The organism is Streptomyces sp. NPDC003027 (genome assembly GCF_053591435.1).
On the sequence record NZ_JBSFTU010000015.1, the window covers coordinates 1 to 57,671 of the forward strand.

Here is a 57,671-nt window from a genome sequence, read left to right on the forward strand (position 1 = left end):
TTCGCCCGCATGAAGACCTGGAAGATCCTCCGCGACTGCCGCCTGAAAGGCGACGGAGTGCACCATGCCGTGCTCGGCATCGCCCGGATGCACAACCTCGCCCTCGCTGGATAGATCAGCGGCTCGTACGGCGGCAAGCCCTGCCCAGGGCGATCCGGAGATCATTTACGGGACAACCCTTAGAGCGGGCCTGCGCGAAGGCCGGCCTCGACAGCCGTGACGCGCGCCTCCTGCGCGGTCACACCAACGCGGTTCTCCTCCTGGAGAAAGAGCAGGTGGTGGCCAAGATCGCTCGGAAGGGAACCGATATCGAGAGCGTTCAGCGCACCGTCACGTTCGTACGCTGGCTCCTCGAAGCAGGCTTTCCCACCGTCCCTCTCCACCCTTGCGATCAGCCTCTGATCGTCGACGGGCATGCTGTCACATTCTGGACCTACCTGCCACAACCGGAGCACCCGGTGACAGCCGGGCAACTGGCCGGACCCCTCAAGGCACTCCACGCGCTGCCCGCACCCTCAATCGCCCTTGCCGAACACGACAACATCCGAGCGATCCGCCGCTCATTGACCGCTATCACGTGCCTTTCCGCCGCAGCCCTCCGATACATGGAGGATGAGGCGGACCGACTGGAAGAGGCACTGAACGACGTCCAGTTCTCTCTCGCCCCCGGACTGATACAGGGCGACCCTCAGCATCGAAACGCGCTGCACACCACTGACGGATCCGCGGTGCTGTGCGACTGGGACACCGTCGCCCAGGGGCAACCGGAATGGGACCTCGTCACGGTCGAAGTCCACTGCCGTCGGTTCGGCTACGGCCAAGCCCACTATCAAGCGTTCGCGGACGCCTACGGGTGGGACGTCACGAGATGTGAGGGCTACTCGGTCCTCCGGGATATTCGCGAATTGCGCATGATCACTACCAACGCGCGGAAAGTCCGACATGCTCCCGAGTCTTTGGGTGAGATCCAGTGGCGGGTCGAAGGGCTTCGATCGCGGGACAAGCAGCTCACCTGGAGCATCCTCTAGTTCTTCGCCCGGGCGCATGGATCCTGCCGTCCGGGTTGGCGTCGGGCCGGCTGCGGCGCCCAGAGATGCAGGGAGCCGGTTTGCACCCTTGACGTCTCACCCTCCCGCAGCGGAAGTCAGCGCAAAAGTTAGCCAGCAGCTTGCTGAGGGAGGGGACCATGGCCCTAAAGTTCGTCGGAGAGGACCCGGACTCACCGAACGGCGGCTCGCCGACCGTGCGGGTCGAAGGCGGGACAGCCGAGGTCGTCATCCAAGGCTGGCTGCCTGATCCGCAGATGATGGCAAAGACCGAGGACCGCCCCTGTCGGCACAGCACCGGAAGGAGGCGGTCGTCAGCGAGTCCACCGTCCGCCGTTGGCCTGCGCCGGATCTGCCATGAGGCATCCCGTGACCACCTCCTTCACACCAAGCCCCGTCGTCATCGCCACCCGTTCCTCGACCATGGCCAGGCTCAGACCGCACACGTTGCCGCGTTGCTTCGGCAGCCCCCTGGGTTGGCCGTGCACGTCGCCCGGATCGTCACCACAGCTGACAGGCACAAGGGCCCGCTCGATAGCGTCGGCGGGAAGCAGGGTGGGTACGGGAGCTTGTTTCGGCGCTCGGCGCTTGCGTGTCGGACCGGAGAGCGGCTGGATGCCCTCGTCGTCTCGTACGCCGGGCTTCAGCGTCTCGGTCGAGAGGGGGGCTGAGGAAGTCCCGGCGTCGGCCAGCCTCCTGTCGGCGGCCGGAGCTGGCTTTGTCGTGGTGGAGCATCGCACCGTTGACCGAGTGGCCGCACGTCTCCTTCGCGCTGTCAGCGACCCCCGAGCGGAGAGGCTCCTGCTGGTCGAGCGAGGAGTGCTCGGTGGACTGGGTGGAGACTGCCATACCGCCTGTTCGGTTCACGCTGCCTTCGACGCGGGCGACCGCGTGAAGGTAGCTGCGGCGGTCTTCTCCGCGGACGGGCAGTCCGTGATCAAGACGCGCGCCGTGTCCATCACGGGGGACGACGACCAGCGAACCGTAGAACGGGTGGTCGCAGCGCTCGATCGCGAAGGCGCCGGAGACCTCCTCAGGAGGGATGGTTCGGCCGAGAGAAAATAGACGGCGGCTCGAGATCGCTCACGGCAGACAGGAATCCGACGGAAAGATCTGGAACATCGCGCGAAGGCATGCCAACCTACACATCCTCTGAGCCGCTCCCGCCGGGTAATCGCTCGAAATCCCCTGGAGGCGCTTCCTGTCCCGTCCACTGCTCCGATCCTCTGCTACCCGACCTCTCTGCTTCCGGGCTGGGGCGCTGAATGCTGTAAAGCGTCGCTACAGGGCGACTTCGGTAGCGTCTCGACCGTCTGTGCCTGTGCGTATGTGAGGCCGGCCTCTTCATTGAGGCTACGGAGCAGCGGAACTTGCTCTCCGGGTAGCGGATTCTCGTGCGTGTCGGAGACCAGTTACGAGGTGGCGCACGCACTCAGCTGCTCAAACATGTGCGGACGAGATTGGCCCTGAACGTCTGGCCGCAAGAGGCTTCGTGATCTCCCGAGAGCTCGGTGATACCAGTTCAGCGACTGACGTGGGTGCCCGGCTCGGGGCGCAATATAGACGACGATTCCCGGTTTCAGACGACTGGAGACTATGCACCGCTAAAGCACCGTAAGAAGGGGCAGTATCGGGATGTTCCGCTTGCTGGTAGGACCAAGGCGACCGATGATTTCGTGGAGAAATACGGAGTTGTAGATGGGTATCTACTCAGGAACCCGAAGGATCCTTCGGGGGCCTTCTCTTTGCGCGTCTTGCAGAACCGGTGGCGAAGAATAAAGGTCGACGAAAAGGTGAAGATCCCGGAAGGGATGACCCTCTACGGATTTCGGCACTTCTTCGCCTCCAACTGCCTGTCCCAGGGGATACCCATTACCGACGTGGCTGAGTGGATGGGGCACAAGAGCATCGAGGTTACTTTCAAGACCTACAGGCATCTGATGCCTGAGTCCATTGGAACGGCAGCCAAGATCTTGGATGCCGGGCTGGCGGCGTAGTTTGGCACCGGGCCAGCTGCTGGTGATCGGCGCCGATCCTACGCGGGGTCCCACGTCGTGCGAGGAAAACGTCGTCCCCGCGGTCGGCCAGGAGAAGTGCGAACACCCCGGTGCCGCAGCCGATGTCCAGAACTTGGCGCGCCCCGAACTCTTCCGCCATCCGGAGGTAGACATCGAGATCGCCGCGGTCGGGTCTGCCGTATAGGTGTCGTGAGATCCTGGCCGGCCCCCTGGACGACATGGTGTGGGGTGAGATCACCAAGCTCCTCGATGAACGTCTCCACCTTCGTGAAGTAGTCATCAAGGACTGGGCTGGTGTTGCTCCCGGAGAAGCATGCGAGCTCGGTGCGCGCCTCGCGGCTCTCAGCGCACGAATCACACGCAGGCGGCATGTGAGGAAGAACAAGCTCATAGCGCTCGCCGGAGCTGTCACTGGGGAAGAGGGCGTCGACAACTTGATCAAGGGCGAGCTCGCGGCTGCTGGGACCGGCTTGCCGATTCGCTTCGTCAGCGCGGAGCTCCTTGGGTATCGATAAGCTCCAGCGGGCGAACCGCTCCCACAGGACCCATCTGGGATTCCACTCCCAGAATGACACGGTTCTCTTGTGCCTGATCTCCTCTGCGCTACCCCTCTCGAATGAGTGAGTTCACGTCACGCGCACGCCCTTGGGCAGACGGTTGAGGCCCTTGGCGCGCCCACTGCCGACCATCACATCGTTCACGGTCAACGTGCACGAGTCGCGGGGCCTTCGACTGAGGAGTAGACCGGATATATGAGCGATGCGGTGTGGCTGCCGCGCAAGCGAGCCCGTCTGCCCAGCCGAGTTCGGTCCGCAGTCACGCTTTACCTCTCGTCATGATCCCACCTGCCGAGAGGAAGGGTTCGAGGGGGAGCTGACGGGGGGCACTGGAGGAAAACCGTGGAACCACTAACCTTTCTGGGGGGTATGGCTGGGCGGTTGGCCGGACAACTGTTCGGCCCCAAGGTGAAGCGGCTGCTACTGGGGCCGCCAGAGGCGAAAGAGTTGGAAAGGATCACGCGTCAGGTCTTGCCGGAGGTGCTCTCTGCGCACATATCGGTGCAGCGCAAACCCTCCGGCGACGACTCCCGAGCCCAACCGTTGACCGACTTGCAGTTGGTTGCTCATCACCTCGAGACGGTGCTGGGTCGTCTGTTCGCCGATGCCTCGGTTGCCGAGGCCGTGCTTACGGCGGCACTGGAGCGCAAGGAAGTTCCCCTGCCAGCACTGAGGGACGCTGTCGACGCCGCAGGTATCGAGCCGGACACCCTCGGGATTGACCTTAAGGCGTTCTTCAAGGACTTTGTGCGAAGATTCCGCACGGAGGTACGAGCCGCTGCCGCTCAAGCCGACAACCCACTCTTCCGCATGGTCGTCATGAGTGACCTGGGCCAGGCACCTGCCCGGCAGTCCAGAGTGGTCGGGCTGGCGCCACCCCCGCCTCGCATGGTTGTCGGACGCGACGCGGATGTGGACCGCGTGCGGTCCCAGTTGATGGCTTCAGCCGGGAACGACGCTGCCACTCTCCAGGTGGTCACCGCAGTGCGTGGTTGGCCGGGCGTCGGCAAGACGACCCTGGCCGCCCAACTCGTCCACGACCGCCCTCTTGCGGCGACATTCACACACGGGGTGCTGTGGGCCCGCCTCGGCTCGGCCGACCGGGTCCGTTCCGAACTTGCGAAGTGGGCCCGAGAGGTGGACGAAGAGCCAGATCCTGTATGGCCGATCGAGCGGCTGTCCGCTCGATTGGGCGCCGTGCTGCGGGACCGGCGCATGCTGCTAGTCGTCGACGACGTAGTCGAGCCGCGGGACGCTGTACCGTTCCTAGTCGGTGGCCCGCAGTGTGCGACCGTGATCACGACACGCCGCCGGGACGTAGCCGACATGCTGGCCTCCGCCCCAGACCAGGTGCACTGGCTCGACGTACTGACCACCAACGACTCGGTGGAGCTCCTGTACCGACTGGCTCCAGGAGTCGCCGGCGAGCACCCTGCCGCACTGCGGGCTCTCGCCGAACGTCTGGAAGGGCTCCCACTCGCCCTGCAAGTGGCAGGCAAGCTGCTGCACAGCGAGTTCGAGCTCGGCCTGCCCGTCGACGACCTGGCCGAGAGCCTGGGTCAGGACGCTCGGCTGCTTTCCGAAAGGGTTCCGCCGCACCTGGCCGGGCTGGTCGAGGAGAGCAGCCCCACTGTCGCGGCCGTCTTCTCACGCAGCGTGGCCACCCTCGACGCCGTGACACGCGCACGATTTGCGTACCTGGGGGCCTTTGCCCCCAAACCCGCGACCTTCACGATCGATGCCGCAACTGAGGTGTGGGATGCGATTCCGCCCACTGGTGAGCTCGCCGCACCGGCAGGCTCCACCCAGGACACCCTGCGTGTGTTGATCAACCGGGGACTTCTTGAGTCGGCTGGCGGAGGAACGTACCAGATGCACGGTTTGCTGGCCCTATATGCCGATTACCTACTGGACACCCTGTGACAGGCGGACACCGGGACAACAGCCGCCGGGCGCTGGCGCGGACCGCCTGCCAGCAGCTGACCCGGCTGATCGCCGACGTTGACCCGAATGAATCAGGCGAGCTGCCCGCTCGCCTTTCGGGCAAAGCCGCCTCGGCCGTGGATAACCTGTGGCCCCAGCTCCTCAGAGCCCACGAGTGGCTGAAGGAAAGGACTGACGATGAGGAGGCGGCGTACTTCAGTGTCCGGCTCAGTCTGGGGCGGGAGGCCCTGGAGTCGCGAACGCGCAATTCGCTGGATACTCATCTTCGCTGGCTACAGACCGGACTTTCCGCAGCGTACCAGACGGGCGACCATAGCAATGCGGCCAAGATTACTAGTTCGATCGCCGAAACACTCAATGCTCGCGGCGACCACACTCTGGCCGTGGAGTACTTCGAGCGCGCGCTGCGGTACTCGCAAGGAGACAGTCTCACATGCGCCCAGGACTTCGACGGGCTGGCATATGCTCTGGCCCGGCTGGGATGGGCGAAGGAAGCCCAGGCATTGTTCACCGCCGCCTTGCGACTTTTCAGGGACATCGGTCATTCCCATGGAGAAATCGTCACCCTGATCAACCTTGCCGAGGCCAACGTCCTATGGGGCGATGGCCAAGCGGCACTCTCGTGCCTGAGGTCGTCCGTGCCTGTAGCAGGCTACACACCAGAGTCGAAGAGAATCTTGCTGGACGCCCTCTGCTTGCAGGGCGAGGTAGGGCGCGCACTGGACTTGGCCACGAGGTTCGAGTCAAGAGCCGCGCCTCAGACGGCGCAGGTCCAGGCGGAAGCGCTGCTTCTACGTTCTCGGGTCAGGTTGGAGGGAGGGGATACAGCAGCTGCCGCCCAGGATTTGAGAAGAGCACGTCCCCTAGCGGAACACGGTGGAGATCTGATTCTCCTGCAAGATGTTCTAGCCCTTCTGGGGCGCGTGGAGAGTGCCCTGGGCAACCACAAGAGGGCAATGCGCCTCCTGAGTCTTCGCTCGCAGCAGGCAGCGCAGTTGGGGACCAGACATAGATGGGAGTCGCTCCACGATTTGGGAGAAGCAGCTGCGGCTGCCGATGACACCAAAGCTGCCGTCGAGTACCACCAGAAAGCACTGGATCTCGCCGAGAGCGACGTCAGGTTCGTAACAGCATATGGACTCACCCGCCTGGCGGTCCAGTTCCAGTTGCCCGAGGGCTTCGCGGAAGATCCCGAAGCCTCCGCGGCAATGGGCTATCTGATCAGCGATCGGCGCTCCGTCAGCCAGTCTCTCGCCGCCCTAGCGGATTTGACAGCCCGCCGGGGAAAAGATGATGCCTGGGACACCTTTGAAGAGGCCCATCGCGCTGCGTCGGAGGATGCCTTCCAACGTGAACGGGTACTCGACCGCGCCGGCCAGGCCGCTTATGACAAAGGCGACTACGAGCGCGCTTTCTCCTACCAGGAGCGGCGGGCTGCCAGCATCCGTGACCGGGGACTGCTGCATGCCCTGGCCCATGCCGTCGGGGCGTGCGCCGACGCCTGCCTAGCCCTTGAGCGCAACGAACAGGCGATGAGGCTGTATGAGGAGGTCGTACGGCTAGACCGCGAAATCGGCGATTATTCCGACGAAGTACACGCCACGCACAACATCGGTGTGTGTCTAAGTCGGCTCGGCGAGATGGACCAGGCTCTCGAACACATGCGTTACGCAGGTGGCCTCGCTGCCTGCTGTGGTTACCGAAGGGGCAGGCTAATCGTTCTGATTTCATTTACTACCATGACCGCCGATGCCTACGAGGCGCTCTCGGCTCGCGCCCTGGCGCAAGCCCTGGCCGCGGAGCTAGGTGAGCGAGAGCTTGGCGAACGGCTTCGCACGCTGCTCCCTGTGGACCTTTCCGATCGCGCCCTGGCGGAAGCCCTGGCCGCGGAGCTAGGTGAGCGAGAGCTTGGCGAACGGCTCCGCACGCTGCTCCCTATGGACTCTTCCGAGGAACAGAGGACTCGGGCGGCCGAACTTGGCGGACGGTGCAACAGGGAAGCTCTAGCGATGGCTCGCGGAGGGCAAACGGAACCTGCCCTCCACAAGCTGACGGAGGCCCTCCGCTGGACCGCACTGTGCCCCGGGGAACACCGTCAGATGTGCACCATCCTGATGAACCTCGGCAACGTGGCCCTCCAGTACGACGACGACACCACCGCTTCAGCCTCATTCATGGACGCGGAGGCGCAAGCCACGCTGCTCGGCGACCCCTCCGTTCTGGACGACTCCCAGTGGGAACTCGCCAACGTTCTGGGAACCAGACTCGGCAATCCCAAGGCGGCCGTGGAGGTCCTGCTCCGCCTGTATGAGCGCTACTCGGCTGGTGAACCGCCTCCGTTGCGCGCGCTCACCTCACTCATCCACTTCGAAATACAGCTGCCGGGTTGGGTAGACGAAGACGCCGTGAGGGAGCACCTGTACGAAGCTTTGAACATCTGCCGCTCACAGGGCGAATATGCGGTAGAAATCGACCTCCTCTCACACTGGTCCGACCTGCTGGAACAGGATGACCGGTACGCAGAAGCGGTCGACGCCCACCGCAGAGCCCTCTTCCTGGCCGAACGTCATGCCCCCGAGCGTGTCGATACGGTCAGGGAAGCCCTGGAGCGGCTCAGAGCACGCTATGCGCAACATGACCAGCAGGACAAAAGCGACCTGCTGTCCAGCGAGGACAGCCGCCACGGCTGAGGGCCCGACACATTCAAGGCCCCGGACCAGTTGCTGCGCCGGACCCAGGCGACCGGCGGACCCGGCCCGCTCAACGGCACCGACGCCTGGAGCTCGGTCGTCGGAAACGTCCGTCTGGAGACGACCGACGGCCCGCCGGTCTGAGCTTCGTGGAGCCGGCGGCTCTCAGGCGGTACGTCACCGCGCTGGACGCCGCCGACTTCCAGGTGCACTTCCACGCCTTGGGAGACCGGGCAGTCCGTGATGCGCTCGACGCCATCGCCGCCGCCCGCGGCGCCAACGGTTGGCGTGACACCCGGCCGAATCTGGCCCATCTCCAGGTCGTCCACCCCGACGACATCTGCCGTTTCGCTGCCCTGGGCACCACAGCAAACATGCAACCGCTGTGGGCGGCGCGCGAACCGCAGATGGACGAGCTGACCATCCCGTTCCTCGGCCCCGAGCGGGCGGCCTGGCAGTACCCCTTCGGCGGACTGCTGCGCTCCGGCGCCACTCTGGCGGCGGGCAGCTACTGGCCTGTCTCCAGCCCCGACCCGATGGAGGGCATTCACGTCGCCGTCAACCGCTCGCTGCCGCAGTCATCGGCTGAGCCATTCCTGCCCGGCCAGGCCCTCGACCTGGCCTCCGCGCTGGCCGCCTACACGGCTGGCACTGCCTATGTGAACCACCTCGACGACACTGGCAGCCTGCGTCCGGGGAACCGCGCGGATCTTGTCGTGCTGGACCGTGACCCGTTCACCGTTCGGCCGGAGGAGATCGCAGGCGTCCGCGTGAAGCTCACCTATGTCGACGGGCGCAGAGTGTACGCGGCGCACGACGCCTGACGACGCCCCGGGCGGACCCGCCACCAGGTCGTCTGCAACGCAGAGGCCAGTTGGAGGCTACCTGCGGCACGTCGGTCCGGCACGCGTTGCTGCTGACCGAGGGCTGCATGAACTTCCTCGGCTGACTCATCTGCCAAGAGCCTGGAGGGCCCTGACCCGTCGCTGTGATTCGGTCGTATCTGGATAGGCTAGGCGGGCTCCGGAGGACCGGAGCCCGATCATGTATGGGGTGGGGAAATGTCGAAGCACCGGCTGTCCAGAAGAGGCCGCTACATAGCCATGGCGACGACCGGTGTCGTCGTCGTGGCCGGTGCCGGGGTCGCGGCGCAGACCTCGATGGCCGCTCCGGCGTGGCCGGCGCAGAAGACCTACACGGGCCGGGCGTTCGACGCCTGCACGGCACCCTCGCTCACCGCGATGAAGGCCTGGAAGAACGACGCCTACTACGGCGGCGTCGCGGTCTACGTCGGTGGCAGGAACCGTGGCTGCGCCCAGCCCAACCTGACGAAATCCTGGGTGAAGTCGGTCGACACGCTCGGCTGGCGGGTCATCCCCCTCTACGTCGGCGCGCAGCCGCCCTGCCAGAAGAGCCGGAACAAGGAGAGGTTTACCGCGGCCACCGCGGCCTCGGTCGGAGTGAGCAACGCCAACGACGCGATCGCCAAGGCCTCGGCGCTCGGCATGAAGACCGGCAGCCCGATCTACCTCAACATGGAGTCGTACGACATCGCCGACAAGGCGTGCAACGACGCCACTTTGACCTACGTGCGCTCCTTCACCAAGACCCTGCGTGCCAAGACCTACCGCGCCGGCCTCTACGGCTTCAGCAGCTCCAGCGCCAAGGCCGTCGCCACCGCCAAGGACCGCACGAACCTGCCGGGCAACCTCTGGTACGCCCTGTGGAACGGCCAGGAGACCACCACCAAGGACTGGCCCTGGGACCCGAAGCTGTACACCGACCACAGCCGCGGCCACCAGTACAAGGCCAACAGCAAGGAGACGCGCGGCGGCCACACCATCACCGTCGACCGCAACGCCTGGGACGCCCCGGTCGCCATCATCGGCTGACCCGTCCTGAGCAGGAAGCCGTGGACGGTGCCGTATGTGTCTGCGTACGACTCGATGGTGGTCCCGTACTTCGCCACGCGCTCGGCCTTCCGCTTGATGGCCTGGGGGCTCGGTGCCGCAGCGATGTGGGCCGGAGAACCCAGACTCCTCCATTTGCTTCCCGGTCGCGTTCCGGTACCGGATCTTGTAGAGGTGAGGGCACTTCGCCCGCCCGGGATGGGCCGTGCTCGCAGTCCTTCGCGTACGTGCCCATGCCGTGGGCTAGGGACTTGGTCACCAGGACGGGCGACTCCTTCGAGACCAATGCTGACGGTTTGCTGACCGCCGGTGGTTCGAAACGTCCCTGACCTGCACTGATGTCTGGTGGTCGCGGTAAGTGGTGGAACTTCGTCGGCCGCACGGACGAGGAGATCCGCCAGGCCCGCGAGGACTGGATGACCACCACCCGCTTCGGCGAGGTCGAGGGCTACGACGGCGCCCCGCTACCCGCACCCGAGGTCCCGGCGACCCAGCTGAAGGCGCGAGGGAGGGTGCGCTGACCTGCTGTTCTGCTCCGCCGTGGCCGTTGGGAAGCCGACTCGCCAAGAGGCGGGACGGGGCTCCGGGGTAGCCGGAGCCCCGTCGGGGTCAGCTGGTGGGGAAGTTGTCGGTGCTGCTGATCCGGCTCTTGATCAATGCTCCCGACTCCGTCAGCACGGCGCTGCTGCTGTAGTCGCTGCCGTTGCAGGTGCCGGGGCGCAGTGCGGCGCTGGACTCGGGCGCGTCGGAGTAGGTCCAGTTCGCGTAGCCGATCTTCAGCTGGTCGAGCAGGTCCAGCCAGGCCGTGGTGCTCGCCCGGTCCATCGTTCCACCGCCCGTGGCGCTCACCGTTCCGAACTCGCTGACGAAGAGCGGCAGTCGCGAAGCCGCCCGGCTCAGCGTGGCGCGGTAGTTGTCCTTGTGGCTCGCGGCGTAGAAGTGGAACGCGTACATGATGTTGGTGGCGTTGACGGGGTTGTTGATGACCTCGCTCTCGTCGGAGCCGTCCGAGACGCCCAGCGAGGACCAGCCGCGGGTGCCGACGATGACGACAGCGTCCGGGTCGGCGGCCCGGATCACCGGGATGACCTGCTCGGCGTAGTTCTTGATGGACGTCCAGCCCACGCCGTTCGGCTCGTTGGCGATCTCGTAGATCACGTTCTTCTTGGCGGCGTTGCGGGCCGCGACCGAAGCGAAGAACGTCTTCGCCCGGTCGAGGTTGTAGTTCGGGTCGCCCGGCGTCAGGGTGTGGAAGTCGATCATCGCGTACATGCCCCGAGCCTCGGCCATGTCGACGAGGCTGTTCACACGGTTGGTGAAGCCGGCCGGGTCGGTCTCGTAACCGCTCTCCTGGACGTACATGGCGATACGCAGCAGGTCCGACTTCCAGTCCTTCGCAAGCGCGTCGACGGACGCGGTGTTGTAGCACTTGCTGAACCACTGGATGCCGTGCGTGCTCATGCCCCGCAGCTGGATGGGGCGGTTGTACTGGTTGCACAGGTGGACGCCGCAGACGCGGAGCTGACCGTTGACGTCCGCCGGGGTTCCGGTGCCCGGGCCGGGCGTGGGCCCCCCGCCTCCCGGCGGGGGCTCTTCGACGTTGCCCGTGCAGGCGACGCCGTTGAGCGTGAACGCCGTCGGCTTCGGGTTGGCGCCCGTGAAGGAGCCCACGAATCCCAGGTCGGTCGACGCGCCGGTGCCCAGCGCGCGGTTCCACTCGACGTTGGTGGCGGTGACCGTCGAACCGGACTGCGCCCAGGTGGCGTTCCAGCCCTGGACGACCTTCTGGCCGGCGTCGGGCACGGCGAACCTGAGTGTCCACCCGCTGACCGGGTCTCCCAGGTTGGTGATCTTCACTCCGCCCTGGAAGCCGCCCTGCCACTGGCTGGTGACGGTGTAGTCGACCCTGCAGCCGGCCGCGGCCGCCGCCGGGGAGTTCGACAGGGCCATCAGTCCGAGCGCTGTCGCGCTGGTCGCGATCAAGGCCAAGAGGCGTTTCATCGTGTTCCTCCTTGTGCGGGTCGGAAGGCGCCGTCGGGAGCGCTCTCGTAGGCGGCCGATGCGCTCTGGTCGGCCACGAAGGAGGCCATCCAGGTCAGGGCGGAGTTCCAGTTGATGGTGAGCTCGTTGGTCGACCAGGACTGGATGTCGTCGATGAAGCAGAACTGCCCGGTGCAGCCCTGCAGTCTGCTCTGGGCGAGCGGGTCCTGGATGCTCGAGTTCGGACCGCCGGAGAGCGAGCCGGCGGGCGGCTTGGGCAGCTCCGGGTCGAGCTGGCGGGCGTACCAGCGGCTGTGTTGGTTCTGCGCGCTGACCTCGCCGTAGTCCGTGACGTACGAGATGTTCAGGGCGTTGCGGCCCAGGATGTAGTCCATGCTCTGGACGGCCCCGTCGCGGTACTTCGCGTCGTCCGTGAGGTCGTAGGCGGTGGCCAGGACGACGGCGTTGTTGAGGATCTGGTGGGTGGATCCCCAGTCGTACCTGTGGCCCTCCGGGGCGTACGGCATCCCGTAGGGATGGGCCTTCAGGGTGACCAGGTAGCGGTCGGCTCCTTCGCGTACGGACTGGAGGACCTCGTCGCGGCCGGGCAGCCGGTTCGGGACCGTGGCCAGGTCGAGGCGGGCGGGCACGGCCGTACGCGCCCAGTCGAAGCTGATCGGCCCGAAGATGTCGGCCGTGTGGACCGGGGAGGTCAGGATGTGGTCCCGGAACTCCCGACCGCCCATGGTCAGATACAGCTCGGTGGCCGCCCAGTAGAACTCGTCGCTGACGTCACGGTCGGCGTAGGCACCGCCGCCGATGCCGTCGCTCTCGGAGGCCAGCAGGTCGGGGTGGGTGAGGGCCGCGGCCCATGCCTTGCGGGCGGCGGCGAGCGAGGTGGCGGCGAACCGGGGGTCGTACGCCTTGTAGAGGCGGGCCGCCTGGGCGGCGGTCGCCGCGAGGTTCAGGGTGGCCGCGGTGGTCGGGGGGTGCAGGGCGCGCTTCTGCGGGTCGTCGGAGGGCAGCAGGGGCAGGCCGGTCCACTGCTCGTCGTGGATCTTGTGGTGGACCATGCCGGCGAGCGGCTCGCCGTCCGGCACCTGCATCTTGAGCAGGAACTCCAGCTCCCAGCGGGCCTCGTCGAGGATGTCCGGGATCTTGTTCCCGCTCTCCGGGATGTTCAGGCTCCCGTCGCCCAGCTTCTCCGCGTGCCCGGTGCGGGCGAGGCGGGCACGCTCGTAGGTGCTGAGTAGCTGCCAGACGGAGATACCACCGTTGACGACGTACTTGCCGTGGTCGCCGGCGTCGTACCAGCCGCCGGTGACGTCGAGCGTGTAGTCGCACACGCCGGGCTGGCAGGGCACGTTCCCGTCGCCCTGGTTGGGGGCCACGTCGACGTGACCGGCCTCGCGGCCGTAGCCGGGCCGCAGGTCGTCGCGGATCGCCACCCCGCTGCGCTGGGTGTAGTAGAACTTCGCGGCGTCCAGGCGGAGCTTCTCGTAGGTGGCGGTGCCGATATCGAAGGGCCGACTGGTCTCGCCGTCGGCGACCAGAGTGAGGCCCGACCCGGCCCTGCCGTAGTCGCCGAAGTCGATCGTGTGGACGTTCTGCCCGGAGGAGGGGTCCACCCCGCGCGGCACGGTCCGGCCGCTCGCGACGACGGCGCCGGACGCGTTCTTCAGCGTCCAGGGCAGCCGCTCGGTCGCTTCGGTGACGAGAGTGGCGTTCTTCGGGCCCCGAGGCAGGTAGGCGACCTGGTTGACCCGGACCCGGGGGCCGGTGTCCGGCCTGTACTCCTCCGGTGGCACCCCGCCGAGCAGGGACACGTCGTCGAGGCAGAAGCGCCAGGGCGCGTCGGCGCCACCGAGCTGGAAGGCGACCTGGCCCTGCGGCGTGTCGACGGGTGAGGTGAACGTGTAGGTGTACGTGTTGCCGGAGACGCTCACCTGCGGGGTGACCTCGTAGTGCGCGTCGTACGGCGCCACTTGGAGTCCCACGACGGCGCGGACGGAGTTGCCCTCCGGCGCGCCGGTCGCACTGAAGCGGAACCGGTACGACTCTCCCTTGACGAGCGTGAGGTCGTTCTGTCCGACGGCGGCGTCCCAGCGGTTCGCCGTGCCCCCCGGCACGTCGGCGCAGAGTCTGCCGTCGGCCGGTCCGACGGTGATGTTGTTCGTCCACCACGAGTCGGTGCCGCTGTCGAAGGTGCCGTTCCTGACCTGCTCGACCTCGTCCGCCTCCGCGGGGTCGGCGGGGATCGCGGTGAGGCCCGCCGCGAGCAGAGCTGTCAGGGACAGCAGGGCGGTTCTGCGTTTGTTCACGTCTCGGCTCCTCACAGGAGACAGGGAGTGACCCAGGAATGGGAGCGCTCCCATCGGGCGGGGTCATACTGGTGGCCGGAGTGCCGAGCCGTCAACGTCCAGGACGGGACCCGTTGCATGAGGAAGTTCGAGCAACTCCTCTTGTCGGCGCGTTCTTTGGGTTTCCCTGGGGGCTTCGCGCGCGGGGTTCCCGCTGCCGACGAGGACCGGTCCCGCTCGGCCGCCCTTTCGCGACCCGGCCGCGGAGGCGTACCGGCTGACTGCGGAGACGTGTCGCCCGCCTGCGGAGACGTATCGGCCGAGCGCTCGACGGGCCGTAAGATCGGGGGCTCTTGGGGGTGTCAATATGCTGAAACGCGGTTCGGGCACACCGACGTTGGAGGAAGTGGCCGCCCTCGCGGGAGTGGGGCGAGGCACGGTCTCCCGAGTGATCAACAAAGCGTCAGGTGTCAGGGAGTCCACCCGTCGTGCCGTGCAGCGTGCCATCGACGAACTGGGCTACGTGCCCAACCTGGCGGCGCGCTCCCTGGCCGGGCGACCCGCCGGAGCCGTCGCGCTGGTGATGACGAAGTCGGACTGGCGCCTGTTCGGAGAGCCGTTCTTCTCGGAGGTCGTGCGAGCGGTCGGGGACGCCCTGTCCGAGGCGGGCCTGCAATTGCTGCTCACCCTCGTCCGCACGGACGACGAGCGGCGACGCCTCGTGGAGTACGTGCGCGGAGGCCGGGTCGACGGAGTACTGCTGATGTCGGTGCGGGCCGGTGACGTCCTGCCCGACATGCTCGCCGACGCGGGGCTCCCCACGGTGCTGCTGGGCAGGCGCTCGGGTGATGAGCGGGTGACGTACGTGGACACGGACAACGTCGGCGGCGCGCGCGCCGCGGTCGGCCACCTGGCCGGCGGCGGGCGGAAGGCCATCGCCACGATCACCGGACCGCCCGACATGTACGTCGCCCAGTGCAGACTGCGGGGCTATCGGGAGGCGCTGGCTGATGCCGGGCTCCGCGAGCTGCCGTCCCTGGTGGCGGAGGGCGATTTCACCGAGGCCAGCGGGCGGCTGGCGATGGCCGAGCTCATCGAGCGGCACCCCGAGGTCGACGCCGTCTTCGCCGCGTCCGACAGCATGGCCGCCGGTGCGCTGACCGCCCTGCTCGCGGCGGGACGGAGGGTGCCGGAGGACGTGGCGGTGGTCGGCTTCGACGACTTCGAGCTGGCCGAGCAGACGGAGCCCCCGCTGACCACTGTCCGTCAGCCGATGGAGGAGATCGGGCGGACCATGGTTCGGCTGCTGCTGGAGGAGATGGAGGAGCCGGAGGTGGCCTGGCGTCATGTGATCCTGCGGACCCGGCTGATGGTGCGCGGATCGGCCTGAGGGGGTCTGGAGCGGGCCCGGGAACCGGCCTGGTAAAGGGGCCTTTGGGCAGCCTCGCCCGGGTCGGACGACCGGACGCCCCTACCTCCGGTCGAACGGTGCGACGGCGCGCAGGTGCTGCCCCCCCCCGGCGTCAGGGGGCGGGGTGGGGCGGGAGGAGAGGTTTCGGGAGCGCTCCCAGATCGCCTCGCCTCCGACGGAGGCGCGATCGTCCTTCGCTGTGGCCTCTGACCTCCCTCTTTGAATTTCTCCTTCGACGCGTTCGATACCGACGGGTTGTCAGGGGCGCTGCGGCTCTCCTACAGTCCCTCCGACACGAGTATGGGAGCGCTCCCAAATCTGGGGGATGGGGGGCACTCTCGATTTCTTGATCGCTCGGTCCGGTCACGTCGCCCCGGGCGCCGGCCCCCGTCCCCATGACCGGAAAGCGAGCCGCAAGGAGGGAAGCAAGAGCCCGAACCACCCCCACACAGGCACAGGAGACATCCATGGTCCAACGCAAGAAGCGACTGCTCTCGCTGGCGGCGGTCTTCGCGACCCTGCTGGGCGGAATCGGTCTGGCCCTACTGGGGCAAGGCAGCGCCCAGGCGCACGGCGTCACGATGATGCCCGGATCGCGCACCTACCTCTGTTACCTCGACGGCAAGACCAGCACCGGCTCGATGGATCCGACCAACCCGGCCTGCCGGGCCGCGCTCAACGATAGCGGCGCCTCGTCGCTCTACAACTGGTTCGCCGTGCTCGACTCCAACGCGGGCGGCCGTGGCCCCGGCTACGTACCGGACGGAAAGCTGTGCAGCGCCGGCGACCGGTCGCCGTACAACTTCACCGGATACAACGCCGCCCGCGCGGACTGGCCCCGAACGCACCTGACATCCGGGAAGGCGATCCAGGTCAAGCACAGCAACTGGGCCGCGCACCCGGGATCCTTCCGGGTCTACCTTTCCAAGCCGGGATACTCGCCGGCCACCGAACTGGGATGGGACGACCTGGAGTTGATTCAGACCGTCACCAACCCGCCGCAGACGGGCTCTCCCGGCACGGACGGTGGCCACTACTACTGGAACCTGAACCTGCCGTCGGGCCGCTCGGGCGACGCGGTGATGTTCATCCAGTGGGTGCGCTCGGACAGCCAGGAGAACTTCTTCTCCTGCTCCGACATCGTCTTCGACGGCGGCAACGGCGAGGTCACCGGCATCCGCGGCTCGGGCGGCACGCCGCCCCCGACTCCCACCCCGACCCCGACCCCTACTCCCACTCCGACCTCGACTCCCAGCCCGACCGATCCGCACACCGGGTGCATGGCCGTCTACAACGTGACCAACGCCTGGAGCGGTGGCTTCCAGGGCTCCGTCGAGGTGATGAACCACGCCGCGACGGCACGTGACGGCTGGGCCGTGAGGTGGAAGCCGGGAGCCGGCACGAAGGTCAACAGCGTCTGGAACGGAGCTCTGACCACCGGATCCGACGGCACGCTCACCGTCGCGAACCTCGACTACAACCGGACCATCCCGCCGGACGGCAGCGTCACGTTCGGCTTCACGGCGACCTCGACCGGCAACGACTTCCCGGTCGGCTCCATCGGCTGCGTCACCCCGTAGCCGCTGAGTGAGGGAGTGCCGCTTCCCGCCGCGCGCGGGAGGCGGCGCCGCAACGCGCTGACCCCACCCAAGCCCTGGCCGACCTCCTCACGATCAAGGAACACAGTCGCAACCCGTGGGCGGACATCTGCCTGACCTTCGTCGGCGACGGGCGCTCCAACGTGGCAACTCGCTCCGCATCGCAGGGGCGTTGCTCGGTATGACGGTCCGCGTCGTCGCTCCGACGTCGATGAGCGGTCCGGCGGACGTGCATGACTGGGCCGAAAGGATCTCCGCGCGCACAGGTGGTCGTGTGCAGGAGACGGACGACATCGAACTGGGTTTGCGCGATGCCGATTTAACGCCGACACCTGGATCCATCTCGGGGAGCCGATCGAGTCCTGGCGCCCCCGGCTGGCAGCCCTCGCCCCGTACCGTATCGACGCCCAGGTCCTCGCGGTGACGAAGAACCCGGATGTGCGGTTCCTGCACTGCATGCCCGCGGTTCAGGAGAAGACGACCGAGCGCACGAGAAGCCTTTCCGACGCTCCGCCGCCGGGCCGCAGAGTGAAGTAGGCGTCCCCTGAACAGTCGGCTTCGAGGAAGACCGTCGCCATCGCGTCCGTGCGGTTCTTCGGCGTGTACGCGGCCGATCCCGGCTCCGACCCGGGCCCCTGGATGTTGATACACGTCCGACTGTCGGGGTCGTTCATGAAGCCGACCGCTTCGTATCCTTCGGCGGTCATGTACGTGTACCGGAACTGCCCGTTGGCGGCGGAGGCGGACCCCGGGGAGGCGAGGAGCAGCACGAGGGCGCCGGCGGAGGCGGCAAGGGCGGAGCGAAGACGCATGCGGGTTTCCTTCTGGACGGAAGAGCTGGAATCAGGGCGAGCGTTGCCCAGGTCACCCAGGGCTCAAGCAATCGGTCGCCCGAACGAGGGGACGAATCGTTCCTGCCGTTGCATTCGGCTCTGCTGACGTGTCAGGACGTCAGGTGCGTCTGTCCAGGTCCGCTCGGTGTCGATCTCCTCCTGGAGGACGGGGGCGGTCGTGGTTCGCCGTCGATCGGAGCGGGGCCGCACTCACGGAAGTGCTCCGCCGCCGTCACAGGTGAGTGGATGAAGTACCCGCTGTGGGCCGTGCGCGGGGTGGGGCTGAGCTGCCGCGGCCGATGAGTTTGTGGCTTCCGGCCGGTCCAAGCTGGTGACACCTTAGGAAAGGACACCGTCATGTCGGAGCTTCTCGTCGACTTCATCACCTCCCTCGACGGGTACGCATCGGGAGAGGGATGGCCCGGGTTCTGGGGCCTCGAGGGCCCGGAGTACCTCGCATGGCTCCGTGAGCAGCCCGAGGCCACCTACCTGATGGGAGCGAACACCTACCGCCTGATGTCGCGCTTCGCCGCGGGCGAGGTCCCGAAGGGCCAGGACGAGTTCAGGCCCGAGGAAGAGGCGTCCGTCGACGAGCTCACGCAAGCCACCAAGGTGGTGTTCTCCTCCTCACTCGAGGAGCCACTGACGTGGGCCAACTCCACGCTCGTCCGCGACGACGCCGTCGAGGCGGTCCGCGCCATGAAGGCGAGTGGCTCGGGGCTCCTCAGCACGATCGGCAGCCTCAGCCTGTGCCGGTCCCTGCTACGAGCCGGACTCGTCGACCGCTTCCGGGTCGTGATGTTCCCGGTGATCACCGGGGCCACGGGCGAAGAACGCATTTACGACGGCTATCCGGATGTTGCCCTCGAGATGATCGAGCACCGCACCTTCGACGGCCGCATCCAACTGGTCGAGTACAAGCCCCGCGTGCTGGAGCACCCGCCACTCGGCGTCCCTGCGTGACGTCGCCCCGTGGTGGCGAGCATCGCCTCCCTGCGGCGGACTCCAAGAGCACCGCGGGCGACGACTTCGCCTGACCGTCACCGATCAACAGGGCCCGGCGACCTTGAGTCGCTGGGCCCTCACACGCGCTCCTCACTCCCCACATTTCCGCACGCTTCAAGACGCAACGAAGTGGACCGACACCGCCAGCGGCGTCACCATCGGGGCTTCTTCGCAGAAGCCGCCCGTCCTGGGCGCCTGGACTCACCTGCTCGGTGTCTACGACCAGTAGGCAGCCAAGGTTCGCCGCGGTGTGGCAAACTGCTCCCGGCGTCTGTTGCGCGGCCGGGGTGACACGGTGGCAGGGGAGACTCAGGCGCTCATACTGACCTTTTGCTGACCCCGGGACCGGGCGCAGGCGGATGACCTGCTGAGATCTGCGGGCTGTGCGAATTGTGGTGGAACTTCGTGGGCCGCACGGACGAGGAGATCCGCAAGGCACGCGAGGAGTGGATGACCAGCGACCGCTTCGGCGAGGTCAAGGGCTACGACGGCGCCCGCCTGCCGGCCCCGGAGGTCCCGCCGACCCAGCTGAAGGCCCGGGGCCGTATGCGCTGACCTGGTGGTTTATCGACCCTGGGCCATGGTCGGCCGCGCCCTCGCGGGCCGCACCGGCCGGCACCGCGTTCTCGTCCGCCCACCCGCCGGAGCGGGGCCGCCTTCGGGAGGCCGTACTCCCTGCGTACTCCGTCCGGCTCAGTCCGTCGAGAGGGTCTCCAGGAGGTCACCCACGCTCGTGTCGGGCAGGGCGCGGGCTACGTCCGCCAGGGCGACGATCCCGACCAGGGTGTGGCCGTCGATCACCGGCAGTCGACGGACCTTGTGCTCGGCCATGGTGCGCAGGATCTCGCCCGCGTCGTCGTCGGCGCCGATCGTCACCGCCTTGCCCTGGGCCAGGTCACGGGCCTTCACCTCGGCCGGGTCCTTCCCGGCGCCGAGGACCTTCACCACGATGTCGCGGTCGGTGAGCATGCCCTTGAGCCTCTCGTCGGAGCCGCAGATCGGCAGCGCTCCGACACCCAGATCGGCCATCTTCCTTGCGGCGTCCAGAACGGTCTCCTTGGCGCGGACGCAGGTGGCGTCGGGCGTCATGATGTCCCGCGCGGTGATCGTCGCCATCCGCTCCTTCTCGGCCTCCCCGTCCTCGGTCCTCGCGGCCTGCTTCGTGTCGCCGTCGGCCGCGCCGGCGGACTGCGGCCCGCCGGTGAGGACCCCGGTGCGGCGCAGGGCGGCGTAGCCGACGCCGATGCCGATGGCGACCGGCCATTCGATGACGTCCGCGGCTCCCAGGACGCCCAGTCCGAGGTACAGCGGCAGTCCTCGTTTGGTGGGAAGAACCCGCCGGGCGGCGGAGACGGGGAGCAGCGCGGCGTTCAGCGCGCCGTTCGCCACCTGGCCGACCGACGGGACGGTCAATGTGACTGTCCGCTGGTGGGAAGTGTGGGTCGTGGAGGTCACGGCTATCGCCTCGCCTCTCCGATCAGAAAGATTCGTCCACTTATCAGTAGGTCTATCCCATATCGCGGCTTTCATGGGTTTCGATCAGACTGCTTCTGAAATAGTTCGGCACGCACGTCGCCGATCCGCATCGGCCGCACTGATCGGGGAGGCACGGTTCATGCCAGCGGATCCCGCCTCGGACATGGGAACGACGTCCTTGCTCGGCTCCCTCGTCTCGCAGGTCTCCTCCCGCCTGGCCACCGGTGCGCGAGCCGCGTGGGGGATGGCCGAAGGGCTGCTGCAGGGGCCGCGCCGTGAGGTGTGGTGGAGTCCGGAGCGCTGCTACATCGCGGTGTCCGGCGTCCAGGGCCCGGGAGGTCCCGCCGTGGCCCGCCGGGTGCGGCGAGCGCTGGAAGAACATCCGGGCGTGCGGTGGGCGCGGGTCAACGCGCCCATGGAACGGGTGATCATCGCCGTCGACTCTCCCCCTCCTCCCGAGAGCGAGCTCGTGGCGCTCGTGGAGCAGGCCGAGGGCGACCACGCCGCGGACGCCGAAGCGTTCGACGAGTGGCATCCCGAACCCCACCACCCCGCGGAGGGCCCGCCGTTCCCCGCGGTGCCGGCCCTGCTGGCCGACACGGTGGGCCTCACCCTGGTCACCCTTCGGAAGGTTGCCCCCTGGTTCGGGCTGCCCCCCGAACTGGCCGGTGTCGTCGACGGCCTTCGCCGCCATCCCCGGCTGCGGCATCTGCTGGAGGATCTCAGCGGCGGCGAGCCGGACGACTCACTGCTTCCCGTGGTCGCCGCCCTCGTCCAGGGCGTGACCACAGGCGGCGGAGGGCTCGCCCTCGACATGCTGCAGCGCCTCGCGCTGTGGCGGGAGGCCGGCGCCGAACGTACGGCGTGGCGCGAGGGCGAGGCCCGACTCGTGCGCGGCCCGGAGGAAGCCGCCGCCGACCCGGTGACGGTCGGCCGCGCCGGCCCGTCCCCCAAGGACGACACAGACCGCTACACGGAACGGTCCATGGCGGCGGGCCTGGCCGCGGCGCTCGCCGTGCTGCCGTTCGCCGGCGTCCGGCGGGCGGTCGCCGTCGCCATCTCCTCGGTCCCCAAGGCGCCGGCAGCCGGCCGCGAAGGCTTCGCCGCCAGCCTGGGACGCCACCTCGCCCTGCGTGGCGCGGTGACGATGGACCGTACGGCGCTACGTCGCCTGGGCCAGGTCGACACCATCCTCCTGGAGGAGAGGGCGCTGCGGGGAGACCGCTACGAGCCCGTCGACCTGGAACTCCTCAAGGACGCCGACCCCGAGCGGACGGTCGAGCGCCTCTTCGCGCTCTACGACGCCGACGCGCCGCTGGCCGCCAGGCGCGACGGCGAGTGGACGCTGGCCCCCCTCGACGAGCTCGACCTGGAGAAACGCACCGGCCGCAAGGCGGCGAAGCGGCTGCGGCGGCGGGGGAGCGAGAAGATCCTGGGGCTTGCTCACGGGCGCCGGCTCCGCGCCGTGGCCGGGCTCGCCACTCCCTCCGCCCCCGGCGCCGAGGCCGTGGCCGCGGCCGCGCGCCGCGCCGGAGCCCGCGTCGTCGTGGCGTCCGAGCGAATGGCGGCCGACAAGACCGCGGACCAGGTGTCGGACCAGGTGTCGGGCGACGCGGCGGACAAGGCGTCCGGCAAGTCGGCGGGTCGGGCGGCGGACCAGGAAGTGAGGATGCCTTCGTACGCCGACGCCGTGGTGCCGGGCGGTGACCGGCTGGCGGCCTCGGTACGCGCCCTGCAGGCCGACGGAGCCGTCGTCCTGCTGATCTCCGGAAACCGCGAGGCGCTGGGCGCGGCCGACTGCGCCGTCGGCGTGCACACCAAGGAGGAGTACACCCCCTGGGGAGCCCACGTACTGGTCGGAACGGACCTCGAAGCGGCGGGCTTGATCGTCGACGCGATCGGCACGGCCGCCCTCGTCGACCGCGACAGCCACCACCTGGCCGCCGGCGGCAGCGGCGTCGGCGCGATCGCCGCCTCCCAGGCCCCGGCCTGGCGGGCGACCGCCCGGGTCCTCGCGGTGAGCGACACCGCAGGCGCCGTGGCCTTCTGCCTGGGCGTCTGGCGCGCCCGGCAGCTCCTGAGCCGTCCCCTCGCCCCGCCGGTGAGCAGCGTCCCCTGGCACCTGATGCCGGCCGACCGCGTCCTGCGGCGACTGGAGACCCGCCCGGAGGGGCTCACCGCCCAGGAGGCCGCCGCCCGCACCGCCGAGGCGCAGGCCGGCAAGCCGGCGAAGCTCACCCTGCCCTTCGCCTTCGTCGAGGAGCTGTCCAACCCGCTCACCCCGATCCTCGGCGCGGGCGCCGCCCTGGCCGCGGCCGTGGGATCCCGGACGGACGCGGGCCTGGTCGCCGCCATCACCGGCATGTCCGCCCTCGTCGGCGGCTTCCAGCGCGTCCGCACCGACCGGGCCCTGGAGGAGCTCTTCGCCCAGTCGGCCATCGGGGCGCGCGTGCGGCGCGACGGCCGCGAGCGGCTGGTCACCTCCGGCGATCTGGTGCCCGGCGACATCGTCGTCCTGGGGCCCGAGGACGTCGTGCCCGCGGACTGCCGTCTGCTGGAGACCGAGGGCATCGAGGTCGACGAGTCCTCCCTCACCGGCGAATCCCTCGCCGTCGGCAAGGATCCGGCACCCGTGGTCGCACCGGACATCCCCGGCCGCCGCTCCATGCTCTACGAGGGCACGATGATCTCCTCCGGTCGCGCCGTCGCCGTCGTCGTGGCGACCGGGGCCGCCACGGAGGCCGGCCGCAGCCTGGCCACCGCACGCCAGGCCGCGCCGGAGACGGGCGTGGAGGCACGGCTCACCTCTCTGACCAGGTCCAGCATGCCCATCGCGCTGGGCTCCGCCGCCGCCGTGGCCCTCTCCGGCCTGCTCCACGGCCGACCCCTCACCGACAACCTCGCCTCCGCCGTCAACCTGGCTGTCGCGTCCGTCCCCGAGGGCCTGCCCTTCCTCGTCAACGCCGCCCAACTGGCCGCCGCCCGGCGCCTGGCGGACATCGGCGCCCTCGTCCGCAACCCGCGCACCATCGAGGCCCTCGGCCGCGCCGACGTCCTCTGCTTCGACAAGACCGGAACCCTCACCGAGGGCACCCTGCGGCTCGCCGACGTCAGCGACGGCGACGGCGCGGTACCCCTGGACCGGCTCGACACGCGGCACAAGGAGATCCTCGGAGCCGCACTGCGCGCGACGCCACCCGCCCGGCAGGCCGAACCGATGGCCCATCAGACGGACCACGCCATCGTCGAGGGCGCCCGCCACGCGAACGTCACGACCCGTACCGGCGCGGCCCGTTGGCGCCGCACGGACGCCCTCCCCTTCGAACCGTCGCGCGCCTATCACGCGACCGTCGGCCACACCGCCGGCGGTGTTCTGCTCAGCGTCAAGGGGGCGCCGGAGAACGTCATCGGCCGATGCGACCGGCGCCGCCTGCGGCACGGTGCCGAATCCCTCGACGACGCCGGAAGGAGGGCCCTCGCCGCGGCGGCGGAGGAACTCGCGGCGGCCGGGCGGCGCATCCTGGCAGTGGCCGAACGGCGCATGGAACCGGGCGACGACCTCGTCGACGAAGCCGTGGACGACCTGGTGTTCCTCGGCTTCATCGCGCTCGCCGATCCGGTGCGTACCAGTGCCGCCCCGGCCACCGCCCGGCTCCACGAAGCCGGTGTGCAGACCGTCATGCTCACCGGTGACCACCCCGCCACGGCCGACGCCATCGCCTCCACCATCAGCGATGTCAGCGATCCCAAGGTCTGCACAGGGCCCGAACTCGACCAGCTCGACGACGACGCCCTGGACGAGCTGCTGCCCACCGTCGACGTCATCGCCCGGTGCAGCCCCGCCCACAAGGTCCGAATCGTCCAGGCGTACCAGCGGCTCGGCCGGGTCGTCGCCATGACCGGCGACGGCGCCAACGACGCCCCCGCGATCCGGCTCGCCGACGTCGGCATCGCCCTCGGCCGCCGCGGCACCCCGGCCGCCACCGCCGCCGCCGACCTCGTCGTCACCGACGACCGGCTGGAGACGATCGTCTCCGCCCTCATGGAGGGCCGCGCCATGTGGGCGTCCGTGCGCGCCGCACTCGCGATCCTCATCGGCGGCAACCTCGGCGAGGTCACCTTCAGCGTCCTGGCCTCCGGCATCACCGGCACCACGCCCCTGAACGCCCGCCAGATCATGCTCGTCAACCTCCTCACCGACCTCGCCCCCTCCCTGGCCATCGCCATCCGCGAACCCTCCGGCCAGACCGGCGAACGTCTCCTCCAGGAAGGCCCGCACCGCTCCCTGGGCACCGCCCTCACCGACGAGATGCTCCTGCGCGGCCTCATCACCGCGCTGGGCGCCGCCCTGGCCTGGGCCGCCGCCCGCCTGACCGGGCGCGGACGCCGGGCCGGCACGGTCGCGCTGGCCGCCGTCGTCGGTACCCAGCTCGCCCAGACGCTGACCGCCGGCGGCCTCGACCGCAATGTCCTGACGGCGGGAATCGGCTCCGCGGCCGTGCTTGTCGCCATCATCCAGACGCCCGGCGTCAGCCAGTTCTTCGGCTGCACCCCGCTCGGCCCCATGGCCTGGGCCATCACACTCGGCGCGATGGCCGCCGCCCTCCTCCTCGGGCACTCCCTGGCCCCCCTCATCGCCTCCCGCACCCGCGCGCACACCGACGCCGACGGCACCGAACCCACCGACGACGCCGAGCCGAGCGACGGCGCCGAACCGACGGAGGACGCCGAGCCGCACACGACCGCCGAAGCTCCCGCCGGCCAGACGTAGGCGCGGTGAACGTCGCCCTTCGTCGATGAGGGCGGTCCCGGCCAGGAACGGAGTGCGAGCAGGGACGTTCCTCGACGACCGGTCGGCACGGAGGATCGCCGACGATCCCAACCGGAAAATTGACCGATTCACCCATTTATCTCCCGTTTATGGGTACGTGGCCGGTGACCATTTCTCCTTGGAGGTCATCATGGCGTCAACGCATCGCGCACCCATCGAAGAGCACCCCGACCTGATGGAACTGCGCGCCCGGCACGACCGCGCCGCCGCCACCCCACGAGCCCAGATGATCGAGGCCCTCGCCGTCCTTACCGGCCTCTACCTCGCGGCGTCCCCCTGGATCGTCGGCTTCAGCGGCTTCACCAGCCTCGCCGTCACCAACCTCATAGCCGGCATCGCCTACACCCTGTGCCTCGGGGGCCTCGGCAACTCCTACGAGCGCACTCACTCCATGGCATGGGCCGCCGCCGCGATCGGCGTCTGGACCTGCGTCGCCCCCTGGGTCGTCGCCGGCGACGTCGCCCGCACCAGCACCATCACCAGCAACCTCATCACCGGCGTCATCGCCACCCTCCTCGCCCTCGCCGCCGCGTCCGCGGCGCGCGACCGCACCGAGAGCAGCCGCGGCCGCGGCGCCCGAGAAGGCCGCTCCATGTCCCAGGACCGCTGACGACCGGTAGCCGGCCGTCAACCGGTCGACCCACCGCAAAGGGGTGACCCACGCGCTGCCCGTGGCTCGGTGCCGACCCAGGCACCGGCGCCGCGGGCAGCGCGCGTTCGTCGGCCGTGCCGCGCGCATACCGGCGTGTCCTCGCCCACCTCCGGTTCTTCCCCGCCCGGGTGAACCTCGGCCGCGGACGGCGCGTCGGACTCGGTACCGACGAGGCCCCGGCTACTTTCCGTCCGTAAAGTTCAGGTTTCCGTCTGTGCGCGGGCCGGGCCGACCAGGGGGACGGCCGAGGGGCTGCCGCACCGGCGGCGAGACTCTCGGGTAGGCGCTGCGTGAGTACCAACGGTTGTGACCGCTCGCCTGGGCGACGACTGCGGCGAGAGGTGCCGAAGGCACTGGCCACGGGCCTTGTTCTGGCGACCCTTTCCGGCTGTGAGGCCACCTGGGAGGACTTTCCGCGCCTGGGCATGCCGACCCCGGTCACGGAAGAGGCGCCGCGGATCCTCTCCCTGTGGCAGGGCTCGTGGGCGGCCGCGCTCGCCGTCGGCGTGCTGGTGTGGGGGCTGATCCTCTGGGCGGTCTTCTACCACCGGCGCAGCAGGACCCGCGTGGAGGTCCCGCCGCAGACGCGGTACAACATGCCCATCGAGGTGCTGTACACGGCCGTTCCACTGATCATCGTCTCGGTGCTGTTCTACTTCACCGCCCGAGACGAGTCGGAGCTGCTCAGGCTCGACGACAAGCCCGCCCACACCATCAGCGTGGTCGGCTTCCAGTGGAGCTGGGGCTTCAACTACGTCGAGGACGTGGACGGCAGGCCCGACACCGGGGACGCGAAGGCCGACCCGCATCTCGCCGTCGTCCCGAAGAGGTACAGCAGCGCCTTCCCCGCCGGCGCCGAGGGTGTCCACGACGTCGGCATCCCGGGGCAGCGCAACCCGCAGAACGGCAACCCCGGCCCCACGCTGTGGCTGCCCAAGGGGGAGAGGGTCCGTTTCGTGCTGTCCTCGCGGGACGTCATCCACTCGTTCTGGATCCTTCCGTTCCTCATGAAGCAGGACGTCTTCCCCGGCCACAACGTCAACGTCTTCGAGGCGACTCCGTCCCGGGAAGGCACCTTCCGGGGTAAGTGCGCCGAGCTGTGCGGCGTCGACCACGCCCGCATGCTGATGAACGTCAAGGTCGTGTCCCCGGAGCGCTACCGGCAGCACCTGAAGGAGCTGGCCGCGAAGGGCCAGACCGGCTTCATCCCGGCCGGCATGGAGCTGACCGAGCCCGCGAGGAACTCTGACCCGAAGCAGCTGTGACCTCGTCGAGGCGCCAGGAATCCGCCCGTTCGAGAGCCGTCGGAACCAGGTACGGCGCCGTGTCCGGCGCACGTCGGGCGCTTGCGAGGCAGGCGCCCGACGAGCGCGGCCGAGCAGCGGCGCAGACGGTCGTGGGCACCGGCCGTCTTGCCGCCGTGCCGAGACGGCGTTACCTCTCACCGGCCGGCGTCTTCTCCGTGGCGTCCGCCCCGCCCGGGCAGCAGATCCCGCACGCGGTCGTAGACGCTCAACGGCACGCCCAGCAGGGCATTGCCCGGAGGCCGCCGGGGGACCGAGGGGTGGGGGTGGGTGGGGGCCGTGTGGCGAACGGCCTCCCACGCGGTCCCGATCTGCCGGAGGCGTGCTTCGTCGTACGCCTCCTGAAGCCGTGGCAGCAGCAGATCTTCCTCGTCCCGAATGTCCTGGCGTATCAGTGCGAAGGCCCTCGTCACCAGGTCGGCGTGGCGCGGTTCCGCCGCGTCGGTGCGCTCGATCCCGGCCACGAGTTCGTTGATCTCCTGGTGCTCCGTCTCGACGCGTGCGGTGAGCTCCTCACCGTCGGCGATGTCCCGCCGCACGAGGGGCCACAGCACGGTCTCCTCGGCGAAAGCGTGGCTGAAGGTCAGCTGGACGATGTCCTTCAGCGTGCGCCGTAGCTCCTGTTCCGTCCCTTCCCGCCTCTCGTAACGCGTCATCAGGCGATCGAGCTCGGCGTGGTCGCGTCGCTGGCGGACGAGGATGCTGCCCTCGCCCCCCAGTTCCTCGACGCTCTGCTGTGCTATCGACCCTCCCATGGGGCCACTCCTGGATGTGGTTGCCAGGTGGTCACCGACGTGTCGCTCGGGTGCGGCGCGTGAGCATCACGCCGAGGGCGATCATGCCGATGCCGAGGACGAAGTGGAGCCAGTTGTCCGCGCTGTTCACCGGCACGAAGTTGGCCGCGCTGTCATGGTCGATGATCAGGCCGTACAGCCACAGCACCAGGTAGACGGCACCGCCGCCGATGAGGAAGGTTCGCGCGGTTGATGCGGCGCGGGCCATGGCGATACCGGCGACACCGAACAGCAGATGCACGATGTTGTGCAGGATCGATACCTGGAACACGCCCAGCAGCTTCGCCTCGGAGTGGTGCTCGGCGAATTGCAGCGTGTCGTAGTCCGTGGTGATCCCCGGGATGAACCCCAAAATCCCCACCAGCAGGAAGACCGCGCCCACCAGCAGCGCTGCCTGCTGCACAGGGGTACGGGCGGTGACCGGGCGAGATGACGTGACCATGAGTGCTGTCCTCCATGTACAGGGCCGCCAGGCGGCGCCTCGGGTTCCGAGTCGGCGGATACCCCTTTCCGCTGCGATTAGCGGACTCGCGGCCACTTTGTCGGCGACGGTGCGCCCGGCGCAGCTCCCACCGTGCGGTCGTCGGCGGCGGGGTCGCCTCAAGGGTGCGTTTGGCCGACCGGTCGACGGGTACTCGGCGCCTCGATGCGCCGCGAGTCCGGGACTTTCGACAAGAGGACAGACTGCCGTGCCGTTGCGACGGAGTCGGAGCTTGGCCGGGCGAGGCGGCAGCCGTGCGACCCAGAAGGAATGGTGAACGCCACATGACCCCACTGCCCGGCAGCTACGAGTCGTACTGGATGGCGTCCGCTGCGGGAGACGACCATCGCGCTTTGACAGCCGGTCTGGATGTCGACGTGGCAGTGATCGGCGGCGGTATCGCCGGCATCTGCACGGCGTGGGAGGTCGCGCGTACGGGACGCAGTGTCGCGCTCCTGGAGGCGGACCGCATCGCCGCGGGAGTGACCGGCTACACCACCGCGAAGCTCTCCTCGCAGCACGGTCTGATCTACGCGCAGTTGCGGAAGTCGTTCGGCTCGGAAGGCGCGCAGCTGTACGCCCGCTCACAGCAGGAAGCGGTCGAGTACGTCGCCGAGGTGGCGGCTCAGCTGGGCATCGACTGCGAGCTGGAGCGCGTTCCGTCGTACGCGTACGCGGAAAGCTCCGAGCAGGTCGCCGCAGTCGAGGCCGAGGCGGAGGCGGCGCGCGAGGCCGGGCTGCCGGCGTCGTTCGTCACGGAGACGGGTCTGCCCTATCCCGTCGCGGGCGCGGTGCGCTTCGAGGACCAGGCGCAGTTCCATCCTCGCAAGTACCTGCTCGCGCTCACCTCGGACCTGCTCCGTCGCGGCGGGCAGGTGTTCGAGCGGACCCGCGTCGTCTCCCTCGACGAAGGTGAGCCGTGCCGGCTCACGACCGAGGGCGGGGCGACGGTCACCGCCCGCGACGTCGTCGTCGCCACGCATTACCCGGTGTTCGACCGTGCGATGCTGTTCTCCCGCCTCGAACCGAGCCGCGAACTCGTCATCGCGGCCTCGATCCCCACCGAGCACGACCCGCGCGGAACGTACATCACGCAGGAGCAGAACACCCGGTCGGTGCGGACGGCGCCGTACGGCACGGACCGCCGGCTCCTCATCGTCACGGGGGAGAAGTTCACGCCAGGAGTCGGTGACGTGAGCGAGAGGTACGAGCGGCTCGCCGCGTGGACGCGCGACCGCTTCCCCGAGGCGGAGATCACTCACCGGTGGGCCGCACAGGACAACACGACCACCGACCGTGTGCCCTACGTCGGACGCTTCCACCCTGGTGCGAAGCACGTCCACGTGGCGACCGGCTACGGCGCATGGGGCATGAGCAGCGGTGTGATGTCCGGCCGTCTCCTCGCCGCCCATATCACCGGTGAGGAACTGCCCTGGAGCAGGCTCTACGACCCGCGGCGTCTCCATCCCCTGCGTGAGGCTCCGGCACTGCTGAAACTGCAGGCATCTGTCGTCAAGCATTTCGTCGGTGACCGACTCCCGACGTCGCATGCCGACAGCGTCGAGGACATCGCCCCCGGCGACGGGGCCGTCGTCCGCGTCGACGGTCGTCGTTGCGCGGTCTACCGCGACGAGGACGGCAGCGTCCGGGCCGTGTCCGCGCGATGCACCCATCTCGGCTGCATCGTCCACTTCAATGACGCCGAGCGCGCCTGGGAGTGCCCCTGCCATGGCTCCCGGTTCGCCACCGACGGGACGGTCCTCCAGGGCCCCGCCACCCGGCCACTCGAGCCCCGCCCGCTCTCCACGGACGCGGAAAAGGGTGACCGGTCGGTGTGAGCCGGAGCGCAGAGAGCCGGGTGCCGGATGCGTGAGGCGTTCGGTGACCGGTGTCCGCCGTCGGTCATGGGGGGGCCGCAGCGCCCGCGTCCTGGCACCGGATCAGGCGTCTCGGCTCATTTCCCGCGCGGCAGCGGCCCGACGCCGGAGTGGCGGCCGGGCCGGATCGCGGCGTGGCGCTGCCCGGGGCCGGGGCCGTTGCGCGCGGCCAGGGCGTCGGCGACGGCGCCGGTCGCGAAGGCGTAGACCGCCTTGTGGAGGAGGTCCACCGCGAGCTCTCTGCGCGGCCAGGTGGAGGGGGGAGCGCCCACGCCGGTGGCGTTCTCCAGGATCTGGTCGTTGGTAAGGCGGACGACGGCGAACTTGGCGGAGGACACCGGCCCGCGAAGGCCGGCCTGGGCCATGACCGACCGCAGGACGCCGAGTGCGGCGGCCTGGCCGAAGTGCATCGCCCAGTTCACCGGCAGCGGCTGCTTCCCGGCACGTTCCGGCATGCCCGTGAGCCGTTCGAGGACCCGCCCCGGGACGTGTGAATCGGGCCGGCCGGTGATCGCCTGTTCGAGCTTCTCGCCGAGCGTCATCACGACACCCCCGACGGTCCCCGCCACCAGGCCCTGCCACAGAACACGCTTGATCATGGTGTACCGGGTACCCGATCCGCGGACGTCCATCCACCCGGGCAGAAAGGCGGAACCCCATGAGCCGGTCGGCGCCATCCCGCGCTCCACACCACGGGACTCCACAAACCCGCAGGTCGACGGGGGTGGGCGCGGTCGTCGGAGCAGCCGTCATGGCAGCCGTCGACGAGATCGTCTTCCACCAGGTCCTCGGCTGGCACCACTTCTACGACCGCTCCACCACCCGCGTCGGCCTGCTCTCCGACGGTCTCCTGCACACGGCCGAGTTGCTGGCCATGGTCGCCGGATTCTTCCTGTACGCCGACCTGCGCCGCCGCCGCGCCCTGGCACCCGCCCACGCGTGGGCGGGGTTCTTCCTCGGTCTGGGGGCCTTCCAGCTGTTCGACGGGATCGTGGACCACAAGCTGCTGCGCCTGCACCAGATCCGCTACGGCGTGGACGTCACGCCCTACGACTGGGCGTGGAACATCTGCGGCCTGCTCCTGCTGCTCGTCGGCACCGCCCTCGCGGTCCGGGCGGCCCGGCGCACCCGGACCGCGGCACCGTGACACCCGCGCACCTCCACCCCGGCCCGACGGGCGCACTCGCCGCCACGGCCCTGCTCATGGCCGCCGCGTACGTCATGGCCACGGCCCGGCTGCGACGGCGGGGAGACGCCTGGCCATGGCCGCGGGACGCCTCCTTCGCCGCCGGCGGCACCGCACTGGCATGGGCGGCGCTGGGCCCACTGCCGGGCGGTCCGTTCACCACGCACATGGCCCAGCACCTGCTCGTCGGCATGGCCGCACCCGTGCTGCTCGTCCTCGCCCGCCCCCTCACCCTGGCTCTGCGCGTCACGCCACCCGGTCCCGTACGCCGGGGTCTGCCGGCATTGGCGCACTCACGGCCCGCCCAATGGCTCGCCTTCCCGCCCGTGGCGGCGCTGCTGGACATCGGCGGCCTGTGGCTGCTCTACCGCACCGAACTGTTCGCCACCACCCGGCACCACGCCGTGTGGCACGCGGTCGCGCACGCGCACGTCCTGCTCGCCGGAGTGCTGTTCAGCTTCACCGTCTGCCAGCTCGATCCGGTCCGCCGCCGCTGGAGCCCGGCCTTTCGCGGTGCCACGCTGCTCGCCGCCGGCGCCGCCCATGCCGTCCTCGCCAAGAGCCTCTACGCCGCTCCGCCGCCCGGCACCTCGTACGACCCGGCGGACCTGCGAACCGGCGCCCAACTGATGTACTACGGAGGAGATCTGGTCGAGATCGCCCTCGCCGCCACCGTGGCCGCCCGGTGGTACGCGTCGACCGGCCGCGCCCACGCGCGCCGTGGCGACCGGCACAGCCACGAACGCACCGTTTGCGTATGCCGACGAGGGGCACCGGTCAAGGAGCAGTCGAAAGTCCCGCATTTCAGGCAGGGCAGGGAGGCTCGATGAACTACGTCAAGCCCGCGCTCGTGGTGGCTGCCGTCGTCGGGACGGGCGTGGCCGCGGTGCGTAGGAACAGGTCCCGGACGGGCGGTGAACCCCCGGGCGCGCGATGGCTCACTGTCACGATCAACCGTGCGCCGACGGACGTCATGCCCGGTGACACCCTGCCCGTACCCCTGGACAAGCTGGCCGACCGGGTGGAGGCCCGGGTGCGGCCGGCTCCCGGCGATCGGGGCACGGAACTCGCCGTACGGCTGAAGGACGCGCCTTCCGCGGCTGAGACCTCCCTGCCGGGGCGCCTGGCCGGCCAGGACCCCCGCCAGGAGGTCCGTACCGCGCTGCGCGAGGCGAAGGCCCTGCTGGAGGCGGGCGAGGTCATGCGGCCGGACGCTCCGCCCACGACGCGGGAGACCCCCGCCGGAAAGGTCATCGGTATGGTCAGCCGTCGCTCGGGCGGGGAGGGAGTGCTGTGAAGGCCCTGTGCTGGCAAGGCGTGAACAAGCTGTCCGTCGAGCGCGTGCCGGACCCCGAGCTGCGCAACGACCAGGACGTCATCGTCCGGCTCGTCGCCGGTACGACATGCGGGTCGGACCTGCACCTGATCGGCGGGTACATCCCGGCGATGCGGGCCGGTGACGTCATCGGCCACGAGTTCATCGGCGAGGTCGTGGAGACCGGACCCCAAGTGCGCCGCCACAAGGTCGGCGACCGGGTGGTCGTCGCCTCCTTCATCGGCTGCGGACGTTGCTGGTACTGCGCCAACGACCTGTGGTCGCTGTGCGACAACACCAACACCAACCCCGGTATGGGTCAGGCCATGTTCGGCTACGAGTCCGGCGGTATCTTCGGTTACTCGCACGCCATGGGCGGGGTGCGCGGCAGCCACGCGGAGTACGTGCGCGTCCCCTTCGCCGACTACGGGGCCTTCCACGTACCCGACGAGGTCGACGATGTCAGCGCCCTCTTCACATCGGACTCCGTACCGACCGGCTGGATGGGCGCCGACCTCGCCGGCGTCAGGCCCGGTGACGTCGTGGCCGTGTGGGGATGCGGCGCGGTCGGTCAGATGGCGGCGCGGGCCGCCATCCTCATGGGCGCCGAGCGCGTCATCTCCATCGACCGCGTCCCCGAGCGACTGGCGATGACCGAACGCCACATCGGTGCCGAGACACTCGACTACACAGCCACCGACATCGCCGCCGAACTGCGCGAACGCACCGGAGGCCGGGGACCGGACGTCTGCATCGAGGCGGTCGGCATGGAGGCCCACAGTGACGGGCCGATGCACCTGTACGACCAGGTCAAACAGCAACTACGGCTTCAGACCGACCGCCCCACCGCCGTCCGGCAGGCCATCCACGCCTGCCGCAAGGGCGGCACCGTCTTCATCCTCGGTGTGTTCGCCGGCGCGGTGGACAAGTTCCCCCTCGGAGCGGTCATCAACAAGGGGCTCACCGTGCGTGGCGCACAGCAGCACGGCCAGCGCTACATCCCGATGCTGCTGGACCGCATCGCCAAGGGCGAGCTGACGACCGCGCACCTCGCCACCCACACCATGCCTCTCGACGCGGCCGTCGAGGGCTACGACATGTTCAAGGCGAAGAGCGACGGCTGCGTGCGCGCGGTCTTCACCGGCCCTCAGCAGTCCGGCTGACCGCCGGAAGCACCGCACCTCGCTCGGCTCGGCTCAGTCAGGCGGCGGTTCGAGGACCGACAACAGGTCATGCTCATCGACCGTCGGCAGTGACAGGGTGCGGTACCCCATGGTGTCGAACAGGACGGTGATCCGGTCGCTCTCCTTGTTGAGGACCGTGCCGTCGCCCCACTCCTGGTGGCGGACCCGTGCCCCCATGGGAAAGGGCGCCTGCGCGCGGTCGCGCTCCGTACCGCCGGTCGGGGCCGGGGCGGTCGGTGCCGCGTCGAAGGTGCCGGATCGCGCCGTCTCGCACACGTCGCAGTTCCCGCACGGCGCCTCGTAGGCCTCACCGAAGTAGCCCAGAAGGAACCAGCGGCGGCACCGCGTGGTCTCGGCGTAGGCGCGAACCATCTCGACCCGCGATCGTTCCAGCCTGCGATGGGTCTGTGCGGTCTCGTCGGCCCGCGCCACCGCGTCGTCGGCCGACACGTCGGGCGCGGCACGCAAGGCGCCCTGGTCGTCGGTGTGTGCGGCGCCGGCTTCCTCCAGGAGATTGGCGGCGGCGGTGACGCGGTTGCGGGACAGCCCTGTCTCGGCCCGTAGCTCGTCGAGGTCCTGAGGCTCCCGCCGCTCGCCGAGCCGCCGGGCGACCTTGCCGAGCGTGTCGCGGCTGGGCGTGCGGGCGGCGAAGAAGTTCTGCATGCCGGTGTCCTCGGGCCGGTAGTGCAGCACGGCGACCGCCGGTTCCCCGTCCCGGCCCGCGCGCCCGATCTCCTGGTAGTACGCGTCCAGAGAGCCGGGCACGGCGGCGTGCAGGACGAAACGTACGTCCTCCTTGTCGATGCCCATGCCGAAGGCCGAGGTCGCCACGACCACGTCGAGCCTTCCGTCGAGGAAGGCGTCGTGCACCCGGGACCGCTCGCCGCTCCGCAGGCCGGCGTGGTAGGCGGCGGCCGTGAGACCGAGGCCGACCAGCTCTTCGGCGTACCGCTCGGTGTCCTTGCGGGTGGCGGCGTAGACGATCCCCGGCTTCGGCTCGCCGGCTGCCCGTTCCACCACGGCGCGGCGCTTGTCCTCGTCGTCATGGAAACGCTGTACGTGAAGGGCGATGTTCGGCCGGTCGAAGCCGGCCACGACCAGGGCGGGGTCCTCCATGCCGAGCTGGCCGACGATCTCCTGCCGTACCGGGGGAGCTGCCGTGGCCGTCAGCGCCAGCAGCGGCGGGCGACCCACCCGTCGGACAGCCTGGGCCAGACGCAGATAGTCGGGCCGGGAATCATGTCCCCAGGCGGAGACGCACTGCGCCTCGTCGACGACGAACAACGCCGGCGCCACCAGCGCGAGCCGCTCCAGCACCTCGTCCTTGGCGAGCTGCTCGGGGGAGAGGAAGAGGTACTCGGCGTCCCCGGAACGCACCGCCTGCCATGCCGCGTCCGTCTGCCCCGCGGATTGCGCCGAATTGACGGCGACGGCCTGCGGAGCCTGGTGCTCCAGCAGTCCGGCGATCTGGTCGCGCTGGAGCGCGAGCAACGGGGAGACGACGACGGTGGGGCCGTCGAGCAGCAGCCCGGGCACCTGGTAGACCGCCGACTTTCCCGCTCCGGTCGGCATCACGACCAGGGTGTCCCGCCCCGCCATGACCTCGTGCATCGCCCTCAGCTGCGCGGGCCGCAGCTCCCGCCAGCCGAACGCGTCCAGGGCGGCCCGACGCAGCCGCTCGGTGGTGTCGGCCGCCGCCTGGTCTCTTCCGTGGTGCCGAGGGGGCTCGCGCCGGGCGGCACGCTCACGGGCCGGTGCCACCGTCGGCTCCGTGCTCGGGCGGGCCGGAGGGCGTGTCACCGGCGGTACGCGGTGAAGCCTGCTGGAGGCGGTCGATCATCTTCGACGCCTCCGCCTTCGTCAGCTCAGGTGGCACATCCTCGCCCGCCTCACGAGCCAGCGTCCGCAGATAGCTCAGCTGTGGTCCGGTGGCCGGTTCGTCGCCCGTCACCCAGTTCTCGACATCCTTGCTCGGGTCCTGTGCGTCGCTCATGACACACGGCTACCCGATTCCGGCCGCGAATCCCTCATTCCGCTCCTGCCCCACCGGAGGGATGACCCGTCGTCTGCACCGAACGGGCGGTGTGCCGGTGATCGCACCGCCATTCCGGACCACCGGGGCCGTGCCGTGCGACCGCGGGTGGCGTGAGGAGGCACCCGAAGGGCGTCCGCCGAGGGGTGGGGCAGCCGATCCGGTGGTTGAGTGACTCATCGGACATGGCGTGAGGAAGGGGTTCTCCATGCGAGTGCGTGATTCCGTGGTCGTCGTCACCGGTGCTTCCAGCGGCATCGGGCGGGCCACCGCCCTCGCCTTCGCCCGCAAGGGCTGCTCCGTCGTCCTGGCGGCGCGGCGCGCGGAGGCCCTGGAGGCGGTCGCGCGGGAGTGCGAACGCCACCGCGGCGCGCAGGCACTGGTCGTACCGACCGACGTCACCGACCCGGGAGCCGTCGACGATCTGGCCCGGCGGGCGGTGCGGCGCTTCGGCCGCGTCGACGTCTGGGTCAACTGCGCGGCCGTCACCGTGTTCGGCCCCTTCGAGGAGACCCCACTGGAGGACTTCCGCAAGGTCCTGGACGTCAACGTCATGGGGTACGTGCACGGCGCCCGCGCCGCCCTGCGGGTCATGCGCGAGCAGGGCGGCGGAACACTGATCAACGTCTCCTCCATCGTGGGCGTCGTCAGCCAGCCGTACACCCACGCCTACGGCATGTCGAAGTACGCCGTCCGCGCGCTGGGCGCGAGCCTGCGCCAGGAGCTGCGGCTGGAGAAGGAGAAGGGCATCCACGTCTGTACGGTGCTGCCGGCCACCATCGACACACCGTTGTTCGAGCACGCCGCGAACTACACCGGGCGCAAGCCGCTGGCGATGCCCCCGGTCTACAGCCCCGAGCGCGTGGCACGCACCATCGTGGACCTGGTGCGTGTGCCGCGTCGTGAAGTCGTGGTCGGGCCCATGGGCCGTTCCATGGTCCTGGAGTCCAGGATCATGCCGGGCATGGCGGAGCGGATGATGGCCGGCCAGGTGGACAAGAAGCATCTGTCCCGCGAGGAGCCCGCCCCGGCCGGTCACGGCAACCTGCACGTGCCGGCTCCGGGCACCGGCGCGGCCCATGGCGGGTGGGGCGGACGCCGCCGTACCGCGATGCGCCGGCTGACCGCCGCCACCGTGCTGGCCTGCGCGGCGGCGTGCGTGGTGCGACGGGTACGGACGCATTGAGCCGAGGCGCGCGCTCGATGCCCGAGGGCTCTCGCCGGCACTGGTCAAGAGGAGTGTGTGCGGGGTTGACCGCTGCCGCAGGGGGCACTCGGGCACTCGGACGACGAAAGGGGTGCCGATGGGCGCGGAACAGGACACACGAAGGGCCGACGGAGAAGCCGACGAGCGGCCCATGGGCGGCTACGCGATGGCGCTGGCGGGTTATGCCACCTACGCCGCGGGCTGGGCGGCCCTGATCCGACGCTACGGTGGGCCGCCGGAGCGGCACGACGCACAGGACATCGTCCTCACCGCGGTCGCCACCTTCCGGCTCAGCCGCCTCCTGACGAAAGGCGCGGTGACCAGCCCGCTGCGGACCCCCTTCACCACCTACGAGGGCACACAGGGGCCGGCCGAGGTGAGCGAACGACCGCGCCACGGGCTGCGGCACACGGTCGGCGAGCTGCTGACCTGCCCCTTCTGCATGAGTCTCTGGGTGAGCACCACCTTGACCGCGGGGCGCTGCCTGTGGCCCCGGGCGACGCGGACCGCGATGGCCGTCATGGCGTCCGTGGCCGGCGCTGACGCGCTCCAACTGGCCTACAGCGGACTCATGGACAAAGTGACGCGAAGTGAGTGACCGAGAGGTGCCGCGGTTCGTCCGTGGACCCGGCCCACCGGCGTGCCGGTGACGCCTCACCTCGCGGGAGAGCCGACCGGATCAAAGCGGCGATCCCGGCCCTCGCGGGACCGGGATCGCCGGTGACCGGCTCGCCCGCCGTGGGTGCCAGGGCCGGCGAGCCCGGCGTCATCCGAACGAGAGGTCCTGGGGAGTGTCCGGAAAGCCCGCAGACCAGGCGAGACTTTCCGGACACGACCTCCCGGGGCAATACACCTAGCCCTTGCCCATGGCCTTGCGGACCGCGTCCTTCGTACGGTCCATGAGGGCCGCCACCGGGCCCACGGCGACGTTGGCGGCGGCTGACTCCACACCTGGGTGCGGCCGGGTCGGCGCCATCGCCTCCGCGGCCTTCACGCCCCTGGCCATGGAGGCCAGCTTCGCCGCATCGCTGCTGCGGCGGATGTGGATGAACTCGTAGCGCTCCTCCGCCCGGGCGTGCTCCTGTACGTCGGCCCGGAGGGTCAGCAGCCGGGGGAGGAACTTCGGGTCGTCGGTGTCCATGTCGTCGAGTGCCGCGAGCGCCTCCTTCGCGGCCCTCTCCTCGGCGAGGCGGTCCGCCACGACCTGCTCACCGCCCGGGAGCTCGCGGCGCGCGAAGGGATGGACGACCTCCTCCTCGGCGGTCTCGTGCACCGCGAGGAGCCGGACCAGCCGGCGGAAGGCGTCGCGCCGCTCGTCGCCCTCGCTCTGTTCGACTTCGTCGAACAGGTTGCGGATGTCACCGTGCTGGCGCATGAGCAGTGCCACGACGTCGTCGTCCGCGGCGTTGTCGTCACCGGCCATGGGGGTGTGGGTACGGGTCACGTCTTGGCCTCCTACTTTTCGCGCATGGCCGGGTCGGGGTGCTCGCCCTCGGTCTCGACGCGGTACTCGCGTCCGAACATCTCGTCGTGTTGCGCCATGACTCGCTCGCTCGGCGGCTCTTCCCCACCGTGGATCTGCGCCTGCATCTGCTCGAAGCGCTCGTGCGCCTCCCGCACATAGCCGGCGCCCAGGGTCGTGAGGTCCATCTGGGTGCCGAGCAGCTCGCGCAGGTAGGCCTTGTTCGGCTCGAACGTCAGCACGTTCGGCAGCTCGGGGGCCAGCACGGACTCCGGGTCGCGGCCGTCGTGGCGGCGCATGAGATCACAGGCCAGGTGCAGGTGCTCCAGCTCCATGTTCAGGTGCAGCTCCCAGACGGCCTTCACCTTGGGGTCGCTCTCCTGCTCCATGAAGGAGTAGTAGAGGTAGCACTCGTTGTACTCGTGGTTGACCAGCTGCTCCCACCACGTCTCCCCCGGATCGACCAGCGACTCGTAGTGGGTGACGTGCTCCTCCTCGATGAGCCCGATCTCCTGGTACAACTGGCGGGCGATCGGCTCCATGTAGGTGGGGCCGGTGTTCATGTAGAAGTTCATCGTCTGCTGCTCCGCCGACAGGATCGTCAGCGCGTGCAGCTTCGACAGCGGGTTGGTGGCGTCCCGGTCGTACGGGTCGCGGACGTTGTCGAACGGGTGACGATGGTGGTACTTCGTCGGCCGCCCCGGCATGACCTCGTCGAGGTTGTCGACGATCGACTCGGCCTTGCGGTGCTCGATCATCTCGTACAGGTTCGCGTACCGGTACAGGTGGTCGAAGTCCTCCAGCACACCGAACTGGTACGCCTGCTTCAGGTACGGGTCGGGCTCCATGCGGGCCACCCACGCGGTGAGGTCGACCGCCACCTGCTCGTAGGCGATCGTGGTCTCCAGGACCGATGACACGCCGGGCAGCAGCCAGTTCACCACCTTCTGCTGCTGCGCCTCGATGTACCGCGTCTGCGCCAGCTGCCGCTTGACCTCCGGGTCCACGGTGTTGCGGGCGAGGTTGTGGCTGAAGAGGATCGCCTCGACCTCGATGCCGTTCATCGTGATGATGCGGCACCGGGTGTAGGGGTCGCAGTGGTCGGGGTCGATCGGCGTGACGTTGAGCTCGCGCCAGTTCCTGATCTGGCGGTCCAGCGGGATACCGCGTTCCTGCAGCGGATTGAATGTCATCCAGGCCTCCTCTGGGGGGACGGTACGGTCGGGTACCCCCGAAGGAGCCGGGCGAACAATGCGGAATCAGGGGCCTGTTCATTCCTAGCCATTCGGCCCGTCGGCATCACGTGCGGCTGCCCGCGATCACTCTTATGCCACGGAACACGCTTGATCATGGTTGCCGGGTACGTCGGGTACCGCAACGGGGCGGAGCACCGTGAGGGACTCCTCCCGGCAGGCCGTCATCACGAAGGGGAACCTGTCGACCTCCAAGCAGAGATCGACGTCGTCGGGGTGGTATCCGCTCCGCAGCCCAGCGGCAAGATCGGCCGCGGCGCGAGAAGTCCTCGCGCGGTGGAGGTACGGGGCCGGCTCGACATCGCCTCCGGCCATGGACCGGCCGATGTACTCGGCGCAGGCCAGGTCCTCGTCGGCCCGGCCGCCCTCGCCGGTGACAACGAACGTCACCGGGCCGGAGCCCTTGGCCCGAAGGAACCGCGCGGTCGGGCCGGCCACCACGAAGCTCGCGCACAGGACCAGCGGTGCGTCCGCGACGGCCAGCGCGCCCACGGTCCCCGCCGTCGTCTTCTGCACCAGGGTGCGGCCGGCGAAATCGCGTGACCTGAGCAAGCCGGGTGAGTTCACCGCGTCGAAGCCTTCGGCCGGCGCCCCGTCCTTCAAGGCCAGCCAGCCCGAGTGGCTCTCCTTCAGGGCGAGCGCCTCGCTCTCCGTCGAGGCCAGGACGATCTTCTCGACCCCGCGGGAGAAGGCCCAGGCAGCCACGGTGAAGGCGCGCATGACGTCGATGACGACAGCGACTCGGGGAACGCCGGTCAGCTCGGGGATGCCGACGAAGTGATGGTCCATCGCCCCATTCTGAGCCCCTGGATCATCCGAAGGGCCCGATCGATCGCGAACACCCCGCACGGCAGAGCGATCGTGACGTGGGTCACGGGAACCCCTGCGGCCGGCCGGACAGTCCAGAGTTGTGACCACTGAAATGCGCGCACGTATCCGGGCCGGGGACCCCCCGGCCTTCGCCGAGCTCTTCGACTCCTGTGCCAAGAGCGTCTACAACCATGCCTTTCGCCTGACCGGAGACTGGTCGGTCGCGGAGGACGTCATGTCGGCGACCTTCATGGAGGCGTGGCGCCTGCGTCACACGGTGGACCCCGAAGGAGGGTCGCTCCGGCCGTGGCTCCTCGGCGTCGCCACGAACGTCGCCCGCAACCACGTACGCGGCAACCGCCGCTACCGGGCCGCGGTCGCCGCGTACATGGCGACCGGCGCAGCACACGCCGAGCTGCCCGACCCGGCCGACGAGGTCGCCGGCCGGCTGGACGACCGGCGCCGTATCGAAGCCACCCTTACCGCGCTCGGCAAGCTCCGCAGGACCGAACGAGAGGTCCTCGTCCTCTGCCTGCACGAGGGGCTGGAGTACACCGAAGCCGCGCAGGCGCTGCGCATCCCGGTCGGTACCGTCCGCTCCCGCCTCTCACGCGCCCGCGGCCGGCTGCGCAGACTCGCCGCCACGGAACTGGAACGGAGAGATCGGGAACCCGCTGCCCGCCGGAGACAGACAACAGGTGATCGCGCGAACGCGGTCCGGCCCGCACAGGAAGGAATCCGATGAACGCCAACCCCGCCCAGCACCGTCCGGTCGGCACGCACCAGACCGGAGAGGTCCCGACGTTCGAGGAACGCGATCTTCCCGCGGGCCGCCACCAGTTCCACAAGGAGCGCCTGATGAGCCAGATCCACCACGACCGCCTCTCCGACGCCGGGGTCGAGCCGGCGCCCGGCCCGCGCAACGCCTTCCTGCGCAGGGCGGTCCTCCTGCCGGCCGCGACCGCTCTCGTCGGCGCCCTGGCCGTCGGCGTCCTTCTCCTCACGCCCGGGGACGCCGACGACCGCGAGGACAACCGCGCGAGCGGGCCCCTCCTCACCACCGAGATCGGTGCCGCGGACCCCCGGGGGGCGCGGCCGCTGCTGGACCGCATCTCCCTCGCCGCGGCAGACACCCGCGCGCCTCGCCCGGTCGCGGGCCAGTACATCTACATCGAGACGAAGACGGCGAACACGCATGTCAAAACGGTCGACGGCAAGGCGTCCGTCGTCAGCGACCCCCTCCACACCCGCCAGTCCTGGAGGTCACCCGACGGCCTCAAGGGGTGGCTGATCGAGCCCGGCAACACCGGCCCTGAGGGCATCACCCTCGAGGGAACCGACGAGAACGGCAACGTTCCGACTCCGCACCTCGGCGCACCCTCCCACGACTACCTCGCGGCCCTTCCCACCGACCCGGACGCCCTGCTGCGGAAGATCTACAAGGAGACCGAGGGGCAGGGCAACGGGCCCGACCAGCAGGCATTCACCACCATCGGTGATCTGCTCACCGAGAGCTGGCCCTCGCCGCGGCTCACGGCGGCGCTCTACAAGGCAGCCGCGAAGATCCCGGGAGTGGTGTCGGTGAACGGCGCGACCGATGCCGCGGGCCGTAGCGGTGTCGCGGTCGCCCGGCTCGACGAGACCAGCGGCCGGCGCACCGAGTGGATCTTCGACAGCAAGACCCTCACCTTCCTCGGCGAGCGGACCGTCCAGGTCGAGAAGGGCACCGCGGACGGAGAACTCATCAAGCCCGGCACCGTCGTCTTCACCCACGCGATCATGCAGCGGGCGTTCGTCGACGCGATCAAGGAGGTCCCGGGGAGGCGCGGCTGACAGCCCCACGGCGAGAGGTCCGGACCCGGGCGGCAACCAGGCGCTGGGGGCTGGGTCACACGGGTGGTGGTCTCGGAGTTGCGCGGATCGGCTCGGCGTGTTTATGGGCAAAAGGTGCAAATCGCGCCTAACGTCCCCTACGCACGAGTTGCTCGACAACGGATCACGTCGACTCTGACGGAAGTGGAGATGTAGTGCACAAGCTTCGCAAGGTTGCTCTCGTGGCTGCCATGGTCGGGAGTGTCACGATGTTCGGGGCCTCCGTCGCCTCCGCGACCAACGCCCACAGCGCCGGGGAAGGCAACGGCTCCGGCTGCGATCAGCGGGTGGAGATCAGCAACGACTCGTCCGGCCTCATCAACCTGTCGCACATCAACATCACGCTCTTCGGCACCGGCCCGGCGCAGGCCGCGGCTGTGTCGCAGGTCTGCGGCGACGGCACCGCCGGCAGTGTGGCCGCTGCCGACTCGTCGAACGAAGGCGGGATCCTGAGCGGGCTCCTCGGCGGCGGCCTGCTCTGAGCGCTGGGACCGGCCCACTGGGCAGCTCCGGACACACGTCCGGGGCTGCCTTTGTGTGTGCCCCCAGGGGCTCGTTCGGATCAGGCCGGATCAGGGCTCCGCGGTCTGGCCGTCCCGGGCGTCGGCGGTGGGGCCCGCCCGCGCCGAAGGCAGGCGGGTGAGCAGGGGCCCGGCGATGGCCAGGATGAACACGTACGACGTCACCAAGGGTCCGAGGGGGTCGTGCAGGGTGCCGGCGAGGCCCACGATGATGAGGGAGAACTCGCCTCGGGCGATCAGGGCGGTCCCCGCACGCCACTTTCCACGTCGGCCCACTCCGTCGCGCGCGGCGGCGTACCGGCCGGTGAGGACCTTGGTGACCAGGGTGGCGGCGGCCAGCGCGAGCGCGGCGGGGAGCATGGGCAGCAGGTCGGCGGGGTCCACGGAGAGTCCGATGGCCAGGAAGAACACCGCGGCGAACAGGTCTCGCAGGGGGCTGAGCACGGCGCGGGTGCGGGTGGCGGTCTCCCCGGTGAGGGTGAGGCCGACGAGGAAGGCGCCGACCGCGGCCGAGGCGTGGACGAGCTCGGCGAGCGCCGCGACGATCAGGGTGAGGCCGAGGACCCTCAGCAGCAGCTGCTCGGCATCGGGATGGGCGACGAGCCGGCCCAGGTGATGGCCCCATCGGAAGGAGACGGTCAACGCGGCCAGCACCGCGCCGACCGCCGCCAGGACGCCCAGGACCGCCTGCCACCACACGCCGCCGGAGGCCAGGACGGCCAGGACGGGCAGGTAGAGGGCCATGGTGCAGTCCTCCAGGACCAGCACGGACAGGACCGCCGGGGTTTCCCGGTTGCCCAGCCGGCGTAGATCGGACAGCAGGCGGGCGACGATCCCCGACGACGAGATGTAGGTGGCCCCGGCCAGCGCCAGGATGCCGATGCCGTCCATGCCGAGCAGCCATCCGGCCACCGCGCCGGGAGTGGCGTTCAGCACCACGTCGACCAGCGCGGACGGTACGTGCCGCCGCACGCTGACCGAGAACTCGGGCAGCGAGAACTCCAGGCCGAGCACCAGCAGCAGGAGAATCACGCCGATGGCGGCGCCGGTCTCGACGAACTCGCCCGCGGCCGGGACGGGAGCGATACCTCCTTCCCCCACGGCGAGCCCGGCCAGCAGGTACAGCGGAATGGGCGAGAGGGTGAAGCGCCGTGCCACGGCGCCCAGCACGCTCAGCGCGGCGAGGATGACGCCGAGCTCCAGAAGCAGCGCGACCGGCGTACGCACGCCGCTCAGCCCCGGATGATCTGTTTCACGCCCGCGATGCCCTCGTGGGTGCCGATCACCACCAGGACGTCCCCGCCCCGCAGGACCTGCTGCGGGGCGGGCGAGACGATGACCTCCTCACCCCGTACCACCGCGACGATCGACGCCCCCGTCCTGCTCCGCGCGCGCGTCGCGCCCAGCGGCCGTCCGTCGTACGCACTGCCGGAGTCCACCTCGACCTGCCCGAAGACCAGGCCCGGCACCTCCTTGGTCAGGTCCGCGAACCGTTCCGCGATCCGGGGGGCGCCCAGGATCTCGGCGACCGTGTCGGCCTCCTCGCTGTCGAGTTGGAGCACCGACCGTCCCTCGTCCGGATCCTCACCCTCGTAGACGACCAGTTCGAAGTCGCCCGTGCGCCGGGCCACCACGCTCACCCGGTCGCCCTTGCGGCTGGTGAACTCGTAACGCAGGCCCACGCCGGGCAGCAGTACTTCGGTGACGTCCATCTCCACATCCTCGGGCGGCCAATGGGGGGCGGCATGCGCGGGTGGGCCGTGCGGGTCACGGAAATACTGTCCCGACCGTTGACGTGTACAGGGCGCATGCCTAGGGTCTGGTCGAAGTTACGTACGACGTTCGGTATGTCGAACACCTCGACCGGTGGCAGTCCGCTACCGGCTGCCGACTGTCGAAAGGGACCCGCCTTGTTCCGCACCCGCTCCTGGATCACCCTCATGGCAGCGCTGCTCGTGATGCTCGCACCGGTCGCCACGCAGCCGGCCGCGGCGGCCGAGGGACGTCCGTACACGAACCCCGTCAAGTCGCAGAAGGGCGCCGACCCCTGGCTGGAGTACTACAACGGCCACTACCACCTCGTCACCACGTCCTTCACCGGCGTGCTGACCATACGGAAGTCGCCCACCCTGGCCGGTCTGTCCACGGCCCCCAGCGTCCAGGTCTGGAGCGACTCCACCCCCAGCCGCGACACCAACTTCTGGGCCCCCGAACTGCACTTCGTCGACGGCCGCTGGTACCTCTACTACTCCGCGGGGCAGAGCGGCGTCCCCTGCTGCGACTCCCAGCGCACCCACGTCCTGGAGAGCGCGGGCAGCGATCCCATGGGCCCGTACACCTACAAGAACCAGCTCACCGGATCGAACCTCAACCCCGGGGGCTGGCTCATCGACGCCAGCGTGCTGCGGCACGGCGGCAAGCTGTACCTGCTCGGCAGCGGCTCCGTCAACGGCAGCAAGCAGAGTCTGGTGATCGCCCCGATGAGCAACCCGTACACGGTCAGCGGCTCCACCTTCACCGTCATCTCCAGCCCCACCCTGAGCTGGGAGACCCAGGGCGGCACGGTCAACGAGGGCCCCGAGCCGCTCTACCGCGGCGGCAGGACGTTCGTCGTCTACTCCGCCAGCGCCTGCTGGGGACCGGACTACAAGCTCGGCCGGCTGGAACTGACCGGCGGCAACCCGCTGCTGGCCTCCTCGTGGACCAAGAACCCCACGCCGGTCTTCTCACGGAACGACTCCGCGGGGGTCTACGGCCCCGGCCACAACGGCTTCTTCACCTCCCCCGACGGCACCGAGAACTGGATCGTCTACCACGCCAACGACTCGGCCTCCGACGGCTGTGACAACGGCCGTACCACCCGCGCCCAGAAGTTCACCTGGAACGCCGACGGCACCCCCGACTTCGGCGCCCCGGTCGCCCTCGGCACGACCCTGCCCGGTCCGTCCGGAGAGACGGCGGCCACACCGGCGGCGTACACGCTGGTGAACCGCAACAGCGGCAAGTGCCTGGACGTCGCGGGCGGCGGCACCGCGGACGGCACGAACATCGCGCAGTGGACCTGCAACGGCGGTGCCCACCAGAAGTGGCGGATCGAGGACCTCGGCAACGACACCAGCCGGCTCGTCAACGTCGCGACCGGCAAGGTCATGGACACGGCCGCCTGCTCCACCGCCGACGGCGCCGATCTGCGGCAGTGGTCGTGGCTGAACAACAACTGCCAGAAGTTCCGGCTCGTGCACACGGCCTCGGGCGACCACGTCCGGATCGTCAACGAGAACAGCGGCAAGGTCGCCGACGTCGCCGACTGTGGCACGGCGAACGGCGCCGACGTACGCCAGTGGACCTGGCTGAACAACGCCTGCCAGCAGTGGCAGCTCAAGCCGGTGGCATGAGCGCCGTGACGGAGGAGCGGAAGACCGTGAGACGCGACATCACCAGGATGGTCATGGCACTGTTCGCCGCACTGGCCGTGCTGACCACCGCAACCCCCGCCCACGCGGCGGCCCCCGCCTCACCGGCGGTCACCTTCACCAACCCGGTCGCCGAACAGCGCGCCGATCCGCACGTCTTCAAGCACACGGACGGCTACTACTACTTCACGGCGACCGTCCCGGCGTACGACCGGATCGTCATGCGGCGGGCCACCACCCTCCAGGGGCTCTCCACCGCCGCCGAGACCACCATCTGGCGCAGACACACCAGCGGTGAGATGGGCGCGCACATCTGGGCGCCGGAGATCCACTTCATCGGCGGCAAGTGGTACGTCTACTTCGCCGCCGGGTCGACCAGCGACATCTGGAAGATCCGGCCGTACGTCCTGGAGACCGGCGCGGCCAACCCGCTGACGGGCGCCTGGACGGAGAAGGGCCGCATCGCCCTGCCTCTGGACACCTTCTCCCTCGATGCCACCACCTTCGTCGTCGGCTCGACCCGCTACCTCTCCTGGGCGCAGAACGACCCGGCCGTCGGCGCGGGCACCAACATCTACCTGGCCAGGATGTCCAACCCCTGGACGATCAGCGGCAGTCCGGTGATGATCTCCCGGCCGACCCACGCGTGGGAGACGGTCGGCCACACGGTCAACGAGGGCCCGGCGGTGATCCAGCGGAACGGCAGGGTCTTCATGAGCTTCTCCGCCAGCGCGACCGACAGCAACTACTGCCTGGGTCTGCTGACCGCTGCCGCGGGCGCCGAGCTGATGAACCCGGCCTCCTGGGCGAAGAACCCGGACCCGGTCTTCACCAGCAACACCGCCACCGGCCAGTACGGCCCCGGGCACAACACCTTCACCACGTCCGAGGACGGGAAGTCGGACGTTCTCGTCTACCACGACCGCAATTACAAGGACATCAGCGGCGACCCGCTCGACGACCCCAACCGCCGCACCCGCTACCAGAAGCTCTACTGGAACGCCGACGGCACCCCGAACTTCGGCATCCCGGTCGCCGACGGAGCCACCCCCGTCCGCTTCTCCTCGTTCAACCTTCCCGACCGGTTCATCCGGCACTGGGAGTTCCGCGCGAGGATCGACGCGAACGTCACCACCCTCGCGGACTCCCAGTTCCGCGTCGTCACCGGCCTGGCCGGCACCGGAACCGTCTCCCTCGAATCGGCCAACTTCCCCGGCCACTACCTCCGCCACAAGAACCACGAGGTCTGGGTCGAGAAGAACGACGGGAGCGCGACCTTCAAGAACGACGCAAGCTTCCACCGCCGCCCGGGCCTGGCCGACCCGGCCGCCGGCGTCTCCTTCGAGTCGTCCAACTTCCCCGGCCGCTACCTGCGCCACTACGCACACCTGCTGGTGACGCAGCCCGCGCAGACGACGACCGCGAAGGCGGACGCGACGTTCTACGCCCAGTAGGACCGGCGGTGAGTGTGCGTCAGAGGGTGACGCCCCCGCGCCCCTGTGGCCCGTGCCTGCGCCACCCCCGCGTGGACAGACCCGCGCCCGCCAGCCCCCGGCGCCTTCCCGAAGGCGCCGGGGGCTCGCCCGACGCCGGCTCCGCGCCATCTCCTCGCGGGACGCCGTCTCGCGGCGAAGTGAGCGCGGCTCCGTCCAGACCGTGAGGACTCCGCACACAGGCTTTTACTAAACCGGGGCTCAACTGAACCAGTTTACTAGACAACGTTGTCAAAGCTGTGCAGAGTTGCCGTCGCATCCCCTGTCCACCGCTACCGAAAGGCTGAACGCGATGGTGTACGGAGCACTCGACATCGGGGGCACGAAAATCGCCGGAGCCCTTGTCGACGGCGACGGCCGTCTGGTGGTCCGGTCCCAGCGAGCCACCCCCGCGCACGGCTCCGCGCGGGAGCTCATGGCCGTGGTGTCGCTGGTCCTGGACGAGCTGGCGGGCCACCCTGAGTGGGCTTCCCTGTCCTGCCTGGGCATCGGCAGCGCGGGGCCCGTCGACACCGTCGCGGGCACGGTCAGCCCGGTCAACATCCCGGCCTGGCGTCGCTTCCCGCTCGTGGACCGGGTCCGAGAGCACCCGGCGGTGCCGACCGGAATCAGACCCGTCCTCGTCGGCGACGCCGTGGCGATGGCCGCGGCCGAGCACTGGACGGGAGCGGCCAAGGGGGTGGACAACGCGCTGTGCATGGTGGTCTCCACGGGCGTGGGCGGCGGACTGATCCTCAACGGCTCGCCGCACACGGGAACCACCGGGAACGCCGGCCACATCGGTCACATCGCAGTGGACCAGGACGGCCCGCTCTGCCCCTGCGGCGCCCGCGGTTGCGTGGAGCGCTTCGCCAGCGGCACCGCCATCGCCGCCCACGCCCTGGAGGCCGGATGGACCCCGCCTCCCGGTGTGGCACCGACGGCCGCGGCGGTCGAGTCCGCCGCGCGGGCGGGCGATCCGAGGGCCCGTGCCGCCTTCGACCGCGCCGGACGGGCCTTGGCGGCGGCCATCGCGGCCACGACCGCCCTGGTCGAACTCGACCTCGTGGTCGTCGGCGGCGGCGTCGCGCAGTCCGGGGAGACGCTCTTCGGCCCCCTCCGCCGCCATCTGGCCGACTACGCGGTCCTGGACTTCACCAGGGACGTGCCGGTCGTGCCCGCGGCACTCGCACTCGACGCCGGGCTGATCGGGGCCGCCGCGACCGGCGCCGCCTCGGCCGGCCTGCCACGCGCGCGCACCGGGGCCACCGGCGGCCCCGCCCCCCGCACTTCTTCGTAAACCCGCCACCCAGGAAGAGTTCGTGGACCTTCTCTCCAACACCGTCCAGCCGTACGCCTGGGGCTCCACCACCGCGATCCCGCGGCTCATGGGAACGCCACCCACCGGCGAACCCCAGGCCGAGCTGTGGATGGGAGCCCATCCAGCCGCGCCGTCCCGGGTCGACCGTGCCCACGGACCGCGCCCCCTGGACCGGGTCATCGGCTCGGACCCGGCGGCGGAACTCGGCGCCCCCACCCTGCGCCGGTTCGGGCCCCGGCTGCCGTTCCTGCTCAAGCTGCTGGCCGCCGACGCCCCGCTCTCCGTCCAGGTCCACCCCGACCTCGCCCAGGCACAGGCGGGCTTCGCCCGGGAGAACGCCCTGGGGGTGCCCCTGGACGCCCCGCACCGCACCTACCGGGACGACCATCACAAACCCGAGATGATCGTCGCCCTCACCCCGTTCCACGGGCTGTGCGGCTTCCGGACGCCCCAGCGGTGCGCCGACCTGCTGGACGCCCTGCGCATAGCCGCACTGCGTCCTTACGCGGAGGCCCTGCGCACCGAACGGGAGGAGGCCGCCCTCGCGGAGGTCTTCACCGCCTTCCTCCACCCGCCCACCGGTCTCCTCACCGCCGTCACCGAGGCCGTCACGGCGGCCGCCGCGCGCGTCGGCGCGTACCAGGCGGACTTCCTCGCCTACGCGGAGACGGCTCGGGCGCACCCCGATGATCCCGGACTGCTGCCCGCCCTGATGCTGCGCCGGGTCGAACTACGGCCGGGAGAGGCTCTGTTCCTCGGCGCGGGCATCCCTCACGCGTACCTCTCCGGCCTCGGAGTGGAGATCATGGCGAGCTCCGACAACGTCCTGCGGTGCGGGCTGACGTCCAAACACGTCGACGCGGCCGAGCTGGCGCGTGTCGTCCGCTTCACCGCCCTTCCCACCCGAGTCCTCACCCCCCGGGAAGAGGCGGGCGAGCAGGTCTATCCGGCCCCCGTCGACGACTTCCGGCTGTCGCGGTTCCGGCTCCGCGCGGCCGGGCCGGCGCGCCCGCTCTCCGCCGGCGCGCCGCAGATCGTGCTGTGCACGGAAGGCGAGGCGCGGCTGACCTCGGCCGAGGGCGCGTTGCGGTTCGGGCCCGGCCGCTCCGTCTACGTCCCCGCCGCCGAGGAGGTCTCGCTGACGGGGGAGGGGACGGTTTTCCGCGCCACCGTCGGGATGGACGTCATCCGACCGCGGGACGGAACGATCCACTGAACTTAACCGGTTAGGTCGAAGCTATTGTTTTTCAGCCTCCCACCCCTCTAGCCTCATGACCGGTCGCCGGGCGGTTGTCGAATCCACCGCGCCATCACAACGAGGGGATATCCGATCCCCCGATTCGGCCGATATTCCTCCCGCTGCTCGGTGAGAGCCGCAGCAACACACCAGGCAGCGGGAAATTCACCGGCTCCTCTCCGCGTCGTTCACGCGCCGCTCCACAGGGCCGGCAGCACCGCACCCTCCATGTCAGGCAAGCCCGCACGCCCCGGACCACGTGCCCGCGGCATGCGCGCGACCGAGTTGGGAGCACCACACATGAACAGGAAACTGGCCACCGCGGCGGGAGCGCTGCTCGCCGTCGCCGCCACGATGCTCACCGCGCCCTCCGCGGCCCACGCGGCGGACGCGTCCGCCACAGGCTTCCATGTCGCCGACGGCCGGCTCCTCGACGCCAACGGTGAGGACTTCGTCTTCCGCGGCGTCAATCACGCGCACACCTGGTACCCCGGCACGACCGGCCGGGCCCTCGCCGACCTCAAGGCGCTCGGAGCCAACTCGGCGCGGGTCGTGCTCAGCACGGGCGACCGATGGACGAAGAACGACGCCGCCGACGTCGCGAACGTCGTCACGCAGTGCAAGGCCAACAAGCTGGTCTGCGTCCTGGAGGCCCACGACACCACCGGCTACGGCGAGCAGAGCGGGGCCGTGTCCCTCTCCAGGGCGGCCGACTACTGGCTGGAGGTCGCCGGAGCGGTCAAGGGGCAGGAGAAGTACGTCGTCATCAACCTCGGCAACGAGCCCCACGGCAACACCGGTTACAGCGCCTGGGCGCAGGACACCAAGGACGCCGTCACGCGTCTGCGCACCGCCGGCTTCGACCACACCCTCATGGTGGACGCCCCCAACTGGGGCCAGGACTGGTCGAACACCATGCGGACCGACGCACCGGGCGTCCTCGCCGCCGACCCGGACCGCAACACCGTCTTCTCCGTCCACATGTACGGCGTGTACGACACCGCCACCGAGGTCCGGGACTACCTCAACAGCTTCGTGAGCCGCAGACTACCCATCGTCATAGGGGAGTTCGGCAACGACCACTCTGACGGCAATCCGGACGAGGACGCCATCATGGCCACCGCCCGGCAGCTGGACATCGGCTATCTGGGCTGGTCGTGGAGCGGCAACGGCGGCGGCGTCGAGTACCTCGACCTGGCCACCGACTTCGACGCGAGCCGGCTCACGCCCTGGGGGCGGCGTCTCTTCGACGGCGCCGACGGCATCAGGCAGACCTCCCGCGAGGCCAGCGTCTACGGCGGGACCGGAGGAGGTGACACCCGGCCGCCGACCGCCCCTGGCACGCCCACCGTCTCCGAGGTGACCACCACCGGGGCCCGGCTGACCTGGGCCGCCGCCACCGACGACACCGGCGTCACCGGTTACGACATCGTCCGCGTCGACGGACCGGCGGAGACCCCCGTCACCACCACCCCGCGTACGAGCGCCCTGCTCACCGGTCTGACCCCCTCCACGGCGTACACCTTCGCCGTCTACGCCCGTGACGCCGCCGGCAACCGCTCCCCGCGCTCGGCGGGCGCCACCGTGACGACCCCGGGCGGTCATTCCGCCGGAACCTGCGCCGTCGGCTACCAGCTGCAGGACTGGGGCAGCGGCTTCAACGCCCACATCACCATCCGCAACACCGGCACCCAGGCCATCAAGGGCTGGCGGCTCGACTTCGCCTTCCCGGACGGTCAAACGGTGAACTCTGCCTGGAACGCCAGGGTCGTCCAGGAGGGCAACCAGGTACGCGCCACGCACGAGACCTGGACCGAGACCATCCCGGCCGGCGGCACCGTGAGCTTCGGGCTCAGCGCCTCGTCCACCGGTGGCAACGCAGTCCCCGCCACCTTCACCCTCAACGGCGCCACCTGCGCCAAGGGCTGACCCGGCCCCGCCCCCGCGCAGCGGGGCACCGGTGGCCTCCCACCCGGCGTTGTCCTCGCCGGTGGGAGGCCGACGCGCACCACTGAACACAGCCGGCCGGCCCCCGGGAGGGCTCGGCCGGCCCGCATTCCGAGGAGCCTCCCGTGCCGTACACCGACATGCCCCTGGACCGTCCGGCCACCCGAGCCGCCGAACTCCCCTGGGAGCCGGCGGACTTCGACACCTTCTGGACCGAGACCCTGGGGACAGCCCGGCAGGCCGGCGGCGATCCGGAGATCCGGCCCGCGTACGACTCGCCCCTGACCACCCTCGACACGTACGACGTGAGGTTCGCCGGCTGGGCCGGCCAGCCCGTCGCCGCGTGGCTCCTCGTCCCCTCGGAGGCCGAGGAACCCCTGCCGACGGTGGTCACGTACCTCGGATACAGCTGTGGACGCGGCTTGGCCACCGACCATCTCCTGTACGCCTCCGCCGGCTACGCCCACCTCGTCGTCGACAGCCGCGGCCAGGGGCACGACACTCCCGACCCGCACCCGGACAGCGGAACCCACTGGGTGCACGGGTACATGACCAGGGGAATCGAGACGCCCTACGCCCACTACTACCGACGTCTCGTCACCGACTGCGTCCGTGCGGTCGACGCCGCCCGCGCGATCCCCCACGTCGACCCGGAGCGGATCGTGGTCCAGGGCGCCGGCCAGGGCGGTGGACTCACCCTGGCCGTCGCCGGACTCGTCGGCGACCGTGTCGCGGGAGCCCTGACCGACGTGCCGTTCCTCTGCCACATCCGGCGCGGCGCCGAGACGGCGACGGAGGGACCGTACACCGAACTCGTCGACTACCTGCGTCACCATGCCCCCTACGGGGCGGAGCGGGCCTTCACCACTCTCGGGTACTTCGACGGCACGCACTTCGCCCGCCGTGCCACGGCTCCCGCGTTGTTCAGCGCCGGCCTGATGGATCCGGTCTGCCCGCCGTCCACCGTCCTCGCGGCCTTCCGCAACTACGCGGGGGAGAAGGACCTCAGGGAGTGGCCCTTCGGCGACCACGCCGGGGGCAAGGGGGCCACCGCCGTCGAGCACCTGCGCTGGATGTGCCGACGGGGACTCGCCCCCGCCCGGCGGTAGGTCGTCGGGCGCTGGGCCCGACGCAAGGCGGCGGGCGGCCGCCGGGCGGAAGACGAGGGGCCGTACCTCCACCAAGGAGGTACGGCCCCTCGCCGTGCGTCCTACGGCCGACGGGGCGGCCCCGTGGAGCCTCGCGGCGTCAGCGACGGCGTCGGAACCTGGAGCGCCCCGCTCCGCGTGCCCTCGATCACCTCGAAGAGCGCGCGGGCGACCTCCTCGCCGAAGCGGTGCACGTCATGGCTCATGGCCGACAGAGGGGGGTGCGTGAGCCGGCACAACTGCGAGTCGTCCCAGGCCAGCAGCGACACGTCGTCCGGCACCACGAGCCCCATCTCGGATGCCACGGCGGCTCCCGCGACGGCCATGATGTCGTTGTCGTACACGATCGCGGTCGGGCGGTCGCGGGCCAGCAGCAGCCCGCGGGTCGCTCGGGCACCCTCCTCGCCGGCGAAGCCGGTCGACACCTGGCGGCGGCCGTCGAGGCCGAGCTCCGCCATGGTCGCCTCGAACGCCCTGGCCCGGATTCCGCTGTGCCCGAGCCCCGCGGGACCGCCCACGCGTGCGATACGCCGGTGGCCCAGCGCCGCCAGATACCGCACCGCGTCCGCGGCGGCCGTGGCGTCGTCCGTCCACACCGAGGGGAACCCGCCGGTCAGCGACGGATGCCCGACGGCGACCGCGGGCAGCCCCAGCGCCCGCAGCGGCGGGATCCGGGGATCGTCCTGGTGGAAGTCGACCAGGATCGCCCCACCGATCGTCTTGCCCCGCCACCACTCCTCGTACAGGGCGATCTCCTCGTCCAAATCCCGTACCAGACGGAGAAGCAGGGAGCACGAACGCTCCGTCAGAACGCTTTCGATGCCTGAGATGAACTCCATGTAGAAGGGTTCGAGACCGAGCAACCGGGCCGGGCGGCAGATGGCCAGCCCGACGATGCCCGCCCGCCGGCCGGACAGACTCCGCGCGGTCTGGTGCGGAGCCCAGCCCAGCTCCCGGGCGGCCTCGAAGATCCGCTCCCGCGTCGCCCGGGACACCCCCGGGCGGTTGTTGAACGCCATCGAGACGGCGCCCTTGGACACACCGGCCCGCGCGGCGACGTCGTTGATGGTGACGCGAGGGGCGTGGGTGCTCACGCCGGGTCCACGCTGAACAGAGCCGCGCGGACCTGCTCGACGCCGACGCCCGCGCAGCCGCTCACCCGGATCCTGGCCTCCTCGCCGGGGAGCAGCGTGAGCAGACCTCGGTCCGCGCTCGCCGCGGGGCCGAGCCGGTCGGACTGGAGGAGGAGGTCCCTCACCAGGGTCTCCGCCGTCACCACCACGTCGACGGCCTCGCTCCGCCCGGGGACGGGCTCCAGGCGGACCTCGTACCGTGCCGGCGGGTAGGCGAACTCCCTGTCGGGGACCGGGAAGTGCACCGCGCGGAGCCCGTCGGCGTCGGCGACGAGGAACTCCTCGGCGGAATCCGGGGCGGGCAGCAGCTCCGGGGGGAGCGTCGGTCTGACGACCGAGCGCGGCTCGGCCTCGACCTCGACCACCGCCTCAACCAGAACGGTTCCGCCCGCCTCGCACCGCCGCAGGGTGACCGCCGCGTGCCAGGGGGCGCCGGACTGGTTGTCCACGGCGAGTACGGGTCCGTCCTCGCCCGGCAGCAGGGTGAGCAGCCGGTCCGCGTACACCCGCCGCACTTCGTGGTACAGCGGCTTGAGACGGCCGTCGCCGTCGATCGCGGCCCATGAGCTGGCCGGCCAGCAGTCGTTGAGCTGCCACACCACCGTGCCGGCGCACACCGGCCAGTTCGCCCGCCAGTGTTCGATGCCCGCCGCCACGGCCCGGGCCTGCACCACCTGCGCCAGGTAGTGCCAGCGGTCGAAGTCGGACTGAGGGAGCCGGAAGTGCCGGGCGATGCCGCGGTCCAGCTTGCCGTTGCCGTCCTCGGCCTTCTGGTGGTGCAGCATGCCGGGGGAGTCCGGGGCGAGCCGCTCGCCGGGCAGGGCGCGGTGCAGCGTCGCGAGGGCCGGGGGCGCCTGCCAGCCGAACTCGGCGACGAAGCGGGGGACGCTCGCCCGGTACTCGGCGTAGTCCTGACGGTTCCACACCTCCCAGGAGTGGTGGGTTCCGTGACGGGTGTCGTTGGGGTGGTGGTCCCAGGAACCCGACCACGGGCTGCCCGCCGTGTACGGGCGCGTCGGGTCCAGCTCACCGACGATCCGCGGCAGCACACCGAGGTAGTACCCCTCGCCCCAGGAGTCGCCCGAGAGCGGGGCTTCCCAGCCCCAGTCGCGGAAGCCCCACAGGTTCTCGTTGTTGCCGTTCCAGAGGACCAGACTGGGATGCGGCATGAGGCGGACAACGTTGTCACGCGCCTCCGCCTCGACTTCGCCGCGCAGCGGCTGTTCCTCGGGGTAGGCGGCGCAGGCGAAGAGGAAGTCCTGCCACACCATGAGGCCGAGCTCGTCGCAGACGTCGTAGAAGGCGTCGTCCTCGTAGATGCCGCCGCCCCAGACGCGGACCAGATCGATGTTGGCCCCGGCGGCCTGGGCGAGCCGGGTCCGGTAGCGCTCGGGGGTGACGCGCGAGGGCAGTACGTCGTCCGGGATCCAGTTGACCCCGCGCGCGAAGATCCGTACACCGTTCACGACGAAGGTGCAGCCGGTTCCCCGCTCGTCCGCCGATCGGTCGAGTTCGACGGTACGGAAGCCGATCCGGCGGCGCCAGACGTCGAGCGGCTGCTCCTCGTCGTCGAGGAGCGTCACGTCGAGCTCGTACAGGGGCTGGTCGCCGTAGCCGCGCGGCCACCACAGTCGCGGCTCCGGCACCTCCAGCCGCAGCACGGCCTCCTCGCCCTCGAAGGAGACCTGGGCTTGCGCGCCGACCTCGAAGGCCCGTGATCCCGCCGGGACTTGGGTTCCCGTCGTGGCCGCCGCCCCGTCGGAGGCGCCCGGCGTCTTCGAAAGGATCGCCGCTTCCCGGACGGTGGCCCTGACGGTGAGCGTGCGGCCGGTGCCGCGCTCGGTGCGTTCGGTGCGGAGCCGGAGCTCGACATGACCGGTCGCGCCGTCGACCGTGACCAGCGGACGGACCTGGGCCAGCCGGGCGGTCGACCAGTGCTCCAGGCGCACCGGGCGCCACATGCCCGCCGTCACGACGGTGGGGCCCCAGTCCCAGCCGAAGGCGCAGGCCATCTTGCGGATGTACTGGAAGGGCTCGGGATAGACGTTCGGGCGGTCGCCGGTGAGCGCGCGGACACGCTCGGCCTCCTCGTACGCCGAGTCGAAGCGGACCTCCAGAGCGCCCGTGCGGCCCGTGACGTCGAAGCGATGGGCCCGGTGCATGTTGCGCGTGCTGCCGAGGACATCACCGGCCAGGGCGATCTCCGCCGCGGTGTCCAGCCCCTCGAAGACCAGGTCGGTGCGCTCGTGCGTGCTGCCGTGGGCCAACTCGGTGACATAGGACCACGCCTGACGGCCGACCCACGCGATCTCGTTCTCGTTCCGGCCGATGAAGGGGTCGGGTATGACCTGCGCGGCGAGCAGATCGGTGTGGACGCAGCCGGGGACGCGAGCCGGGAGCAGCGCGTCCCCGTGGCGCAGGCTCCAGCCCTCGGTCAGCTGGGTGACGTCC

44 protein-coding genes and 5 pseudogenes (1 of these 49 running past the window's edge) are annotated in these 57,671 nt (G+C 69.9%); 33 read left to right on the forward strand and 16 right to left on the reverse strand.

All coding sequences use genetic code 11. The features are described 5' to 3' along the window. From ACWDX6_RS13375 to ACWDX6_RS13415, 9 genes and pseudogenes are all read left to right on the forward strand, one after another. Nucleotides 1-114 (forward strand): annotated as a pseudogene (locus tag ACWDX6_RS13375) (IS5/IS1182 family transposase); the annotation flags it as partial. Between the two features lie 38 nt (nt 115-152). Beyond that, nucleotides 153-1,028: a phosphotransferase family protein gene (locus ACWDX6_RS13380; protein ID WP_451485163.1), complete on the forward strand. Its 876-nt coding sequence runs from the start codon at nt 153-155 to the stop codon at nt 1,026-1,028. Between the two features lie 633 nt (nt 1,029-1,661). Beyond that, a complete protein-coding gene (locus ACWDX6_RS13385) occupies nt 1,662-2,111 on the forward strand; it encodes a hypothetical protein (RefSeq protein WP_451485062.1) in 450 nt (149 codons plus the stop codon). Nucleotides 2,112-2,557: 446 nt separating this feature from the next. Next, entirely contained in the window at nt 2,558-3,043 is a 486-nt protein-coding gene (locus ACWDX6_RS13390) for a tyrosine-type recombinase/integrase (protein ID WP_451485063.1), read from the forward strand. A 959-nt stretch (nt 3,044-4,002) separates the two neighbouring features. Further along, nucleotides 4,003-5,544: an NB-ARC domain-containing protein gene (locus ACWDX6_RS13395; RefSeq protein WP_451485064.1), complete on the forward strand. Its 1,542-nt coding sequence runs from the start codon at nt 4,003-4,005 to the stop codon at nt 5,542-5,544. Continuing rightward, nucleotides 5,541-8,255, forward strand: a complete 2,715-nt coding sequence (locus ACWDX6_RS13400) for a hypothetical protein (protein WP_451485065.1) — start codon at nt 5,541-5,543, stop codon at nt 8,253-8,255. The genes ACWDX6_RS13395 and ACWDX6_RS13400 overlap by 4 nt, the downstream gene beginning before the upstream one ends. Nucleotides 8,256-8,392: 137 nt before the next feature. Further along, nucleotides 8,393-9,079, forward strand: a pseudogene (locus tag ACWDX6_RS13405) (amidohydrolase); the annotation flags it as partial. Between the two features lie 237 nt (nt 9,080-9,316). Next, entirely contained in the window at nt 9,317-10,147 is an 831-nt protein-coding gene (locus ACWDX6_RS13410) for a glycoside hydrolase domain-containing protein (RefSeq protein ID WP_451485066.1), read from the forward strand. A gap of 377 nt (nt 10,148-10,524) precedes the next feature. Further along, a pseudogene (locus ACWDX6_RS13415) lies at nt 10,525-10,686 on the forward strand (pirin); the annotation flags it as partial. 88 nt (nt 10,687-10,774) lie between these two features. Here the strand turns inward: ACWDX6_RS13415 and ACWDX6_RS13420 are convergent. Together ACWDX6_RS13420 and ACWDX6_RS13425 are read right to left on the reverse strand one after the other, a co-directional pair. Continuing rightward, the gene (locus tag ACWDX6_RS13420) at nt 10,775-12,166 is read right to left on the reverse strand and encodes a cellulase family glycosylhydrolase (protein WP_451485067.1); all 1,392 of its coding nucleotides are present in this window, start codon (nt 12,164-12,166) and stop codon (nt 10,775-10,777) included. A 65-nt stretch (nt 12,167-12,231) separates the two neighbouring features. Further along, a pseudogene (locus tag ACWDX6_RS13425) lies at nt 12,232-14,466 on the reverse strand (glycoside hydrolase family 9 protein); the annotation flags it as partial. A 346-nt stretch (nt 14,467-14,812) separates the two neighbouring features. On the opposite strand from ACWDX6_RS13425, the gene ACWDX6_RS13430 reads away from it, so the two are divergent. From ACWDX6_RS13430 to ACWDX6_RS13440, 3 genes are all read left to right on the forward strand, one after another. After that, nucleotides 14,813-15,835 carry a LacI family DNA-binding transcriptional regulator gene (locus tag ACWDX6_RS13430; protein WP_451485068.1) on the forward strand — a complete coding sequence of 341 codons (1,023 nt, stop codon included), beginning with the start codon at nt 14,813-14,815 and terminating at the stop codon, nt 15,833-15,835. A gap of 488 nt (nt 15,836-16,323) precedes the next feature. After that, complete coding sequence (locus ACWDX6_RS13435; protein WP_451485069.1) at nt 16,324-17,436, forward strand: lytic polysaccharide monooxygenase auxiliary activity family 9 protein; 1,113 nt, start codon at nt 16,324-16,326, stop codon at nt 17,434-17,436. Between the two features lie 393 nt (nt 17,437-17,829). After that, on the forward strand, nt 17,830-17,991 hold the full coding sequence (locus tag ACWDX6_RS13440; protein WP_451485164.1) for a hypothetical protein: 162 nt from the start codon (nt 17,830-17,832) through the stop codon (nt 17,989-17,991). Here ACWDX6_RS13440 and ACWDX6_RS13445 read toward each other — a convergent pair. Next, nucleotides 17,922-18,266: a hypothetical protein gene (locus ACWDX6_RS13445; protein ID WP_451485070.1), complete on the reverse strand. Its 345-nt coding sequence runs from the start codon at nt 18,264-18,266 to the stop codon at nt 17,922-17,924. The genes ACWDX6_RS13440 and ACWDX6_RS13445 overlap by 70 nt on opposite strands. A 378-nt stretch (nt 18,267-18,644) precedes the next feature. On the opposite strand from ACWDX6_RS13445, the gene ACWDX6_RS13450 reads away from it, so the two are divergent. Together ACWDX6_RS13450 and ACWDX6_RS13455 are read left to right on the forward strand one after the other, a co-directional pair. Beyond that, the gene (locus ACWDX6_RS13450) at nt 18,645-19,250 is read left to right on the forward strand and encodes a dihydrofolate reductase family protein (protein WP_451485071.1); all 606 of its coding nucleotides are present in this window, start codon (nt 18,645-18,647) and stop codon (nt 19,248-19,250) included. Nucleotides 19,251-19,682: 432 nt separating this feature from the next. Next, nucleotides 19,683-19,847 (forward strand): annotated as a pseudogene (locus ACWDX6_RS13455) (pirin family protein); the annotation flags it as partial. A 138-nt stretch (nt 19,848-19,985) separates the two neighbouring features. On the opposite strand, the gene ACWDX6_RS13460 reads toward ACWDX6_RS13455, so the two are convergent. Continuing rightward, nucleotides 19,986-20,381, reverse strand: coding sequence for a CBS domain-containing protein (locus ACWDX6_RS13460; protein WP_451485165.1), 396 nt, complete (start codon nt 20,379-20,381; stop codon nt 19,986-19,988). Between the two features lie 526 nt (nt 20,382-20,907). Here ACWDX6_RS13460 and ACWDX6_RS13465 point away from each other — a divergent pair. The 3 genes from ACWDX6_RS13465 to ctaC all read left to right on the forward strand — a co-directional run bounded on the left by ACWDX6_RS13465 (nt 20,908) and on the right by ctaC (nt 27,516). Beyond that, nucleotides 20,908-25,539 carry an HAD-IC family P-type ATPase gene (locus ACWDX6_RS13465; RefSeq protein ID WP_451485072.1) on the forward strand — a complete coding sequence of 1,544 codons (4,632 nt, stop codon included), beginning with the start codon at nt 20,908-20,910 and terminating at the stop codon, nt 25,537-25,539. 190 nt (nt 25,540-25,729) lie between these two features. Continuing rightward, complete coding sequence (locus ACWDX6_RS13470; protein ID WP_451485073.1) at nt 25,730-26,209, forward strand: SPW repeat protein; 480 nt, start codon at nt 25,730-25,732, stop codon at nt 26,207-26,209. 332 nt (nt 26,210-26,541) lie between these two features. Beyond that, a complete protein-coding gene (gene ctaC, locus ACWDX6_RS13475) occupies nt 26,542-27,516 on the forward strand; it encodes an aa3-type cytochrome oxidase subunit II (RefSeq protein ID WP_451485074.1) in 975 nt (324 codons plus the stop codon). 176 nt (nt 27,517-27,692) lie between these two features. On the opposite strand, the gene ACWDX6_RS13480 is transcribed toward ctaC, so the two are convergent. Both ACWDX6_RS13480 and ACWDX6_RS13485 read right to left on the reverse strand, forming a co-directional pair. Further along, the gene (locus ACWDX6_RS13480) at nt 27,693-28,310 is read right to left on the reverse strand and encodes a hemerythrin domain-containing protein (protein WP_451485075.1); all 618 of its coding nucleotides are present in this window, start codon (nt 28,308-28,310) and stop codon (nt 27,693-27,695) included. 31 nt (nt 28,311-28,341) lie between these two features. After that, complete coding sequence (locus ACWDX6_RS13485) at nt 28,342-28,791, reverse strand: DUF4383 domain-containing protein (RefSeq protein ID WP_451485076.1); 450 nt, start codon at nt 28,789-28,791, stop codon at nt 28,342-28,344. Nucleotides 28,792-29,114: 323 nt separating this feature from the next. On the opposite strand from ACWDX6_RS13485, the gene ACWDX6_RS13490 reads away from it, so the two are divergent. Next, nucleotides 29,115-30,668: an FAD-dependent oxidoreductase gene (locus ACWDX6_RS13490; RefSeq protein WP_451485077.1), complete on the forward strand. Its 1,554-nt coding sequence runs from the start codon at nt 29,115-29,117 to the stop codon at nt 30,666-30,668. Between the two features lie 116 nt (nt 30,669-30,784). Here the strand turns inward: ACWDX6_RS13490 and ACWDX6_RS13495 are convergent, their stop codons facing one another. Continuing rightward, nucleotides 30,785-31,306 (reverse strand): hypothetical protein, encoded by a 522-nt coding sequence (locus ACWDX6_RS13495; RefSeq protein WP_451485078.1) that lies wholly within the window; start codon nt 31,304-31,306, stop codon nt 30,785-30,787. Nucleotides 31,307-31,458: 152 nt separating this feature from the next. Here ACWDX6_RS13495 and ACWDX6_RS13500 point away from each other — a divergent pair, with 152 nt between their 5' ends. From ACWDX6_RS13500 to ACWDX6_RS13515, 4 genes are read left to right on the forward strand one after another with little or no spacing between them, the layout of a single operon-like run. Next, complete coding sequence (locus ACWDX6_RS13500) at nt 31,459-31,854, forward strand: DUF2243 domain-containing protein (RefSeq protein WP_451485079.1); 396 nt, start codon at nt 31,459-31,461, stop codon at nt 31,852-31,854. After that, the gene (locus tag ACWDX6_RS13505) at nt 31,851-32,723 is read left to right on the forward strand and encodes a cytochrome c oxidase assembly protein (RefSeq protein ID WP_451485080.1); all 873 of its coding nucleotides are present in this window, start codon (nt 31,851-31,853) and stop codon (nt 32,721-32,723) included. The genes ACWDX6_RS13500 and ACWDX6_RS13505 overlap by 4 nt, the downstream gene beginning before the upstream one ends. After that, nucleotides 32,720-33,190, forward strand: coding sequence for a hypothetical protein (locus tag ACWDX6_RS13510; RefSeq protein WP_451485081.1), 471 nt, complete (start codon nt 32,720-32,722; stop codon nt 33,188-33,190). Before ACWDX6_RS13505 ends, ACWDX6_RS13510 begins: the two co-directional genes overlap by 4 nt. A gap of 20 nt (nt 33,191-33,210) precedes the next feature. Then, on the forward strand, nt 33,211-34,371 hold the full coding sequence (locus tag ACWDX6_RS13515; RefSeq protein ID WP_451485082.1) for a zinc-dependent alcohol dehydrogenase: 1,161 nt from the start codon (nt 33,211-33,213) through the stop codon (nt 34,369-34,371). Nucleotides 34,372-34,404: 33 nt separating this feature from the next. Here ACWDX6_RS13515 and ACWDX6_RS13520 read toward each other — a convergent pair whose 3' ends face one another. Both ACWDX6_RS13520 and ACWDX6_RS13525 read right to left on the reverse strand, forming a co-directional pair. After that, nucleotides 34,405-36,003, reverse strand: a complete 1,599-nt coding sequence (locus tag ACWDX6_RS13520) for a RecQ family ATP-dependent DNA helicase (RefSeq protein WP_451485166.1) — start codon at nt 36,001-36,003, stop codon at nt 34,405-34,407. A gap of 133 nt (nt 36,004-36,136) precedes the next feature. Further along, nucleotides 36,137-36,385: a DUF3072 domain-containing protein gene (locus tag ACWDX6_RS13525; protein ID WP_451485083.1), complete on the reverse strand. Its 249-nt coding sequence runs from the start codon at nt 36,383-36,385 to the stop codon at nt 36,137-36,139. Nucleotides 36,386-36,632: 247 nt separating this feature from the next. Between ACWDX6_RS13525 and ACWDX6_RS13530 the strand changes: the two genes are divergently transcribed. Both ACWDX6_RS13530 and ACWDX6_RS13535 read left to right on the forward strand, forming a co-directional pair. Continuing rightward, nucleotides 36,633-37,610 carry an SDR family oxidoreductase gene (locus ACWDX6_RS13530; RefSeq protein ID WP_451485084.1) on the forward strand — a complete coding sequence of 326 codons (978 nt, stop codon included), beginning with the start codon at nt 36,633-36,635 and terminating at the stop codon, nt 37,608-37,610. Nucleotides 37,611-37,728: 118 nt separating this feature from the next. Further along, nucleotides 37,729-38,229 (forward strand): DUF1360 domain-containing protein, encoded by a 501-nt coding sequence (locus tag ACWDX6_RS13535; protein ID WP_451485085.1) that lies wholly within the window; start codon nt 37,729-37,731, stop codon nt 38,227-38,229. Nucleotides 38,230-38,484: 255 nt separating this feature from the next. On the opposite strand, the gene ACWDX6_RS13540 is transcribed toward ACWDX6_RS13535, so the two are convergent. The 3 genes from ACWDX6_RS13540 to ACWDX6_RS13550 all read right to left on the reverse strand — a co-directional run bounded on the left by ACWDX6_RS13540 (nt 38,485) and on the right by ACWDX6_RS13550 (nt 41,135). Beyond that, on the reverse strand, nt 38,485-39,054 hold the full coding sequence (locus ACWDX6_RS13540; RefSeq protein ID WP_451485167.1) for a hemerythrin domain-containing protein: 570 nt from the start codon (nt 39,052-39,054) through the stop codon (nt 38,485-38,487). A 32-nt stretch (nt 39,055-39,086) separates the two neighbouring features. Then, complete coding sequence (locus tag ACWDX6_RS13545; RefSeq protein ID WP_451485086.1) at nt 39,087-40,286, reverse strand: hypothetical protein; 1,200 nt, start codon at nt 40,284-40,286, stop codon at nt 39,087-39,089. Nucleotides 40,287-40,418: 132 nt separating this feature from the next. Next, the gene (locus ACWDX6_RS13550) at nt 40,419-41,135 is read right to left on the reverse strand and encodes a 2-phosphosulfolactate phosphatase (protein ID WP_451485087.1); all 717 of its coding nucleotides are present in this window, start codon (nt 41,133-41,135) and stop codon (nt 40,419-40,421) included. A 133-nt stretch (nt 41,136-41,268) separates the two neighbouring features. Here ACWDX6_RS13550 and ACWDX6_RS13555 point away from each other — a divergent pair, with 133 nt between their 5' ends. The 3 genes from ACWDX6_RS13555 to ACWDX6_RS13565 all read left to right on the forward strand — a co-directional run bounded on the left by ACWDX6_RS13555 (nt 41,269) and on the right by ACWDX6_RS13565 (nt 43,510). Beyond that, nucleotides 41,269-41,901: an RNA polymerase sigma factor gene (locus ACWDX6_RS13555; RefSeq protein ID WP_451485088.1), complete on the forward strand. Its 633-nt coding sequence runs from the start codon at nt 41,269-41,271 to the stop codon at nt 41,899-41,901. Further along, nucleotides 41,898-42,989, forward strand: coding sequence for a CU044_5270 family protein (locus ACWDX6_RS13560; protein ID WP_451485089.1), 1,092 nt, complete (start codon nt 41,898-41,900; stop codon nt 42,987-42,989). Before ACWDX6_RS13555 ends, ACWDX6_RS13560 begins: the two co-directional genes overlap by 4 nt. 221 nt (nt 42,990-43,210) lie before the next feature. Then, nucleotides 43,211-43,510 carry a hypothetical protein gene (locus ACWDX6_RS13565; protein WP_451485090.1) on the forward strand — a complete coding sequence of 100 codons (300 nt, stop codon included), beginning with the start codon at nt 43,211-43,213 and terminating at the stop codon, nt 43,508-43,510. A 90-nt stretch (nt 43,511-43,600) separates the two neighbouring features. Here the strand turns inward: ACWDX6_RS13565 and ACWDX6_RS13570 are convergent, their stop codons facing one another. Beyond that, entirely contained in the window at nt 43,601-44,776 is a 1,176-nt protein-coding gene (locus ACWDX6_RS13570; RefSeq protein ID WP_451485091.1) for a cation:proton antiporter, read from the reverse strand. A gap of 5 nt (nt 44,777-44,781) precedes the next feature. Next, nucleotides 44,782-45,261: a cation:proton antiporter regulatory subunit gene (locus tag ACWDX6_RS13575; protein WP_451485092.1), complete on the reverse strand. Its 480-nt coding sequence runs from the start codon at nt 45,259-45,261 to the stop codon at nt 44,782-44,784. A 228-nt stretch (nt 45,262-45,489) separates the two neighbouring features. Between ACWDX6_RS13575 and ACWDX6_RS13580 the strand changes: the two genes are divergently transcribed. The 6 genes from ACWDX6_RS13580 to ACWDX6_RS13605 all read left to right on the forward strand — a co-directional run bounded on the left by ACWDX6_RS13580 (nt 45,490) and on the right by ACWDX6_RS13605 (nt 54,048). Next, complete coding sequence (locus ACWDX6_RS13580) at nt 45,490-46,944, forward strand: family 43 glycosylhydrolase (protein ID WP_451485168.1); 1,455 nt, start codon at nt 45,490-45,492, stop codon at nt 46,942-46,944. A 53-nt stretch (nt 46,945-46,997) separates the two neighbouring features. Next, nucleotides 46,998-48,416, forward strand: a complete 1,419-nt coding sequence (locus ACWDX6_RS13585; protein WP_451485169.1) for a family 43 glycosylhydrolase — start codon at nt 46,998-47,000, stop codon at nt 48,414-48,416. Nucleotides 48,417-48,747: 331 nt separating this feature from the next. Beyond that, nucleotides 48,748-49,734 carry an ROK family protein gene (locus tag ACWDX6_RS13590; protein WP_451485093.1) on the forward strand — a complete coding sequence of 329 codons (987 nt, stop codon included), beginning with the start codon at nt 48,748-48,750 and terminating at the stop codon, nt 49,732-49,734. A 22-nt stretch (nt 49,735-49,756) separates the two neighbouring features. After that, nucleotides 49,757-50,971 carry a mannose-6-phosphate isomerase, class I gene (gene manA / locus ACWDX6_RS13595; protein WP_451485094.1) on the forward strand — a complete coding sequence of 405 codons (1,215 nt, stop codon included), beginning with the start codon at nt 49,757-49,759 and terminating at the stop codon, nt 50,969-50,971. A 321-nt stretch (nt 50,972-51,292) separates the two neighbouring features. Further along, nucleotides 51,293-52,921, forward strand: coding sequence for a cellulase family glycosylhydrolase (locus ACWDX6_RS13600; RefSeq protein WP_451485095.1), 1,629 nt, complete (start codon nt 51,293-51,295; stop codon nt 52,919-52,921). 143 nt (nt 52,922-53,064) lie between these two features. After that, nucleotides 53,065-54,048, forward strand: coding sequence for an acetylxylan esterase (locus ACWDX6_RS13605; protein ID WP_451485096.1), 984 nt, complete (start codon nt 53,065-53,067; stop codon nt 54,046-54,048). A 101-nt stretch (nt 54,049-54,149) separates the two neighbouring features. Here the strand turns inward: ACWDX6_RS13605 and ACWDX6_RS13610 are convergent, their stop codons facing one another. Next, the gene (locus ACWDX6_RS13610; RefSeq protein ID WP_451485097.1) at nt 54,150-55,181 is read right to left on the reverse strand and encodes a LacI family DNA-binding transcriptional regulator; all 1,032 of its coding nucleotides are present in this window, start codon (nt 55,179-55,181) and stop codon (nt 54,150-54,152) included. Beyond that, a protein-coding gene (locus ACWDX6_RS13615) for a glycoside hydrolase family 2 protein (protein WP_451485098.1) crosses the window boundary here: on the reverse strand, nt 55,178-57,671 show its 3' portion. 5 nt of this gene lie beyond the right edge of the window; the window shows 2,494 of its 2,499 coding nt (coding positions 6-2,499); the start codon falls outside the window, past its right edge; its stop codon occupies nt 55,178-55,180. The genes ACWDX6_RS13610 and ACWDX6_RS13615 overlap by 4 nt, the downstream gene beginning before the upstream one ends.

Excerpts from the sequence above, each read along its gene's own strand:
- ACWDX6_RS13430 (WP_451485068.1), top strand. The coding sequence starts at position 14,813 with ATGCTGAAACGCGGTTCGGGCACACCGACGTTGGAGGAAGTGGCCGCC.
- ACWDX6_RS13560 (WP_451485089.1), top strand. The coding sequence starts at position 41,898 with ATGAACGCCAACCCCGCCCAGCACCGTCCGGTCGGCACGCACCAGACC.
- ACWDX6_RS13510 (WP_451485081.1), top strand. The coding sequence starts at position 32,720 with ATGAACTACGTCAAGCCCGCGCTCGTGGTGGCTGCCGTCGTCGGGACG.
- ACWDX6_RS13460 (WP_451485165.1), bottom strand. The coding sequence starts at position 20,381 with ATGACGCCCGACGCCACCTGCGTCCGCGCCAAGGAGACCGTTCTGGAC.
- ACWDX6_RS13555 (WP_451485088.1), top strand. The coding sequence starts at position 41,269 with ATGCGCGCACGTATCCGGGCCGGGGACCCCCCGGCCTTCGCCGAGCTC.
- ACWDX6_RS13480 (WP_451485075.1), bottom strand. The coding sequence starts at position 28,310 with ATGGGAGGGTCGATAGCACAGCAGAGCGTCGAGGAACTGGGGGGCGAG.
- ACWDX6_RS13490 (WP_451485077.1), top strand. The coding sequence starts at position 29,115 with ATGACCCCACTGCCCGGCAGCTACGAGTCGTACTGGATGGCGTCCGCT.
- ACWDX6_RS13530 (WP_451485084.1), top strand. The coding sequence starts at position 36,633 with ATGCGAGTGCGTGATTCCGTGGTCGTCGTCACCGGTGCTTCCAGCGGC.
- ACWDX6_RS13495 (WP_451485078.1), bottom strand. The coding sequence starts at position 31,306 with ATGATCAAGCGTGTTCTGTGGCAGGGCCTGGTGGCGGGGACCGTCGGG.
- ACWDX6_RS13445 (WP_451485070.1), bottom strand. The coding sequence starts at position 18,266 with ATGCGTCTTCGCTCCGCCCTTGCCGCCTCCGCCGGCGCCCTCGTGCTG.
- ACWDX6_RS13410 (WP_451485066.1), top strand. The coding sequence starts at position 9,317 with ATGTCGAAGCACCGGCTGTCCAGAAGAGGCCGCTACATAGCCATGGCG.
- ACWDX6_RS13590 (WP_451485093.1), top strand. The coding sequence starts at position 48,748 with ATGGTGTACGGAGCACTCGACATCGGGGGCACGAAAATCGCCGGAGCC.
- ACWDX6_RS13435 (WP_451485069.1), top strand. The coding sequence starts at position 16,324 with ATGGTCCAACGCAAGAAGCGACTGCTCTCGCTGGCGGCGGTCTTCGCG.
- ACWDX6_RS13575 (WP_451485092.1), bottom strand. The coding sequence starts at position 45,261 with ATGGACGTCACCGAAGTACTGCTGCCCGGCGTGGGCCTGCGTTACGAG.
- ACWDX6_RS13465 (WP_451485072.1), top strand. The coding sequence starts at position 20,908 with ATGCCAGCGGATCCCGCCTCGGACATGGGAACGACGTCCTTGCTCGGC.
- ACWDX6_RS13485 (WP_451485076.1), bottom strand. The coding sequence starts at position 28,791 with ATGGTCACGTCATCTCGCCCGGTCACCGCCCGTACCCCTGTGCAGCAG.
- ACWDX6_RS13540 (WP_451485167.1), bottom strand. The coding sequence starts at position 39,054 with ATGGCCGGTGACGACAACGCCGCGGACGACGACGTCGTGGCACTGCTC.
- ACWDX6_RS13420 (WP_451485067.1), bottom strand. The coding sequence starts at position 12,166 with ATGAAACGCCTCTTGGCCTTGATCGCGACCAGCGCGACAGCGCTCGGA.
- ACWDX6_RS13585 (WP_451485169.1), top strand. The coding sequence starts at position 46,998 with ATGGCACTGTTCGCCGCACTGGCCGTGCTGACCACCGCAACCCCCGCC.
- ACWDX6_RS13535 (WP_451485085.1), top strand. The coding sequence starts at position 37,729 with ATGGGCGCGGAACAGGACACACGAAGGGCCGACGGAGAAGCCGACGAG.
- ACWDX6_RS13550 (WP_451485087.1), bottom strand. The coding sequence starts at position 41,135 with ATGGACCATCACTTCGTCGGCATCCCCGAGCTGACCGGCGTTCCCCGA.
- ACWDX6_RS13500 (WP_451485079.1), top strand. The coding sequence starts at position 31,459 with ATGGCAGCCGTCGACGAGATCGTCTTCCACCAGGTCCTCGGCTGGCAC.
- ACWDX6_RS13600 (WP_451485095.1), top strand. The coding sequence starts at position 51,293 with ATGAACAGGAAACTGGCCACCGCGGCGGGAGCGCTGCTCGCCGTCGCC.
- ACWDX6_RS13450 (WP_451485071.1), top strand. The coding sequence starts at position 18,645 with ATGTCGGAGCTTCTCGTCGACTTCATCACCTCCCTCGACGGGTACGCA.
- ACWDX6_RS13545 (WP_451485086.1), bottom strand. The coding sequence starts at position 40,286 with ATGACATTCAATCCGCTGCAGGAACGCGGTATCCCGCTGGACCGCCAG.
- ACWDX6_RS13520 (WP_451485166.1), bottom strand. The coding sequence starts at position 36,003 with ATGCACGAGGTCATGGCGGGGCGGGACACCCTGGTCGTGATGCCGACC.
- ACWDX6_RS13525 (WP_451485083.1), bottom strand. The coding sequence starts at position 36,385 with ATGAGCGACGCACAGGACCCGAGCAAGGATGTCGAGAACTGGGTGACG.
- ACWDX6_RS13385 (WP_451485062.1), top strand. The coding sequence starts at position 1,662 with ATGCCCTCGTCGTCTCGTACGCCGGGCTTCAGCGTCTCGGTCGAGAGG.
- ACWDX6_RS13580 (WP_451485168.1), top strand. The coding sequence starts at position 45,490 with ATGGCAGCGCTGCTCGTGATGCTCGCACCGGTCGCCACGCAGCCGGCC.
- ACWDX6_RS13470 (WP_451485073.1), top strand. The coding sequence starts at position 25,730 with ATGGCGTCAACGCATCGCGCACCCATCGAAGAGCACCCCGACCTGATG.